51 protein-coding genes, 1 tRNA gene and 1 pseudogene (2 of these 53 only partly in view) are annotated in these 56,650 nt (G+C 65.7%); 31 read left to right on the plus strand and 22 right to left on the minus strand.

What is annotated here, in order from left to right; all coding sequences use genetic code 11:
• The 3 genes from H0X95_RS18545 to H0X95_RS18555 all read left to right on the plus strand — a co-directional run.
• Positions 1-252, plus strand: partial view of a glutathione S-transferase N-terminal domain-containing protein gene (locus tag H0X95_RS18545; protein ID WP_006400565.1) — the final stretch only. It extends 360 nt beyond the left edge of the window; only the last 252 of its 612 coding nucleotides appear in the window; the start codon falls outside the window, past its left edge; its stop codon occupies positions 250-252.
• Between the two features lie 71 nt (positions 253-323).
• A complete protein-coding gene (locus tag H0X95_RS18550) occupies positions 324-839 on the plus strand; it encodes a ClpXP protease specificity-enhancing factor (RefSeq protein WP_059723936.1) in 516 nt (171 codons plus the stop codon).
• Between the two features lie 18 nt (positions 840-857).
• Positions 858-933: transfer RNA gene (locus H0X95_RS18555), tRNA-Thr, on the plus strand.
• Here H0X95_RS18555 and H0X95_RS18560 read toward each other — a convergent pair.
• A complete protein-coding gene (locus H0X95_RS18560; protein ID WP_124550972.1) occupies positions 899-1,159 on the minus strand; it encodes a hypothetical protein in 261 nt (86 codons plus the stop codon). The two genes, H0X95_RS18555 and H0X95_RS18560, sit on opposite strands and share 35 nt — an antisense overlap.
• Positions 1,160-1,547: 388 nt before the next feature.
• Here H0X95_RS18560 and H0X95_RS18565 point away from each other — a divergent pair, with 388 nt between their 5' ends.
• The 5 genes from H0X95_RS18565 to H0X95_RS18585 all read left to right on the plus strand — a co-directional run bounded on the left by H0X95_RS18565 (position 1,548) and on the right by H0X95_RS18585 (position 8,929).
• Positions 1,548-4,298 carry a type VI secretion system Vgr family protein gene (locus H0X95_RS18565; RefSeq protein WP_059723934.1) on the plus strand — a complete coding sequence of 917 codons (2,751 nt, stop codon included), beginning with the start codon at positions 1,548-1,550 and terminating at the stop codon, positions 4,296-4,298.
• A gap of 121 nt (positions 4,299-4,419) precedes the next feature.
• Positions 4,420-6,642, plus strand: a complete 2,223-nt coding sequence (locus tag H0X95_RS18570; RefSeq protein WP_059723969.1) for a T6SS effector phospholipase Tle3 domain-containing protein — start codon at positions 4,420-4,422, stop codon at positions 6,640-6,642.
• The gene (locus tag H0X95_RS18575) at positions 6,639-8,114 is read left to right on the plus strand and encodes a virulence factor (protein WP_171984063.1); all 1,476 of its coding nucleotides are present in this window, start codon (positions 6,639-6,641) and stop codon (positions 8,112-8,114) included. The genes H0X95_RS18570 and H0X95_RS18575 overlap by 4 nt, the downstream gene beginning before the upstream one ends.
• A 14-nt stretch (positions 8,115-8,128) precedes the next feature.
• On the plus strand, positions 8,129-8,386 hold the full coding sequence (locus tag H0X95_RS18580) for a PAAR domain-containing protein (RefSeq protein ID WP_059723932.1): 258 nt from the start codon (positions 8,129-8,131) through the stop codon (positions 8,384-8,386).
• A gap of 339 nt (positions 8,387-8,725) precedes the next feature.
• Positions 8,726-8,929 (plus strand): hypothetical protein, encoded by a 204-nt coding sequence (locus H0X95_RS18585; RefSeq protein ID WP_059723931.1) that lies wholly within the window; start codon positions 8,726-8,728, stop codon positions 8,927-8,929.
• Positions 8,930-8,991: 62 nt separating this feature from the next.
• Here H0X95_RS18585 and H0X95_RS18590 read toward each other — a convergent pair whose 3' ends face one another.
• Positions 8,992-9,792, minus strand: a complete 801-nt coding sequence (locus H0X95_RS18590) for a transporter substrate-binding domain-containing protein (RefSeq protein ID WP_006485337.1) — start codon at positions 9,790-9,792, stop codon at positions 8,992-8,994.
• Between the two features lie 281 nt (positions 9,793-10,073).
• Here H0X95_RS18590 and H0X95_RS18595 point away from each other — a divergent pair, with 281 nt between their 5' ends.
• On the plus strand, positions 10,074-10,391 hold the full coding sequence (locus tag H0X95_RS18595; protein WP_006485338.1) for a DUF7716 domain-containing protein: 318 nt from the start codon (positions 10,074-10,076) through the stop codon (positions 10,389-10,391).
• Positions 10,392-10,472: 81 nt separating this feature from the next.
• Positions 10,473-10,808 (plus strand): immunity protein Imm33 domain-containing protein, encoded by a 336-nt coding sequence (locus H0X95_RS18600; protein ID WP_006485334.1) that lies wholly within the window; start codon positions 10,473-10,475, stop codon positions 10,806-10,808.
• Between the two features lie 113 nt (positions 10,809-10,921).
• Here H0X95_RS18600 and icmH read toward each other — a convergent pair whose 3' ends face one another.
• The 3 genes from icmH to tssJ form a co-directional block, all read right to left on the minus strand.
• Positions 10,922-11,704 carry a type IVB secretion system protein IcmH/DotU gene (gene icmH, locus H0X95_RS18605; RefSeq protein ID WP_006494424.1) on the minus strand — a complete coding sequence of 261 codons (783 nt, stop codon included), beginning with the start codon at positions 11,702-11,704 and terminating at the stop codon, positions 10,922-10,924.
• Positions 11,701-13,047, minus strand: coding sequence for a type VI secretion system baseplate subunit TssK (tssK, locus tag H0X95_RS18610; protein WP_006477098.1), 1,347 nt, complete (start codon positions 13,045-13,047; stop codon positions 11,701-11,703). The genes icmH and tssK overlap by 4 nt, the downstream gene beginning before the upstream one ends.
• A gap of 105 nt (positions 13,048-13,152) precedes the next feature.
• Positions 13,153-13,752 (minus strand): type VI secretion system lipoprotein TssJ, encoded by a 600-nt coding sequence (gene tssJ, locus H0X95_RS18615; protein WP_006485335.1) that lies wholly within the window; start codon positions 13,750-13,752, stop codon positions 13,153-13,155.
• A 387-nt stretch (positions 13,753-14,139) separates the two neighbouring features.
• On the opposite strand from tssJ, the gene H0X95_RS18620 reads away from it, so the two are divergent.
• The 9 genes from H0X95_RS18620 (at position 14,140) to tssA (ending at position 24,809) form a co-directional block, all read left to right on the plus strand.
• Positions 14,140-14,766 (plus strand): tetratricopeptide repeat protein, encoded by a 627-nt coding sequence (locus H0X95_RS18620; RefSeq protein WP_043204524.1) that lies wholly within the window; start codon positions 14,140-14,142, stop codon positions 14,764-14,766.
• 46 nt (positions 14,767-14,812) lie between these two features.
• Positions 14,813-15,328: a type VI secretion system contractile sheath small subunit gene (tssB, locus tag H0X95_RS18625; RefSeq protein ID WP_006484395.1), complete on the plus strand. Its 516-nt coding sequence runs from the start codon at positions 14,813-14,815 to the stop codon at positions 15,326-15,328.
• A gap of 15 nt (positions 15,329-15,343) precedes the next feature.
• The gene (tssC, locus tag H0X95_RS18630) at positions 15,344-16,834 is read left to right on the plus strand and encodes a type VI secretion system contractile sheath large subunit (protein WP_006484397.1); all 1,491 of its coding nucleotides are present in this window, start codon (positions 15,344-15,346) and stop codon (positions 16,832-16,834) included.
• 70 nt (positions 16,835-16,904) lie between these two features.
• Complete coding sequence (locus H0X95_RS18635; RefSeq protein WP_006477093.1) at positions 16,905-17,408, plus strand: Hcp family type VI secretion system effector; 504 nt, start codon at positions 16,905-16,907, stop codon at positions 17,406-17,408.
• 62 nt (positions 17,409-17,470) lie between these two features.
• Positions 17,471-17,956, plus strand: coding sequence for a type VI secretion system baseplate subunit TssE (gene tssE / locus H0X95_RS18640; RefSeq protein WP_006477092.1), 486 nt, complete (start codon positions 17,471-17,473; stop codon positions 17,954-17,956).
• Between the two features lie 76 nt (positions 17,957-18,032).
• On the plus strand, positions 18,033-19,868 hold the full coding sequence (gene tssF / locus H0X95_RS18645) for a type VI secretion system baseplate subunit TssF (RefSeq protein WP_048986026.1): 1,836 nt from the start codon (positions 18,033-18,035) through the stop codon (positions 19,866-19,868).
• The gene (gene tssG, locus H0X95_RS18650) at positions 19,832-20,932 is read left to right on the plus strand and encodes a type VI secretion system baseplate subunit TssG (protein ID WP_058901209.1); all 1,101 of its coding nucleotides are present in this window, start codon (positions 19,832-19,834) and stop codon (positions 20,930-20,932) included. The genes tssF and tssG overlap by 37 nt, the downstream gene beginning before the upstream one ends.
• A gap of 41 nt (positions 20,933-20,973) precedes the next feature.
• Positions 20,974-23,643, plus strand: a complete 2,670-nt coding sequence (gene tssH, locus H0X95_RS18655) for a type VI secretion system ATPase TssH (protein WP_006494419.1) — start codon at positions 20,974-20,976, stop codon at positions 23,641-23,643.
• Positions 23,644-23,687: 44 nt separating this feature from the next.
• Positions 23,688-24,809: a type VI secretion system protein TssA gene (tssA, locus tag H0X95_RS18660; protein ID WP_006494418.1), complete on the plus strand. Its 1,122-nt coding sequence runs from the start codon at positions 23,688-23,690 to the stop codon at positions 24,807-24,809.
• Between the two features lie 93 nt (positions 24,810-24,902).
• Here tssA and H0X95_RS18665 read toward each other — a convergent pair whose 3' ends face one another.
• The 4 genes from H0X95_RS18665 to H0X95_RS18680 all read right to left on the minus strand — a co-directional run bounded on the left by H0X95_RS18665 (position 24,903) and on the right by H0X95_RS18680 (position 31,935).
• Complete coding sequence (locus H0X95_RS18665; RefSeq protein WP_006494417.1) at positions 24,903-25,853, minus strand: OmpA family protein; 951 nt, start codon at positions 25,851-25,853, stop codon at positions 24,903-24,905.
• Between the two features lie 4 nt (positions 25,854-25,857).
• The gene (gene tagF / locus H0X95_RS18670) at positions 25,858-26,847 is read right to left on the minus strand and encodes a type VI secretion system-associated protein TagF (protein WP_006483243.1); all 990 of its coding nucleotides are present in this window, start codon (positions 26,845-26,847) and stop codon (positions 25,858-25,860) included.
• A complete protein-coding gene (tssM, locus tag H0X95_RS18675; protein WP_059723929.1) occupies positions 26,844-30,788 on the minus strand; it encodes a type VI secretion system membrane subunit TssM in 3,945 nt (1,314 codons plus the stop codon). Before tssM ends, tagF begins: the two co-directional genes overlap by 4 nt.
• Before the next feature lie 301 nt (positions 30,789-31,089).
• Entirely contained in the window at positions 31,090-31,935 is an 846-nt protein-coding gene (locus H0X95_RS18680; RefSeq protein WP_006488977.1) for a M15 family metallopeptidase, read from the minus strand.
• Between the two features lie 121 nt (positions 31,936-32,056).
• On the opposite strand from H0X95_RS18680, the gene H0X95_RS18685 reads away from it, so the two are divergent.
• Both H0X95_RS18685 and H0X95_RS18690 read left to right on the plus strand, forming a co-directional pair.
• On the plus strand, positions 32,057-33,049 hold the full coding sequence (locus H0X95_RS18685; RefSeq protein WP_012492311.1) for a hypothetical protein: 993 nt from the start codon (positions 32,057-32,059) through the stop codon (positions 33,047-33,049).
• Between the two features lie 210 nt (positions 33,050-33,259).
• Complete coding sequence (locus H0X95_RS18690) at positions 33,260-34,288, plus strand: transporter (protein ID WP_006481924.1); 1,029 nt, start codon at positions 33,260-33,262, stop codon at positions 34,286-34,288.
• Between the two features lie 30 nt (positions 34,289-34,318).
• Here the strand turns inward: H0X95_RS18690 and H0X95_RS18695 are convergent.
• Together H0X95_RS18695 and H0X95_RS18700 are read right to left on the minus strand one after the other, a co-directional pair.
• Positions 34,319-34,465, minus strand: a pseudogene (locus H0X95_RS18695) (DUF1427 family protein); the annotation flags it as partial.
• Between the two features lie 27 nt (positions 34,466-34,492).
• The gene (locus tag H0X95_RS18700; protein ID WP_059723927.1) at positions 34,493-35,470 is read right to left on the minus strand and encodes a quinone oxidoreductase family protein; all 978 of its coding nucleotides are present in this window, start codon (positions 35,468-35,470) and stop codon (positions 34,493-34,495) included.
• Positions 35,471-35,631: 161 nt separating this feature from the next.
• Between H0X95_RS18700 and H0X95_RS18705 the strand changes: the two genes are divergently transcribed.
• Positions 35,632-36,552: a LysR family transcriptional regulator gene (locus tag H0X95_RS18705; protein ID WP_006481915.1), complete on the plus strand. Its 921-nt coding sequence runs from the start codon at positions 35,632-35,634 to the stop codon at positions 36,550-36,552.
• Positions 36,553-36,674: 122 nt separating this feature from the next.
• On the opposite strand, the gene H0X95_RS18710 is transcribed toward H0X95_RS18705, so the two are convergent.
• Positions 36,675-38,843, minus strand: a complete 2,169-nt coding sequence (locus tag H0X95_RS18710; RefSeq protein WP_006481916.1) for a M1 family metallopeptidase — start codon at positions 38,841-38,843, stop codon at positions 36,675-36,677.
• Between the two features lie 642 nt (positions 38,844-39,485).
• Between H0X95_RS18710 and H0X95_RS18715 the strand changes: the two genes are divergently transcribed.
• The 4 genes from H0X95_RS18715 to H0X95_RS18730 all read left to right on the plus strand — a co-directional run bounded on the left by H0X95_RS18715 (position 39,486) and on the right by H0X95_RS18730 (position 42,717).
• Complete coding sequence (locus H0X95_RS18715) at positions 39,486-39,980, plus strand: LEA type 2 family protein (RefSeq protein WP_059723926.1); 495 nt, start codon at positions 39,486-39,488, stop codon at positions 39,978-39,980.
• 154 nt (positions 39,981-40,134) lie between these two features.
• On the plus strand, positions 40,135-40,467 hold the full coding sequence (locus H0X95_RS18720; protein WP_006481923.1) for a YegP family protein: 333 nt from the start codon (positions 40,135-40,137) through the stop codon (positions 40,465-40,467).
• A 137-nt stretch (positions 40,468-40,604) separates the two neighbouring features.
• Positions 40,605-41,738 (plus strand): methyltransferase, encoded by a 1,134-nt coding sequence (locus H0X95_RS18725; protein ID WP_006494412.1) that lies wholly within the window; start codon positions 40,605-40,607, stop codon positions 41,736-41,738.
• 88 nt (positions 41,739-41,826) lie between these two features.
• Positions 41,827-42,717, plus strand: coding sequence for a class I SAM-dependent methyltransferase (locus H0X95_RS18730; RefSeq protein ID WP_034201872.1), 891 nt, complete (start codon positions 41,827-41,829; stop codon positions 42,715-42,717).
• Between the two features lie 60 nt (positions 42,718-42,777).
• On the opposite strand, the gene H0X95_RS18735 is transcribed toward H0X95_RS18730, so the two are convergent.
• Entirely contained in the window at positions 42,778-43,350 is a 573-nt protein-coding gene (locus H0X95_RS18735) for a DUF1415 domain-containing protein (protein ID WP_058901215.1), read from the minus strand.
• A gap of 76 nt (positions 43,351-43,426) precedes the next feature.
• On the minus strand, positions 43,427-44,047 hold the full coding sequence (locus H0X95_RS18740; RefSeq protein WP_006481919.1) for a TetR/AcrR family transcriptional regulator: 621 nt from the start codon (positions 44,045-44,047) through the stop codon (positions 43,427-43,429).
• 219 nt (positions 44,048-44,266) lie between these two features.
• Between H0X95_RS18740 and H0X95_RS18745 the strand changes: the two genes are divergently transcribed.
• From H0X95_RS18745 to H0X95_RS18755, 3 genes are all read left to right on the plus strand, one after another.
• Positions 44,267-45,550, plus strand: a complete 1,284-nt coding sequence (locus H0X95_RS18745; protein WP_012492315.1) for an MFS transporter — start codon at positions 44,267-44,269, stop codon at positions 45,548-45,550.
• Between the two features lie 155 nt (positions 45,551-45,705).
• A complete protein-coding gene (locus H0X95_RS18750) occupies positions 45,706-46,311 on the plus strand; it encodes a nitroreductase family protein (RefSeq protein WP_006482064.1) in 606 nt (201 codons plus the stop codon).
• A 189-nt stretch (positions 46,312-46,500) separates the two neighbouring features.
• The gene (locus H0X95_RS18755; protein ID WP_006494125.1) at positions 46,501-47,751 is read left to right on the plus strand and encodes an Hsp70 family protein; all 1,251 of its coding nucleotides are present in this window, start codon (positions 46,501-46,503) and stop codon (positions 47,749-47,751) included.
• 101 nt (positions 47,752-47,852) lie between these two features.
• Here H0X95_RS18755 and H0X95_RS18760 read toward each other — a convergent pair whose 3' ends face one another.
• The gene (locus H0X95_RS18760) at positions 47,853-48,056 is read right to left on the minus strand and encodes a cold-shock protein (RefSeq protein WP_006477070.1); all 204 of its coding nucleotides are present in this window, start codon (positions 48,054-48,056) and stop codon (positions 47,853-47,855) included.
• Positions 48,057-48,476: 420 nt separating this feature from the next.
• Between H0X95_RS18760 and H0X95_RS18765 the strand changes: the two genes are divergently transcribed.
• The gene (locus tag H0X95_RS18765) at positions 48,477-50,075 is read left to right on the plus strand and encodes an APC family permease (RefSeq protein WP_006482046.1); all 1,599 of its coding nucleotides are present in this window, start codon (positions 48,477-48,479) and stop codon (positions 50,073-50,075) included.
• A gap of 111 nt (positions 50,076-50,186) precedes the next feature.
• Here the strand turns inward: H0X95_RS18765 and H0X95_RS18770 are convergent, their stop codons facing one another.
• The 7 genes from H0X95_RS18770 to H0X95_RS18800 form a co-directional block, all read right to left on the minus strand.
• Positions 50,187-50,978, minus strand: a complete 792-nt coding sequence (locus H0X95_RS18770; protein ID WP_006494408.1) for a DODA-type extradiol aromatic ring-opening family dioxygenase — start codon at positions 50,976-50,978, stop codon at positions 50,187-50,189.
• 202 nt (positions 50,979-51,180) lie between these two features.
• The gene (locus tag H0X95_RS18775; RefSeq protein WP_006482052.1) at positions 51,181-51,777 is read right to left on the minus strand and encodes a UbiX family flavin prenyltransferase; all 597 of its coding nucleotides are present in this window, start codon (positions 51,775-51,777) and stop codon (positions 51,181-51,183) included.
• Positions 51,778-51,801: 24 nt separating this feature from the next.
• The gene (grxD, locus tag H0X95_RS18780) at positions 51,802-52,113 is read right to left on the minus strand and encodes a Grx4 family monothiol glutaredoxin (protein ID WP_006477066.1); all 312 of its coding nucleotides are present in this window, start codon (positions 52,111-52,113) and stop codon (positions 51,802-51,804) included.
• A 67-nt stretch (positions 52,114-52,180) separates the two neighbouring features.
• Positions 52,181-53,023, minus strand: coding sequence for a peptide chain release factor N(5)-glutamine methyltransferase (gene prmC, locus H0X95_RS18785; protein ID WP_059723924.1), 843 nt, complete (start codon positions 53,021-53,023; stop codon positions 52,181-52,183).
• A gap of 7 nt (positions 53,024-53,030) precedes the next feature.
• Entirely contained in the window at positions 53,031-54,113 is a 1,083-nt protein-coding gene (gene prfA, locus H0X95_RS18790; protein WP_006494405.1) for a peptide chain release factor 1, read from the minus strand.
• A gap of 92 nt (positions 54,114-54,205) precedes the next feature.
• Positions 54,206-55,504 (minus strand): glutamyl-tRNA reductase, encoded by a 1,299-nt coding sequence (gene hemA, locus H0X95_RS18795; RefSeq protein ID WP_006482047.1) that lies wholly within the window; start codon positions 55,502-55,504, stop codon positions 54,206-54,208.
• Positions 55,505-55,530: 26 nt separating this feature from the next.
• On the minus strand, positions 55,531-56,295 hold the full coding sequence (locus H0X95_RS18800) for a response regulator transcription factor (protein ID WP_006494404.1): 765 nt from the start codon (positions 56,293-56,295) through the stop codon (positions 55,531-55,533).
• Positions 56,296-56,466: 171 nt separating this feature from the next.
• Between H0X95_RS18800 and H0X95_RS18805 the strand changes: the two genes are divergently transcribed.
• Positions 56,467-56,650: the 5' portion of a hypothetical protein gene (locus H0X95_RS18805; RefSeq protein ID WP_006477062.1), read on the plus strand. 71 nt of this gene lie beyond the right edge of the window; only the first 184 of its 255 coding nucleotides appear in the window; the start codon lies at positions 56,467-56,469; the stop codon falls past the right edge of the window.

A 56,650-nucleotide genomic window follows, 5' to 3' on the forward strand; every position in this document is an offset into this window, starting at 1 on the left:
GAGAAGGCCCGCCTCGCGATCCGCGATCGCCTGACGCAACTCGCGCCGATCTTCGTGAAGAACAAGTACATGCTCGGCGAAGAGTTCTCGATGCTCGACGTCGCGATCGCACCGCTGCTGTGGCGCCTGGATCACTACGGCATCGAGCTGTCGAAGAACGCCGCGCCGCTGATGAAGTACGCCGAACGGATCTTCAGCCGTCCGGCCTACATCGAAGCACTGACGCCGTCCGAAAAGGTCATGCGTCGTTAATGTTGCAATGAAGGCATGACGGAGCGGGTGGCGCGGCGTGCCGCGCGCCCGCTCCGGGTTCGAGGATTGTGATGCAAGAGATTTCAACGAAGCCTTATCTGCTGCGCGCGTTGTACGAGTGGTGCACCGATAACGGTTACACGCCGCATATCGCGGTGAGGGTCGACAACTCGACGCGCGTGCCGCGTCAGTTCGTGCGTGACGGCGAGATCGTGCTCAACATCAGCTTCGAGGCGACGAGCCAGTTGCAGATGGGCAACGAGTGGATCGAGTTCACGGCCCGGTTCTCCGGGAAGGCGCACAAGATCGAGATTCCGGTGGCCAACGTGCTCGCGATCTATGCGCGCGAGAACGGGCAGGGCATGGCGTTCCAGGTCGATGCGGTCGCGGGCGAAGGTGAGGATTCGGGCGCGTTCGACGATGAGCAAGCCGATGACGCGCAGCGCGACGAGTCCGTCTCGCCGTTGGCGCCGGTCGCCGATAGCGGTGCGAACGAGGAGCCGTCCGAAGGGGCCGACGAACCGCCGAAAACCGACGGCGACGGCTCGAAAGGCGGCAGCAGACCTCGCCTCAAGATCGTGAAATGAGGTAGAATCTCGCGCTACGCCGGCTTAGCTCATCTGGTAGAGCAGTTGATTTGTAATCATCAGGTGGCGGGTTCGAGTCCTGCAGCCGGCACCATATTGAACGAAGGGCCGGGAGATTTTGTCTCCCGGCCCTTCGTCTTTTCTGCGGCGATTTTTTCGGGTTGGGGGCGTTCGTTCGGTGCCACGACGTGTTCATCCGTCGTTTCGACGTCGATCTGTCGGGCCCATTTGCTCGATTCCTTGTCGATACCATCAACGCAACACGCCGTGTTCGTTTCGACCGACTGGCGAAAGCGCGCGCGATCCTCGCAAAGCCCCACGATGTGAATCGGAGCAGCGGCTGTGTGACGCGAGTCGTTACTGACTTCACGAGCGTCAACAGCACCCGAAAGTCACACTTCGAAACAAAGGGCTGCGCGATGTTCGCGTAGCTCTTTGTCTTATACAAATTCTCTTTGCTTGGGGAGAAGGTCTGGAAATGGGCCGAAACGCAATTCGTCGTTGTCGCTGATAGACCGCCTCTGGTGGCGGAATCGATTTAGGACGTAGCGTGATCTGTTTTGTACGTTAGAGCCAGTGCTCTGTGGAATATTATCAATTTCGCAGGGCAGCAAACTTGCCTTTATGGCAATTTGATAAAATCGCGCAAAAGAGCGCGAAGCGCACCCGTAGTCGGTGCGTCATAACGAATCAAACTGAGAGACCGTCTTGAATATCCGAGAAGCGTTTCGCAATTTCGTATCGGGGATTGATACGAATCGGCGCCCCGTGACACTGAGTTGGGGAACGGCACAAAAAGATCTGGGCGCGCAGCTTGCCCTGCAGCATGTGAGTATTCGCGAAAGCATGATGACCGGCATCGATGGCCGTCTGACTTGCGTTTCGCAAAACGGCAATCTCTCGCCCAAGCTTTTTATCGGAACGCCCGTATCAGTCGGGATGGTTACCGACCGTGGCGGCAAACATGCAATCAACGCGATCATCAGCGCGGTTCAGGTCGGACGATCCGACGGTGAGCTCACGATTTATCAGTTCACCGTGACCGACGCGGTGAACCTGCTTCACAAACGCACCAATTCCCGTATTTTCCGCAATGTCAATGTGATCGACGTGCTCAACGTCGTGCTCAACGAATGGCGGCAACGTAGCCAGACGCTTGCCCGTGCCTTCGAGTTCGATCTGTCGGGACTGAATTCCTCCCGGTATCCGAAACGCTCGTATATGCGTCAGGTCAACGAGTCGGACGCGCGCTTCGTGTCGCGACTCTTGCGTCGCGATGGCATCACGATGTTTGTTCGCCCCGGTCGCGCGAGCGGCCAGCCGAAAGACGGTGAGCCGCCGGTGCACACGATGGTGTTTTGCGACGACCCGCACAAACTGCCCGAAGGGCCGTCTGGGACGGTGCGGCTGCACCCGCGCGATGCCGGTACCGAAGAGCGCGACACGATCACGGTGCTGAGCATGCGTCAGGAATTGGTCTCGGGCGAAGCAAGCCGGCCGACCTGGGATTACCGCAAGGCGAACGTGGACCAATCGAGCCGGCCGGCCGGCCTCGACCAGGGCGAGGCCGGCAACGATCTGGCGCAGCTACTGACCGATATCGTGATCGAGAGCCCGCATGTGGCGGACTCGTGGGCGGATCTCGACCGAATCGCCGAAGACCGGATTCTGGCGCACGAAGCGCACGCGGTCCGCTACGACGGCAAGAGCGGCATCCGCGATCTCCAGATCGGCACGTGGGTAACGATCACCGGGGATTCGGGCTGGAATGCGCGGCCCGCCGAGCAGCGGCAGTTCGTGATCACGTCGCTGCATCACAACGTATGGAACAACTTGCCGAAGGAACTGAGCGAGCGGGCGCAAACATTGTTCTCGACGAGCTACTCACTTGAGCAGCCGCCCGCGCAGGGCAGCCAGCAACCAGGCGATCAGGATACGCGTTACGAGAACCAGTTCACCTGTGTGCCGCGAGGTACGCCGCTGACACCGATCTATGACGCGAAGATCGATCTGCCGCTCACGCCGTTGATCACGGGGCGCGTGGTCGGCAGCGGGTCGGACGAGGTGACTTGCGACGAGACCGGTTGCGTCTATGTGATGATTTTGGGCCAGGACGCAGCGGACCACACCCACGCCCAAGGGGCGGGAACGAACGGGAATCTCGGAGACAGCGCGCCGATTCGTGTTGCATCGAGCCTCGCGGGGCCGAACTTCGGCCAGACCATCCTGCCGCGCGTCAATACGGAAGTGCTGCTGGGTTGTCTGAGCGGCGATCCGGATCGCCTGATCATCCTCGGGGTCTTGCCGAACGGCGCCAACATGCCGGCGGCGTTCAGCCATGCCGGCGGCTTGCCCGGCAACCGCTACTTGACCGGAATCAAGACCAAGGAAATCAGCGGGCAACGGTACAACCAGCTTCGACTCGACGACACGCCGAAGCAGATCAGTGCGCAACTGGCGTCCGAACATGCGCATTCCCAACTGAATCTCGGGTACCTGACACAGCCGCGCGACAACGGTCACGGTGCCGACCGCGGTCAGGGCGCGGAACTCCGGACCGATGCCGCCGCAGCATTGCGTGCCGCGCGGGGGATGTTGTTGACGACCTACGCACGCACCCAGGCGAGCGGCGGCCAGCTCGATCGCGATGAGTTGATCCAGTTGCTTCAGCAGTGCACCGACTTGTTCAAATCACTGGGTGACTATGCGGGGCAGCACGGCGGGCAAACGACTGATGCGGCCGGGCAGTCGACGCTGTCGGCCGCGTTCAAGGCGTGGGAGCCGGGAGCCGGCGGCAACGACGCTTCGCAGGCGTTGATGGCATTTGGCGCGCAGGCAGGATTGCTGAACATCACGCCGAAAACGCACGTGACCTATGCGGGCGAGAACATCGATCAGATCGCTGCCAACCATCTGCAATTCACGAGCGGCCAGAAGCTGAACATGCAGGCCGGCAACGGGCTGTGGCTGTTCGCGCAGAGTGCGGGCATCACGACGATCGCTAATCAGGGCAAGTTGCTGATGCAGAGCCAGAACGACGATACGCAGATCGATTCCGCGAAGAATTTCCAGGTGACGGCGGCGGGTGGCAAGGCATCAGTGCTGGGCAAAGACCAGGTGGTGCTGATGACGTCCGGCGGAGCTTACCTGAAGCTGGACGGCGCGAATATCGAACTCGGTTGCCCGGGCACGTTTACGGTGAAGTCGGCCGGTCACTCGTGGCAGGGGCCCGCCAGCATGAGCGGCGAATTACCGACGTTCAGTCACTCTCCGCTCGGGCGTGTGCCGAAGCTGGTTCGGGCAACGGACGGGCAGCCTGTACCGGGATTCGACGCCGAGATCAGGAAGATGTCTGGCGACCTGCTGGATCAGAAAACCGACGCATCAGGCAAGCTGCCGCCGATCAACGGCAACCAGTTCGAGCAACTGACGGTGCGGTTCTTCAAGAAAAATATCTGAGTATTCCGGGGAACAACGCATGACAGATTCTTTTTTGAATCCGCAGGGCCCGGCGTCGCCCGATGCAACAGTGGCCGCGGATGGCAATGCCGCTGCAAATGCGCGTGAGCCGCAGGGCATCATGGTCGGTGAAAGTCAGGGGCCAATGCTATTCGATATGCAAAACGAACTGATTTGCGTGAAGCAGCCGCCGCTGCCCGGCGTGATCATTTTCGTGCACGGTGTTAATTCGGAGGGTGAATGGTACGAGGGGGCCGAGAAAGGGTTGTGCAAGGGCCTGAACCGGCGACTCGCCCGGCTCGATGATCAGTTGGACCATAAGGGCGTGATAGGCGGTCAGATGAGCCCCGTCGCATATACGGAGAGTTTGACGCCGGACGGGTTCCTGAATCCCAAGTTATGGGCGGGAAATTACATCAAGCCTGATCCTTCGTTTTCCCCCGTCATTCACTTCCGTTGGGGGTACAAGGCCAACAAGGAAGAGCTGAAGGAGTACGGGGACAAGATTTTTCTGAACGAGAAGAACTACTGGGGCGGCGGCCCGTTCGCGAACGGCTGCTCGAGTTTGCCGGATCTGTGGCATGAGGGGCTGGACGACCGGATCTTCGGATGGATCTCGGTCCAGGCAATGAATCCGACCACGCGCCCGCTGTATCGAACGCCGCCTCGTACCTACGGGGTGCTCGCCGCGTTGCGGCTGGCCAAATTGGTGGAGTCGATTCGCAGGAAGCAGGCGAACGTGCCGATTACGATCGTGTGCCACAGTCAGGGGAACATGGTCGGTCTGACGGCGGCATTCTTCGGCGATCAGTTGACGGAAGTGACCGACCCGTGGGGCAACAAGGGGCGCTGCGTCGCCGACGCTTATGTGCTGGCGAATCCTCCCTATAGCGTCGCCAACACCAACACCGGAATGGATACCTGGTCCCAGCGGGATATCAAGGACCACAAAAACGGGCGCGGCCGCGAGACCTATGAGGCCCGCACAAAGACACTGCGCGCATTTCTCGACATCATTCGCGCCCGCTCGGCATTCGAGCCGCCCGCGGACAAGGTCGACAGGGAAATGGGCAATTGCCGGACGGCCGAGCAGGGCAAGCCGTATTCGGCCGACGCCGATCGAAATACGCACGGTCTGAACGGCCACACCTATGGCCGGGTGACGCTGTATTGCTGCCCCCATGACCAAGTGATTTCCGCCGTGACGGTTCAGGGTATCGGGTGGCGCGGGCTGGGGCGCATCAAGGACGCAACGAAAGAGGACGGGCCATCGAAAGAGCTCATCGATATCGGTGCCGACGGCGTGCTGACGCAGCGGGTGTTTGCGACGCACTGGGAAGTGGGCAAGGTTGGCGACTACTCGTATTGGACCAATGACTGGCGGTACGGCAAGAAGGGCACGACACCCGGCTTCTGGTTTCCACCTTCCCCGCCGGCAAAATTTGGACTGGTCCGCGCATGGAGCGGAAACGAGAATCCAATCGCCAAGCTATTTACGACAGCCTCCGCACCGGTTCTCTACCTGGTGACGATGGTCACGTCGGGTTTCAAGTTGTTTCCGGTCAATGCCGACCCTCCAGAGTTCTGGACGGTGAACGCAGACGCGCCGGCGCTCGACGAACCATTCACGCCGAAGACGTACCGAAGCAATGATCCGGAACATCTCAATCCGATCAAGATACGGGATGGCGAAGCGGAGAGCGATTTCAACGACGGTTACGATACACCGGCATCGGCCCGGAACGCCGCGAAGACGGACAAGCAATCCGACGATCCGTACGACACCTATCAGTCGCAATCGCCTGACGATCTACCCAATGGCGATGTCGGTAGCGAAGCGTCGCAACGTTACGAGGACCGTGCGATTCTGCGGATGCGCGCGCGTCGTGACGGCCGCAAGGCGTGGGTGGACGACGAAGGTAACGTGATGGGGGAGGATGGGAAGAGCGATGTGCCGGAAGGCTACCAGCAATGGCACAACGAGCAGGTGGTGGAGATCCTCGATGCCGGTAAGCTGAACAACCCGACCAATCACTCGACCACGATGACGAACCCGGAACATGCGCAGAAGGCATTGGCGTATGACGTTGCAGTCGGATTGTGCTATCTGTCGCCGCAGGATTTTGCCGAGTTGCGAATCGAGGCGGATTGGCGGTTTGGAAGTGCGTTGCCGGATATTCATCCGAGCAAGGGTTATGCACAATATTTCGAAAGCGGAGTAATGGGGAAGGACGGCGCACCGGTGCATGAGTGGGTCAAGATTGCAGAAGAGGCCAAGCGGCCCGAAAAAATCGTCGATGAGCGTGAAAACGAGCTCTATCTGAAAATCGGAGGGGCGGTATGAGTAAGATTATTTCGACCCAGCCCCGTAGATTGGTTGTTGCCATCGTGGTCTTGATTGTCGCAATGGGTATCATGTACAGCTTGAGTGTTTTCGCCGGGCCTAAGCTTCGGGGCGAATTGAGTACGGGAGATTGGATGAAGCGATTGTTGATGGTGCCATCCTTGGTGGCGATTCTGACATTTGTGGTATCGACCGTCGTGACAGCGACGCCAGCGCAAGCGGCTACGCAGAAAGATGTCGCCATTCCAAATGCCGGTGAAAGTGCTGCACCGTTCGTGGCGCAGGTCGTCGGATTAGAGTGGCTGAATCCACTACATCGGCGTGACTATCCAACTGAATGGCAGGTTTTGTGGACCATGGGGCTCACTAAACCCAATAAAAACGATGACATGGTCCGTACGGATCCGCAATCGTTCACGAAAATTCAGTCCGTCGCAGGGGTGGCGTACGGTAACCAAGGTACTGAAACGTTCAAAGGCTTCTATCACAAATACGTCAGTAAGCTGCTGGGGATTTTTGGCGATCGCTATGTGATGAACGCCAAGTATTTCTACACGGTCAAATCGAAGAACAAGGGTGACTGGCGCGAACTGGCTGGCATCCGTGTGGAGTTTGCCGTGCCGGAGAGACTGGACGCCGGCGAGGCACAGGCTTATCTTCGAGAGAGCATTACTCGCGAGTTCAACATCGGGAACAAATATTTCCTGGATCTCTGGAGCAAAAACACCCCTCCCGACGTCCACGTCAACCAGGGCGGCGCAAACGCGGGCTTCACGTCGCTGAACCGCGCGCTGGATTACCTGCAGGCGAACCCGGACAAGAGCGCGTGGGTCATGAACTGGGACGCGCCGAGTTTTCCACCGAAGGACGCGCAGATCAACGAGAACATGGTGGTGCTGTTTCTCGTCGGACCGAACTTCAAGACGGAGCGCGAACCGCTGGCATGGATCGGACGCGCGGCGACGGGCAACGTCAAGGACTACGAGGCGAAGGCCGGTACGACGCGTGCGGTACAGGCGTGGAAGGCCACGATCGATAGTGCAGCGCGCAATGCGGGCGTAACGGTGCCGTCGCTGAACTTCGTGGTGCATGACGCGGGTCGCGGCGGCGAAGCGGCGTCGGAGCGGATCGGCGCGTTGTCGCAGACGCTGACGGAAGTGCTGCCTGACTACAACTTCAGCAAGCAGACGTTCAATACGCCGGCGCTGCTGGGTCCGATGGGGGCCGGTACGGCGTTGACGGACGTGGTGCTGGCGATCGGTCGGGCGAATCACCTTGGGGAGAAGGTGCTGGTCGCGGGGACGACGGACGGGCAGCACCCGACGGCGGTGGTGGTGGTGCCGCCGTCCAAAGTCACGCCGATCGATCCGGACAAGGACTGGTTCCGTGCGCGGGGCGAGAACAATGCGTATTTGCCGTGGTGGGGCCGTCGGCACGATACGGACTACGGCATGCAGGGCTATTCCTATTGAGCGGGGAGCCGGCGATGCGAGGAATCATCCGAATGGGCGACGTCCATAGTCACGGCGGCTACGTCGAGACGGGCGCATCGAACAGCGATGTCATGGGGCGTGCGCCTGCACGCGTCGGCGATCGCTGCACGTGTCCGTTACATGGGCCGTGCGTTGTCGTCGAGGGCGACGGGCAATTCGACATCGAGGGCGCGCATGCGGCTTTCGACGGTCACAAGACCTCCTGCGGCGCCGTGCTGATTTCATCGTTGCCGACGTCGGGACGCTCATAGTCCAAACACGCCGGAAAGTCGCGTTGAGATGACAAGGTGATAGAGCGGGCAAGGTTGTTGCCCGCCATGCGGATGTGACCGGTAATGCGCGTCGTTTCGCCCCCGTTTCACTGTCACGCCCGCGTCACGGTGCACCCCTAACGTTGCACGTTCCCATCTTGGCGACATCGCCGGATCGGGGCCGCGCGCACCCTGCCGGCGACGACGTGCCCGCCTCGCGCGCAGACACAACCGGGATCTCGCTCCCGGCGCCGCGGCGGTATATATCGCCCCATTTCATTCGAAAACACGATCGACGTCGGTTCGAACCGGATCGCGGACGATCAGGAGACAGGGACCATGCTGAGCCCGCATGAATTCTCGATGCTGCTGCGCATTGCACGTGCGCCGGACAGCGTCGATCAATCGAATCCCGCCTTCGCCGTGCTGGTCGAGAAGCGGCTGGTGGACGCGACGCAAGTGCGCCTGAATGCGGTGGCCGTGCGCCCGGCGCTGACGCCGATCGGCCAGATGCTGCTCGCGCGCTTCGACGAAGCGGCTTGAGGAAACGCGTCACGCCTTCATCGACACGGAAGACGTGACGCATCAAACACGCGCCGAACCGCTTACTGCGCGACCGGCACCGTCACGTCGCTGCCGAACCAGTGCGTCGAGATCTTCTTCAGCGTGCCGTCCTTGCGCAGCGACTCGAGTGCGTCGTTGATCGCCTTCTCGAACTTCGGATTACCCTTGCGGAACGGGATCGCCATTTCCTGCTTGCCGCCGTTCAGCACCGCCCCCGCGCGCAGCGGCAGGTTCGACGTCTTGATCATGTACGGCAGCATCAGGCGGTCGTCGAGCGTCGCCTCGATCCGGCCCGCGGCGAGGTCGCGCAACTTCTCCGGTGCGCCCGGATACGTCTGCACCTCGATGCCGGGCACGGTGCGCGCCATCTGGTCGTAGTTGGTGCCGAGCGTCACGCCGAGCTTCTTGCCCTTGAAATCGTCGAGCGACTTGAAGTTGCGCGTGTCGTCCTTGCGCTGAATCAGTTGCGCGGCCGAGTACGTGTACGGCTCGCTGAAGTCGAGCGCTTCCTTGCGCTGCGGCGTGATCGTGACCTGGTTGACGATCACGTCGAACTTGCCGGCCTGCAGCCCGGCGATGATGCCGCTCCATTCGGTCGGGATGAACTGCGTCTTCACGCCGAGCTTGCCGGCAACGGCGTTCGCGACGTCGACGTCGAAGCCCTCGAGCTGGCCGGACGTGCCGCGGGAGTTGAACGGCGGATACGTGCCTTCGAGGCCGACGCGCAGCACGCCGGCTTTCTTCACGGAATCGAGCAGGTCTTCCGCATGGGCGGCGACGGCCGTGAAGCCGAGGGCCGACGCGAGCAGGAGGCCCGACAGCAGGAACTTCGAACGTTTCATCGCAGATCTCCAGGGTTCAGTATCGTGGGGTGAGCGCCGGGTATCGGTCGGACCCGGGGCCGGCCGGAATGCGGGCACGTAGACACTACTCGCAACCGCGCCGCGCCGGAAGTCGAATTGGCCCTGATTGCAATCGATTTCACCGCGAACGAGTGACGCGATGCGTCATCTGACGCGCGCCGGGAGGCGGGCGGGCGAGGAATTGGCATAATCACGGCCTGCCGCGGGTGGCTCGCGGCCGATGCAACGCAATCATCAATCCGGATCCCACCGCAATACTTATGTCGACCGACTCCCCGACCGCAGCGTCGCTCCACCATATTCTCGAACGTCCCGGCGATTTCTCCGGGTGGCTTTACCTGCCGCCGATGCCGTGGACGCTCGACACCGAGGGGGCGTTCCTCGAAGACGCCGATGACGCGGAAGCCGACGTTGCGCCCGCCATCGCGGCCCAACCCGGCTGGAAAGCCACGCTCGACAGCGCGACGATCGAGGACATCGTGATCAACGCACACGATCAGGTCGACGAGCCGAGCGTCGCACAATTGCTGGACGCGTTTGTCTTCTACGTCGAGAACGACGCGTTTATCCTGTTCTGATGCTGCGCCGCCGGCACGGCGCCGATCCACGGTTATGCTGGCAACCTGGCTGACTCGCTGCACGGCAGAAAGGAAATGAACATGGCCGACGATCCGGCAGCATTGCGCACGCAACAGGAAGCGCTTTGCGCACGCCACGGCCTGCAGGCCGTCGAACCCGAAGAGATGGTTGCCGTCGCGATGTCGACGCTCGGGCGCATGCCGATCTACGGCACGCGTATCGCGCTATCCGAAGGCGACAACGTCAGCTGGTTCTTCCACTGCGGCGAATACTCGGACGCCGACGATTTCTATCAGCCGCTGCATGCGGCGCACCTGTCGACCTATTTGCCGTCGGTTCTGCCTTATCTGCGGCTGCCGCCCGGCGCGCGTTTCATCATCGACGCCGCCGGCTACGAAGACATCTGGATGGCGTGACGCATCGGCACGCGATCGATCTTTTTCAGTTGTCCAGATAAAGCGGGCAAAACAAAAAAGGACCGCCAGGCGGTCCTTTTCTCATGAAGCGGCGATCGAAAATCGTGTGCCGGTTACGGCAACGAGATCGTCAGGTTGGCCGACTCCGGCCCGACCTTGATCACCTGCGAATACGGCGAGAGCGCTTGCAGCGTCTTGTCCTTCAGGTACGTGTTGAGCCCGAGGTACCCGAGCAGCGCCACCAGCGCGAACACGGTCCCGATCGCCCACACCGGCACCTCGCGCTTCAACCGGTGCGCGATCTGGTCCGGCAGCGGCCAGTGCGGCGCGAACGGCGCGCGCTTGCCCTTCATGTGCGCGATCTCGTCGCCCAGCCGCGCGGTCAGGTAAGCGAGCTTTTCCGGCCCTTCGAGCAGGTACTTGCCCTGGAACCCGAGCAGCAGGCACATATGGAACACCTCGAGCGACTGCAGCCGTGCCGCACCCTGCGCACGACCTTCCTCGAGATACTGGAAGAACTTCTCGCCGGCGAGCTGCTCGCCGAACAACACGAGCTGCAGCGGCCGGCGTTCCCAGTCCGCGCGGATCTTGAACTGCGACGACAGCACCATCTCGTCGATGGCCGCGCAGAACGCGAACTTCGCGCCGTACACGTCCTCGGCGGCGATATTCAGCTTCTTCGCGCCGCGCTCGAAATCCGACAGGAATTCCTGGATCCGCGTGCTGAACTCGCTGGCGCTGTCCGGCTCCCGTCCGTTCTTGAGCAGGAACAGCATGAAGAACCCGTCGTACAGCAAATCGAGCAGCGAACGGGCCTGGAACGCGGAGTCCGTCGACGCCGGGGTGTGCAGCGGTGCCGGCGCGTTGTCGCCGAACAAGGAAGGCGCGTAGCTCATGATGTGACCGCGATCAGTTCGAATTTCAGGTCATTGATACCAGTCGGCGCGTAGATCATCGCGGACTGGGCCTGCAGCATGCGCTCGTACAGCGGGCTGCGCGAATCGAGCGCGAAGTAGCACGCGCCGGGGCGCACCGGAATCGCGGGCGGCACCTGCGGCGTGTACGACAGCCGCACGCCGGGCATTGCCGACAGCACGAGCTTGTCGACGTCGTCCGGCGCGCCGACCTTGAAGCGGGCCGGCACCGCATCGACGAGCTCGACGCTCGGCATGTCCGCGGACACCGCGAGGTAGAACTCGGTCTTGTCGTCGATCTTGCCGGAATCGAGGCGGCCGAGGTGGAACGACGGGCGCACCTCGTCGAGCGTGATCGCGAAATAGCGCGTCGAGATCACGGTGTCGAGCAGTTCGCGCAGCATCAGGTCGAGACGCGCGAAGCTCGGGCCCGGATCGTCGTGGCGGTACACGGGCAGGTCGGCGAGCGTATAGCCCTTCGAGAACGTCATCAACTGGCCGGCGAGGCGCAGCAGCTCCTGGAACAGCCGCTCCGGATGCAGCGCCGCATGCTGGTGCAGGTGCGCGAGCGTCGCGAATGCGGCGTTCGCCGTGTGCAGCAGCCAGAACGACGCGATGTCCCCCGAGCGGAACTCGATGATGTTCTTCGACGGCTCGCGGTGAAAACCGTACAGCGCGTTCACCTTCGCCTGCAGCGCGTCGACCAGCTGGCGCAGCCGCTGGTGCAGGATCGGCGACGCTTCGATCGCGAGGCACGGCGGCACGAAGCTGTCGTCGATCTCGAAGCCGGACGTCGCGGTGCGGCGCACGCGTACGAGCGGCACCGACAGCAACTGGTCGCGCGGCTCGCTGTGCGCGATCAGCTTGACCTGCGTCTTCAGGAACGTGATGTCGGCTTCGGCGGCGTCGGTGAAGTTGTCGGCGACGCTCGTCTGCTCGCTGACGAACCGCGTCATGAAGCCGGCGGCCGGATCGTCGCTGTAGTTGGTGCCGTTCTCGCGCAGCGGGTGCAGCGCGAGATAGAACACGAATTCGTTGATGCCGTCGGGCAACGTATCCAGTGCGATCGGCGGCGGCAGGTCGTCGGCCTGCGGCGCGGCATACAGCGCGCCGTCCGGGAACACGAGCGCGAGTTCGGCCACCCGCAGCACATTGCTGCCGAGCGCGTCGCGGTCGATGCGCACCGAGCGCACGCCCCAGTTGTATGGCTGGATCGCCTGGATGGACTCGAACAGGCGCGCCTCGTGGTACGCGTCCTGCCGCTGAAAGTGTTGAGGCCGGAGGAACAGCCCTTCCCCCCACAGCACCTTGGCCGAATAACTCATGTCAAATCCGGTTAATGTGGCGTTTGCGATGTAATCGATTTGGTCGTGCCCGAATTAAATCGCCAAGTGTGTTAACTCTTGTTAATTGACATTCGTGCGTCATGTTTAACCGCAGGAGACCGAAGACAGCATATTCAGCGGTTGCGAAGGCGCACCCTGTTGCGGTGCGATGACCGTGCCGTCGGTGACCGTCATCGCGCAATTATGCAGGCCGATGATTATGCCGGATTTCTCCGACTTCACCGGATCGAACGTCAGTTTCCAGCGTTGCAGTGCGGGATCGCGGAACAGCGCGACAATGCCGAATGCCTGCGCTTCGCGCGATACCTTCTCGGTTGCCGTATAGCGCTGGCCCGGAATCAGCGTGATTTCACGCACGTTCAGCAGATCGGCGCCGAGTGCGGTTTTTTCCTTGGCCGGGTCGGTAAATGCGTCGAACGGCGCTTGCTGGAACGAGGTCGGGTCTTTCAGCGCATAGAGGCGCACGACGAGCGCGAGCGGCTTGTTGTCGGTCGCGGCATTCAGGTTCGGTGCGGCGGCCAGCGTGAGGCCGATGTTGCGCGGCGGCTTCTGCGCGTCGGGCACCTCGGGCTTGCCGATGCCGGCCGCGGACATCACGGCGCTCGCGGCCGAGCCGAGCAGCGGAGCGGCCGCGCATCCGGCCAGAAGGGCGCACGCAAGCAGCGGCAGCGCGTAGCGAATCATGGACGATCTCATCGTTTTTTCCGGCGTGCCGCCTTTATCCCTGTCAAAACTGCCGGGATATTGCCGCGTTCGCTGCGTATCCCCCGACATTGCACCGTTCAACTATTAAGCACGCCCGCGTCAGGCGAGCATCCGGAAATTTTTTCCGCCATCCGGGCGGCGCGTCGTGCAACCAGTAAAACTTGCGCATTCCGGTCGAAAGAAAAACCGCTGCGAGCCCGCAGCGAGCGGCCATTCGAGGGGGTAGCGCCCGGTTTTAAAAGGAATTACTCTTCACACGACGATTGAATTATGAAAAATTGATCGGTACTATACCCGCGCGCTTCTTGCAAAGCAAAAGAACCAGATTCTCAACGATTTAAAACTCACGCGCCGGTGGATATAACGATGAAAGACCGTCTCTTCGCAAAACTGTCTGGGGTAGTGGTGGCTTGCGGCGTGATCGCCGGTTGTGCGAGCCAGCCTCCCGCGCCGCCGACTGCGGAAGTGTTCAACAAGTCGCTGGCCGATGCAGACGCCGTCGCGAAGGCGGGGGACCAGGACAAGGCGCTCGGCCTGTACCAGCAGCTCGCGAAGTCGGACCCGACGCGCGAGGAACCGTGGTCGCGCATCGCGCAAATCCAGTTCGCACAAAACCATTACGGGCAGGCGATCGTCGCCGCCCAGGAAGCGCTGCAGCGCGACGCGACCGATCGTCAGGCGAAGAGCGTGCTGGCCGTCGCCGGCCTGCGGATCGCGACGCAGTCGCTCGGCGAGCTGCGCCAGGATGCATCGCTCGCGGGCGATGCGAAGTCCGACGCGCAGGCGCTCGCGAAGCAGTTGCGCGACACGCTCGGCGAATCGGCGCTGTTTCCGCCAGAAACCAAGATCGCGAAACCGCGCCCGCCGCGCCGCGTCGTCCATCGTGCGAAGGCCGCGGCCGCACCGGCGGCCGAAGCGGCCGCGAGCGCCGCCCCGACGCCGCCCGCGGCGCAAAAGGGCAGCGCGGATCCGTTCGGCGCACTGCGCAACTGAAACCGCAACTGACGCGATAACCACAACTAACCTGGGAGCCGTCGAGATGGCCAAGAAAGAAAGCATTCAGAAAAGCTTGCAGAAAATACGGCCGCCGCGCGTCCAGCTGACCTACGAGGTCGAGAAGGGCGATGCGATCGAGGTGAAGGAACTGCCGTTCGTCGTCGGGGTCGTCGGCGATCTGGCGGGCCAGTCCGAAATCGAGCAGCCGAAGCTGCGCGACCGCAAGTTCGTCAATATCGACCGCGACAATTTCGACGACGTGATGAAGGCGATCGAGCCGCGCGCCGCGTTCCAGGTGGAAAACCGCCTGAGCCCGGAAGGCGGCAAGTTCGCGGTCGACCTGAAGTTCCGCTCGCTGTCGGATTTCAGCCCGGACGAAGTCGTCGAACAGGTCGAGCCGCTGCGCCGCCTGCTCGAGGCGCGCTCGAAGCTCGCCGACCTGCGCAACAAGCTCGCCGGCAACGACAAGCTCGAGGATCTGCTGTCCGAGGTGCTGAAGAACACGCAGCAGCTGCAGGAGCTCGCGAAGGGCACCGGCGGCGACAAAGACGGCGAATGACGACGGAGTGTTGAGATGAACCAGCAAACGGCTGCGGCCCAAGCGAGCGGCGCGGAATACGCCGCCGGGACTTCGTTGCTCGACGACATCGTCGAGAAGAGCAAGGTCGCGAAATCCGATTCCGAGCATGCGCGCGCGAAGGACCTGATCGGCGAACTCGTGCACCAGGTGCTCGACGGCACGGTGATCGTGTCGGACAACCTGTCGGCCACGATCGATGCGCGCGTCGCGGAACTCGACCGCCTGATTTCCACGCAGCTTTCCGCGGTGATGCACGCGCCGGAATTCCAGCGCCTCGAAAGCACGTGGCGCGGGCTGGACTATCTGGTCAAGGAAAGCAACACGGGCCAGACGATCAAGATCAAGGCGCTGCACGCACCGAAGCGCGACCTCGTGCGCGATTTCAAGGGCGCGAGCGAGTTCGACCAGAGCGCGCTGTTCAAGAAGGTCTACGAAGAGGAATTCGGCACGTTCGGCGGTTCGCCGTTCGGTGCGCTGATCGGCGATTACGAGATCTCGCGCCAGCCGGAAGACATGTATTTCATCGAGCAGATGTCGCACGTCGCGGCGGCCGCGCATGCGCCGTTCATCGCGTCGGCGTCGCCGGAGCTGCTCGGCCTCGAGTCGTTCTCCGACCTCGGCAAGCCGCGCGACCTCGGCAAGGTGTTCGACACCGTCGAATACGCGAAGTGGAAATCGTTCCGCGACGCCGAGGATTCCCGCTACGTCGGCCTGACGCTGCCGCGCTTCCTCGGCCGCCTGCCGTTCAATCCGAAGGACGGCCAGACCGCGGAGAACTTCAACTTCGTCGAGGACGTCGACGGCACTGACCACGACAAGTACCTGTGGTGCAACGCGGCATGGGCCTTCGCGGCACGCCTGACGGCCGCGTTCGACGACTTCGGCTGGTGCGCGGCGATCCGCGGCGTCGAGGGCGGCGGCCTCGTCGAGGATCTGCCGACCCACACGTTCAAGACCGACGACGGTGAAGTCGCGCTGAAGTGCCCGACCGAAATCGCGATCACCGATCGCCGCGAGAAGGAGCTGAGCGACCTCGGCTTCATCCCGCTCGTCCATTGCAAGAACTCAGATTACGCCGCGTTCTTCGCTGCGCAGTCGGTGCAGAAGCCGAAAAAGTACAGCACCGACAGCGCGAATGCGAACGCCGTCCTGTCCGCCCAGCTTCAGTACATCTTCTCGGTATCGCGCGTCGCGCACTACCTGAAGGCGATGATGCGGGACAAGATCGGCAGCTTCGCATCGGCGCAGAACGTGGAGACTTTCCTCAACCGGTGGATTTCGCAGTACGTCCTGCTCGACGACAACGCCTCGCAGGAACAGAAAGCGCAATTCCCGCTGCGCGAGGCATCCATACAAGTGTCGGAGATTCCGGGCAAGCCGGGCTCGTATCGTTCGGTCGCGTTCCTGCGCCCGCACTTTCAGCTCGACGAACTCTCGATTTCTCTGCGACTTGTCGCTGATCTGCCCAAACCGGCAAATTCATAAGCGAGTAAATCGCCCGGGCGGGCCGCCTGGGTAGGACGTTAAAACCACCTCTTTGGGGAGTCGAAGGGCCATGTTACATATGCACTTGCAGTTTGGTAGTCCCGCGGTGAAGGGCGAATCCGCGGACAAGGACCATCAGGGCTGGATCGAACTGAAATCGTGGGATCACTCGATCGTTCAGCCGCGTTCGGCAACCGCATCGACCGCTGGCGGTCACACGATGACGCGTTGCGAGCACGGCGACATGATCTTCACGAAGGAAATCGATTCGTCGAGCCCGCTGCTGTACCAGCACGCTTCGGGCGGTACCACGTTCGACGAAGTGACGGTCCATTTCTCGCGCGCGGACGGTGAAGGCAAGCGCGTGCAGTATCTGGAAGTCAAGCTCAAGTACGTGATCATCTCGAGCATCGCCCCGAGCGTCCGCGAGGAAGGTCTGCCCCTCGAGACGTTCTCGCTGAAGTACGCAGCCGTGCAGTGGAAGCAAACCCAGCAGAAGATCGGCGGCAACCAGGGCGGCAACACGCAAGGCGCCTGGAGCCTGACGAAGAACGACAAGACCTACGCGGTCTAAGGTCGGTTGCGGCAACGGGGCGCTCGGCGTCCCGTTGCCGTTTTCGCTGTCAACACCGGCCGATGAAACGATTCGAACCCAGTTTTCTCGACAAGCTGTTCGACGACGAACCGCATCTGCCGGCCTCGGCCGCGATGCGGCAATTGTCGCTGGACGAGCTCAAGAACACGGTCGCCCGCGACGTCGAGGCGATCCTCAACACCCGTATCGCGCATACCGAGAACGAGCTGGCCGCGCTGCCGGAATGCCAGAAATCGGTGCTGACCTACGGGCTGAACGATTTCGCGGGGCTGAGCCTCGCGAGCCACTACGACCGCGCATTCATCTGCAAGTCGATCCAGCAGGCCATCGCGCGCCACGAGCCGCGCCTGCAGCAGGTGCAGGTGACGTTCGAGCTGAACGAGCAGGCCACCAACGCGCTGTACTTCGCGATCCAGGCGCTGCTCGTCGTGCACCCGGCCGAGGAGCCGGTGAGTTTCGACGCGATGCTGCAACCGTCGACGCTGCAGTATTCGGTCACGCGCGCACGCGCGGCACGCATGCAGTAAATCAAGCCGCCGAGCGGGCCGGACCGCCCGGTGGTGAATCAGGTCCGGCAGGAAATATTGAGGTTCGGGGTCGTCGATGGAAGAATTGCTGCCGTATTACGAACGCGAATTATCGTTTTTGCGGCGCTATTCGCGAGATTTCGCCGAACGCTATCCGAAGATCGCCGCGCGCCTCGCGCTGTCCGGCGAGCATTGCGAGGATCCGCACGTCGAGCGGATGATCGAGTCGTTCGCGCTGCTCGGCGCGCGCATCAACAAGAAGCTCGACGACGACTACCCCGAATTCACCGAAGCGCTGCTGGAAGTGCTGTATCCGCACTACCTGCGGCCGTTCCCGTCGTGTTCGATCGCGCAGTTCACGCCGGCTTCGCCCGGCCAGCAGACCGAACCGGTCGTGATCGAGCGCGGCACCGAGCTGAAGAGCCGTCCGATCCGCGGCGTGCAATGCCGGTTCCGTACCGCCTACGACGTGACGCTCGCGCCGATCCGCATCTCGGAAGCACGCTATACGCCGGTCGCGCTCGCGCCGAGCGCGACGGTGCTGCCGTCGAACGCGACGGGCGTGATCTCGATCACGTTCGAATCGCTCGCCGCGCAGCTCGATCTCGGCGCGCTGAAGCTGTCGACGCTGCGCGCGCACCTGCACGGCGAGCAGTCGTTCGTCGCCGCGCTCACCGACTGCCTGTTCGTCAACGTGCTCGGCGCGTACGTCGAACCCGAACGCAACGGCCGCTGGACCGCGCTGCGCAAGCTGCCGATCGCGCAGGCCGGCTTCGCCGAGGACGACGCGCTGATCGACTATCCGGCGAAATCGCATCCCGCATACCGGCTGCTCACCGAATACTTCGCGTTCCCCGACAAGTTCGATTTCGTCGACTTCGACCTCGCGGCGATCGCGCGCGCGTCGGGCCGCTGCCAGCGCGCGACGCTGCATCTGGTGCTGCAGGACGTGCGCAGCGATTCGCATATCGCGCGCCTGCTCGAATTGCTGACGGCGAGCCATTTCCGGCTGTTCTGCACGCCGATCGTGAACCTGTTCCGCCAGCACGGCGAGCCGATCCGCATCACGCACCGCGCGGTGTCGTATCCGGTGATCGCCGAGGCGCGGCGCGCGTTCGCGTACGAGGTGTACTCGATCGACTCGGTGAAGCTCGTCCGGCAGCAGGCGCACGAGGAATCGGTGATCGAGTTCCGGCCGTTCTATTCGCTGCATCACGGCGAAGCGGCGCGGATCGGCCACTACTGGTTCGCGCGGCGCAACGACTGGGTCGCGCAGAAGAGCCCCGGCTACGAAACCGAGATCTCGATCGTCGACATCGACTTCGAGCCGACGTCGCCGCAGACCGACACGCTGAGCCTCGACCTCACCTGCACGAACCGCGACCTGCCGGCGATGCTGGCGTTCGGCCTCGAAGGCGGCGACCTGTTCCAGGAAGGCGGCGCGCAGACGAGCGGCATTTCGCTGCTGCGTCGCCCGACGCAGAGCGTGCGCTTCGAGCGCGGCCGCGCCGCGCACTGGCGGCTCGTGTCGCATCTCGCGCTCAACCACGTATCGCTCGTCGCGCACGGCCTCGCGCCGCTGAAGGAAATGCTGACGCTGTACGACCTGCGACGCACGGCGGTGTCGATGCGCCAGATCGACGGCCTGGTCGGCGTCGAGCAGCGCGGCGCCGTGCAGTGGCTGCCCGGCAAGCCGTTCGCGACCTTCGTGCGCGGCATCGAGATCCGGCTGACGATCGACGAGGAACACTTCGTCGGCGCGAGCCTCGCGTCCTTCGTGCGCGTGCTCGACAGCTTCTTCGGGCTGTACGTCCACCTCAACAGTTTCGTTCAATTGGTCGTCGTGTCGAAGCGCACCGGCGAGGAGATCATTCGATGCAAGCCCCGAACCGGCGAATCGATCCTGGCGTAGTCGACGCGCTGCTCGACGAGCCGCACCGCTTCGAGTTCTTCCAGGCGGTGCGCGTGCTCGAAGGGCTGTTCGCGCGGCAGGCGTCGGATGCGCCCGGCGCGTGGCGGCAGGGCGACGTGGTCGCGCAGCGCATCGCATTCCGCAACACGCTGTCGCTCGGCTTTCCGCCGAGCGAGATCGAAGGCGCGCGCTCGTTCGACGACGACGGCGCGTCGCTGAGTTCGGGCGAGCAGCGCGGCGCCGCGCTGGCCGCCGGCGAACTCGGCCGCGTCGAGCTGACGCCCGCGTTCTTCGGGCTGCTCGGCGGGCAGGGCGCGCTGCCGCTGCACTACACCGAGCAGATCGTCGCGCGCGAGCATCTGCGGCGCGACCATGCGGCGCGCGCGTTCTTCGACGTGTTCTCGAACCGCGCGACCGCGCTGTTCTACGCGGCGTGGAAGAAATACCGGCTGCCGTTCCACTACGAGCTCGACCGCGACGAGCGCTACCTGCCGCTGTTGCTCGCGATCGCGGGCGTGCCGAGCGACGAGGTGCGCGACAGCCTCGCGGCCGGCGCGGGCGGTGTGCTCGACGAGGCCGTGGCCGGCTACGCGCTCGCCGCGCGGCACCGGCCGATGTCGGCCGCCTACCTGCAGCGCACGCTGTCCGATTACTTCCGCGTGCCGGTGAAGATCGACCAGTTCGTCGGCAAGTGGTACGACGTGCCGCCCGATCAGCTGAGCGTGCTCGGCGAAGTCAACGCGGTGCTCGGCGCGACGGCGCTCGTCGGCGAGCGCGTGTGGCAGCGCGACATGCGCGCGCGAATCGTCGTCGGCCCGCTGTCCAAGCGCGACTACGAGGCGTTCCTGCCCGGCGGCGCGCAGGCCGTCGCGCTCGAGCGGATGCTGACGCTGCTCGCCGGCGTCACGCTCGAATACGAGGTGAAGCTCGTGCTGAAGCGCACCGAGGTCGGCGCGAGCGTGCTCGGCGCGGGCTCGCGGCTCGGCTGGGATGCGTTCCTGTGCACGCGCGACGCGGCCGAGGACCGTTCGGACGCCCGCTACGAACTGCACGTGATTCACTGAGACCCTAACAACAACACGCAATCGAACCTGAGATCGACGCCATGAGCACGCCTCTGAAGACCCTGATCACGAAACTGAACCCGCTGTGCCGCCACGCGACCGAGCGGGCGGCGAGCGCGTGCCTGGCGCGCGGCCACTACGAGGTCGATCTGGAACACCTGTTCCTCGCGTTGCTCGACGAGGCGACGGGCGACCTGCCGCTCGCGTTGCGCGCGAGCCGCGTCGATCCGCATGCGCTGCACGCCGATCTCGAACGCGAGCTCACGCGCCTGAAGACCGGCAACACGCGCACGCCGGTGTTCTCCGTCCATCTGATCGCGCTGTTCGAGCAGGCGTGGCTGATCGCGTCGCTCGATTCGCAGCTCGGCCGCATCCGGTCGGGTCACCTGCTGCTCGCGCTGCTGACCGCGCCGGATCTCGCGCAGTTCGCGCAACGGATGTCGTCGCGCTTCGCGGAAATGAACGTGACGGACCTGAAGCACAAGTTCGACGAAATCATGGCCGGTTCGAGCGAAGCCGAGCCGCGCCAGACGGACGACGAGGGCAGCGACGTCGCGCCCGCCGCCGACGGCATGGCACCCGCGGCCGGCCCGTCGAAGACGCCCGCGCTCGACACGTACACGACCAACCTCACGCAGCGCGCCCGCGACGGCAAGATCGATCCGGTGATCGGCCGCGAAGCGGAGATCCGCCAGGCGATCGACATCCTGATGCGCCGTCGCCAGAACAACCCGATCATGACCGGCGAGGCCGGCGTCGGCAAAACGGCGGTCGTCGAAGGGCTCGCGCTGCGGATCGCGGCCGACGACGTGCCGCCGCCGTTGCGCGGCGTCGCGCTGCACGTGCTCGACATGGGGCTGCTGCAGGCCGGCGCGAGCGTGAAGGGCGAGTTCGAGAACCGGCTGAAGAGCGTGATCGACGAGGTGAAGAAGAGCGCGCATCCGATCATCCTGTTCATCGACGAGGCGCACACGATCATCGGCGCGGGCGGCCAGGCCGGCCAGAACGACGCGGCGAACCTGCTGAAGCCGGCGCTCGCGCGCGGCGAGCTGCGCACGATCGCCGCGACGACGTGGAGCGAATACAAGAAGTATTTCGAGAAGGATGCGGCGCTCGCGCGGCGCTTCCAGGTCGTGAAGGTCGAGGAGCCGAGCGAGCCGCTCGCGGCCGCGATGCTGCGCGGGATGTCGGGCCTGATGGAGAAGCACTTCAACGTGCGGATCCTCGACGATGCGATCACCGAGGCCGTGCGCCTGTCGCATCGCTACATCAGCGGTCGTCAGCTGCCGGACAAGGCGATCAGCGTGCTCGACACCGCGTGCGCGAAGGTCGCGCTCGCGCACAGCGCGACACCGGCGGCGATCGACGACACCAAGAAGCGCATCGAGCGGATCGATGCGGAAATCGCGTCGCTGGAGCGCGAAGCGGCGGGCGGCGCGGCGCACGACGAGCGGCTCGGCGAGCTGCGCGGCGCGCGCGACACGGCGCTCGAACAACTGGCAAAGGACGAGGAACGCTACGAAGCCGAGCGCGTGATCGTCGCCGAGATCACCGAGCTGCGCGATGCGCTCGACCGCGCACGCGGCCCGTCGGAAGACGGCCAGCCGGTCGACGTGCAGGCCACCCGCGACAAGCTCGCGGAGCGCGTCGCGGCGCTGCACGCGCTGCAAGGGGGCGAGCCGATGGTGCCGCTGCAGGTCGACGGCCACGTGGTCGCCGAGATCGTCGCCGCGTGGACCGGCATTCCGCTCGGCCGGATGGTGAAGGACGAGATCGACACCGTGCTGAACCTGCAGCCGCTGCTGACCGCGCGCGTGATCGGCCAGGACCATGCGCTGGAGGCGATCGCGCAGCGCGTGCGCACCGCGACCGCGAACCTCGAGGATCCGAACAAGCCGCGCGGCGTGTTCATGTTCGTCGGGCCGTCGGGGGTCGGCAAGACCGAGACGGCGCTGGCGCTGGCCGACATCCTGTACGGCGGCGAGCGCAAGATGGTCACGATCAACATGAGCGAGTACCAGGAAGCGCACAGCGTGTCGGGCCTGAAGGGCTCGCCGCCGGGCTACGTCGGTTACGGCGAAGGCGGCGTGCTGACCGAGGCCGTGCGCCGCAACCCGTATTCCGTCGTGCTGCTCGACGAAGTCGAGAAGGCGCACCCCGACGTGCTCGAAATGTTCTTCCAGGTGTTCGACAAGGGCACGATGGACGATGCGGAAGGGCGCGAGATCGACTTTCGCAACACGCTGATCATCCTGACCTCGAACGTCGGCTCGGCCGCGGTGATGCAGGCGTGCCTGAACAAGCCGGCCGAGGAACTGCCCGACCCGGACACGCTCGCCGAGACGCTGCGTCCGCAGTTGTACAAGACCTTCAAGCCGGCGTTCCTCGGCCGGATGAAGGTCGTGCCGTACTACCCGATTTCCGACGACGTGCTGGCCGAGATCATCGAGCTGAAGCTCGAACGCATCCGCCGCCGGATCGAAGCGAACCACAAGGCCGCGTTCGAGTGGGACGAGTCGCTCGTCGACGCGGTGCTCGCGCGCTGCACCGAGGTCGACTCGGGCGCCCGCAACGTCGACCACATCCTGAACGGCACGCTGCTGCCGGAGATCGCGGGCCACGTGCTGGGCCGGATCGCCGACGGCGCGGCCATCGCGCGCATCGCGGTGCGCGCGGACGAGGCCGGCGAATTCGCGTACACCGTCGAATGAGTCCCCGCACGCGACATCTCATGCATCAAAGGATTCACTGAACCATGCCGATCAATCTCCCCGAGCTGCTGACGCCGATCAGCGAGGCGTCGCCCAGCGGCGACGACCTGCTGTTCTCGAACGAATTCGACGCGATCCAGGACGCGCGGCGCTACGACGACCCGACGCTCGACCAGGGCGAATGGGTGACCGAGATCAAGGAGGCCGACTGGGGCTTCGTCGTCGACCATGCGGGCGAGCTGCTGCGCACGCGCACGAAGGACCTGCGGCTTGCCGTGTGGCTGACCGAGGCGCTCGCGCTCGAGGACGGCATCACCGGCCTCACCGAAGGCTATGCGCTGCTCGAGGGTCTGTGCCGCGAGTTCTGGGACACCTTCCACCCGCTGCCCGAGGACGACGACATCGAGCACCGGCTCGGCAACGTCGCATGGCTGTCCGGTCGCACGGCCGAGCTGCTGCGCGCGGTGCCGCTGACCGACGGTGCATCGAATGCGTTCAGCACGCTCGACTGGGAAGTCGCGCAGCACGTCGCGCAGTCGATCAAGCGCGACCCCGAGCATGCGGACGACATCGCGCGCGGCAAGCCGTCGATCGAGCAGATCGACGCGTCGCGGCGCGTGACGTCGATCGCGTTCTACACGGCGCTGCTGGCGAACCTGAAGGCGTTCGAATTCGCGCTCGATGCGTTCGAGGAGCGGCTCGTCGAGCGCGCGGGCGATTCGGCGCCGAGCTTCCGGCAGGCGCGCGACGCGTTCGAGACCGTGTACCGGCTCGCCGAGCGCTTCGCGCGCGAACAGGGCTATACCGGCAGCGCGCCGCACACGCAGGCGGCGCAGCAGGCCCAGCCCGAGCGCATCGAGCCGGTGTTCGGCCAACCGATCCAGACCGAGGAGACTCACGTGCAGCAGCAGACCGCTTCGCGTCCTCCGGTGACGCAGACGATCGCCGGCATCCAGAACCGTGCGCAGGCCGTCGACCAGTTGCGTGCGGTGGCGCGCTATTTCCGTCAGACCGAGCCGCACAGCCCGGTCGCGTATCTCGCCGACAAGGCGGCCGAATGGGCCGACATGCCGCTGCACAAGTGGCTCGAGAGCGTCGTGAAGGACGACGGCTCGCTGTCGCATATTCGCGAACTGCTGGGCGTGCGGCCCGACGAGCAGTCGTAAACGCAAGACGGGCGGTGCATCGCTGCCGCCGCCCGTCGTATGCCGTGCCGCCGCCGCGCTCCGTCATGGAGACGGCGGCCGGTCGAGGTCCCGTTACTGCCCGACGCGGAATTCGATCCGCCGGTTCCGCGCCCGCCCGTCGGCCGTATCGTTCGGCGCGATCGGCTGATCCGGCCCGACGCCCGTCGTCGTCATCTGCTGCGGCGGAATGCTCTTCGTGATCAGGTAGCCCTTCACCGCATCCGCGCGCGCCTGGCTCAGCGCGATGTTCGACGTCCGGTTCCCCGAGTTGTCGGTGTGGCCGATGATGTCGACCGTGCGGTTCTGCATCTTCGCGAGCGCGGCCGCCATCTGGTCGAGGATCAACTTGCCCTGCGGCGTCAGCGTCGCGCTGCCGGTCTCGAACTCGATCGTCCGGTTCGCGAGCGTCTGGTCGAGCACGCCCTGCTCGGACGCCGACACGCGCAGCCCGTTCTTGATCGTGTACGTCGGGTTCAGCGTGTTCGCCATGTCGCTCGCGAGCTGCTGGCGCTGCGCCTCGTTGTGCACCTCGCCCTTCATCTCGATCTGCGTGCCGTTGATCTTCAACTGGCCCTTGCTGATCTGCTTGAGCTGCGCGCCGAGCAGTTTCTGCACGTTCGCGCTCCAGTTCGGCGGCGTCGCGACGTCGCCCACCTCGATCTGGTCGACGACGTTCGTCGCGCCGTAGGTATCGCGCAGCTTCTGCAGCACGGCGGCCTTGGTCGCCTCGTCGGGCACCTTGCCGCCGACCACCACCTGGCCGGGCGCCGCGTTCGCGGGCGGCGGCGTGAGCGTGCCGGCGGTGCCGTGCACCACCGTGCCGGACGCGCCGCCGGCGTTGGGGTTGGCCTGCGGCAGCGCGGTCGTCGCGACCGTGCCGTTGCCGACCGGCGTGACGGTCGCGCCGGTGTTCTGCGCGAAGGCCGCGCCGCTCGCGACGAGGCCGGCCGCGAACAGCGCGGCGAGGGCGGGCGAGACGGCGGCCGACAAGCGCGCGCGCCGGACCTGAATCGTGCGATGCATGCGGTCAGCCTCCGATGAACGCTTCGCGGAACGCGTCGATGGCGACGCGCAGCGAGAGTTGCGGTTGGTCGAGGTAGCTGACGAGCTTGCTGATCTGGTGATCGTTTTGCGCATGGGCGTCGATCCACTCGGGATCGTCGATGTCGATGTTGTGGGCGGCGTAGGTCTGCGGGTCGACGACGCTCAGCAGCGTCTTCGCCGACGCGCCGTTGAAGCCGATGACGAGCCGTTCGCGTTCGGCGATCGTGCCGATGAAGATCGCGAGCTCGAAGTCGGCCTGCGCGACGAACGGCGCGATCAGCTCGAGCCAGAACGCGGCGACGAGGCTGCGGTAGAACGGATCGACCGGCAGCGGCAGCGTGAGGCCGCGTTCGATGTGCGACGAACCGCTCTGCATCACCGGCCGCAGCAGCGAGCCGAGCGCGAGCATCGCGCCGCGCAGCCGCACCGGATGACCGCTTTCGAGCAGCATCTCCTGCAGGCCGTGCAGCGTCTGGTGTTCGACGAAATCGTTGAAGGTGCCGTCATGCGACGTGCCGGGGCCGCCGATGTCGATCGGCACCTGCGTGTCGCCGAGCGCCTGCAGCGCGCCGGGCGGCTCGTCCTTGCCGAGCAGCGGCGGGATCTGCGCGGCGACGCGCGACCACAGTCGCGCGAACGCGAGCGGGCTGCGCGCGAGGAACGCGACCGGCCGGTCGACCTCCAGCGCGGTGGCGCCGAGGAACGGGAAGCGGCGCATCGACACGTCGTGACTCGCGACCATGTGGCCCGCGATCGCGAGCTTGCTGCGCGAGCCGAGAAACGCGAAATGCATCGGCTTCGCATCCTCGTAGACGATCTTCCAGCGCGGATCTTCCGCGAGCAGCTCCAGCGCCTGCGCGATCCAGCGATCGAGCGTCTGCAGCAGTTGCGGATTGTGCGCGCTCTTCACGAAGTCGCCGCGCGACGGAATCTTGCCGAAGTAGGCGATTTGCGCCTGTACGGTTTGCGTCATTGCGCCCTCTGTGCATTCGTTGCGTTGGCGGCCGCGACCGCCGGCGCGGCGCCCGGCGTGCCGGTGCCGGCTTGCGTCGCGTTCTGCGCGGCGCCCGCGCTCGCGTCGGCGACCGACGACGGCAGCTGCAGGCCGCGCAGGCTTTGCTGCTGCGGCTGGTCGCCGCCACCGGCCGACGGTTGCGACGTGCTGATGATGCGCATCGTCACCGACACGTTCACGCTGCCCTGTGCCCACGTCAGGTCGAAGGTGCCGTCCGGACGGCGCTTGCGCTGCGCCGAGTTGATCAGCTTCTCGAGACCGTAGCGGCCCGGCTCGTTGACGAGCTGCACCGTGCGGCCGTCGAAGGTCGTCGCGGACAGCGTCGCGCCCGGCGAACCCTGCGGGTTCGGCCACACGAAGTTGGTCCACTGCGGCGGCGTGTTGCGGTAGCGCAGCTGCTGGCCGTCGATCGCGATCGTGTATTCCGTCGTGCCCGTGCTCGGTTGCGGCAGGATCTGGAACACGGTCTGCGGCTCGGCCGACGCGGCCGCGCTGCCGGCCGCGCCGCCGGCGAGCGGCGCGACCCAGCGGGCGAAGCCGTTGGTGAAGTCCGGCGTGAGCCCGATGCCCATGTCGCCCCACGTGCGGGCGGCGAGCGTGTCGCCGCGGCGCACCGCGAGCGGCCCGAGCGTCGTGCCGACGAACTTCGCGATCGAGCCGTCCGGACCGAACACCTGCGCGATCTCGCCGGCGCCGGCCTCGACCTTCGCGTTCGCGGCGAACGGGTACTTCGTCGCGAGCGAGCTCTGGAACGGCTGATAGACCTGCGCGTTCCACACCTTGTTGACTTCGGCGCTGGCCGGCTGGATCACGACCGCGAACGCCTGCATCAGCGGCCGCACCAGCAGCGGACGCAGCGACTTGCGTTGCGAATCGGTCAGGCCCGTCAGCATCTGCTCGTCGACGAGCTTCAGCGAATCGGCGAGTTCCGAACCGCTGCCGTCGAGCGTCTGCTGCATCAGCTGGCGCGCGCCCGGCCCCGGGTCGCCCTGATTCTTGATCACGTTGAAGCGCGTGCGGACCTTCGACAGCGACTCCATGTAGCCCTTCAGCATCGACGTGCCGTCGTGCGTCGCGACGATCCGCGCGAGCCCGACGAACTCCTGGCCGATCGGACCCATCGGCACCTCGGCCGGATTGCCGTTGATGTCGATGTTGGCTGCCGCCACCTGGCCGGCCTGCGAGCGCGAGAACAGCTGCTTGACCCAGTTCACGACGCCCGTCTGCGCCTTCTTGATCGTCACGTTCGCGAGCGACGGGTTGTCCCACGACGTCTGGTCGTACGCGGTCTCGAGGATCTTGCGGATCGGCGAATCCTGCGGGTCGCCGAGGCGGTTCATCCCGTCGACGGCCTGGCCGAAGCTGGTGAAGCCCTGTACCGCGATGCCCTGCATGAACTTCTGCCAGTGCTGCGCGTACTCGGTCTTGTACATGCCGACGAGCGTCTTCTGGATCTGCTCGGGGCTGCCCTCGAGCGTCAGGTCGTCCTGCGTCGACGTGTTGAGCACCCAGTCCTTCGCCTGCAGCTCCTTGGTCGCCGCATCGCGGATCGCCGGCTGCACGTAGTCGAACCACGCTTCACGCGTGAACGTGCCCGGAATCGCGTAGCTGCCTGCCACGAGCCCCTGGTTGCCGTCGCCGACGATGCGCGCGATGGTCATCGGCGCGAAGCGGGTCGACGCGCGGGCCTTGATTTCCTCGTAGACGCGCTGGCGGGCCGGCATGCCGCGCACCACGCGGCGCAGGTTCTCGCGGGTCTGGTCGACGAGCGCGAGGTTCGCGTCGATCATCGGCCAGTCGTTGTCGTTCACGCGGGACAGGTAGAACGAGATCATCCGCTCGGCGCTCCGGATCATCTCGTCGCGCGGCATGTTGCCGCGATTCGTCTCGAGCCAGCCGCGCCAGAAGCGGGCGAGCTGGTCGGTCAGGTGCGCCTGTTCGACGTGACGCTTGTCGGACAGCATCAGGTACGTCTTGAGCGCGTTGTACGCATCCTGCACGTTGGTTGGCGACGCGTCGCTGTAGAGGCCGCCTTGCGGGGCCGCCGCCTGTTGCGGTGCGGTGGCCGGCGCGGTGCCGGACGCGGCCAGCGCGGCGCCCGGCTGCGGGGCGGCGCCTGCCGCGTTCGTCGAGACCGGTATCGTGCCGCCCTGCACGGCGCCCGATTCGGGCGGGCGCGTCATCGGCACGAGCTGCTCGGGGTGCGCGTTCACGTCCTTCATGAACGACGCGAGGTTTTGCGAGACCGGCGCGAGCAGGATCTGGCGCACGCCGTTGTAGTACTCGGTCAGCAGATGCTGCTCGAGCCGGTCGCCCTGGTACAGGCCGAGCGACACCGACATCGGCTTGTCGCGGCGGAACTGTTCGAGCTGCTCGATCCGGTCCTCGAGGATGTCCATCGCCTGCAGGCGCGACTGCAGGTCGTTGCGGCCCTGCTGCAGGCGCGTGACGTTGTCGAGGTCGGCCTGCACGTTCGCGACCAGCTGCTGGTTGCCGATCGTCGACCAGGTCCAGCCGCCCAGCGCGAGCGCGAGCGCCGCGACGAAGCCGAAGAAGGTCGCGTAGCGCAGCCGCGTCTTGGTCGGGCTCGCGAACTGGCGCACCGTCTGGCGGTCCGCGAAGATCACCTTCGAGAACAGGTCGCGCAGGAAGAAGCCGTTCTTCGAGAACGCGCTGTGCGGTTTCGGCAGCGCATTCCCGTCGAGGCCGAAGCGGTGCGCGATGCGCTGCGCGGCCGCGCTGTTGGTTTCGCCTTCCTGCAGCGCGCTGGTGAAGTAGAAGCCGCGGAAGATCGGCTTGTACTGGAACGGGTTGTTCTCGAACAGCGTCGCGAGGAACGCGCGCAGCGACGGCTTGATCGTCGAGAATTCGAGCGGGAAGCTCAACTGGCCCGGCGACAGCTGGTTGCCGCGCGACAGCGACAGCTGCGCGACGCTGATTTCCTTCAGCCCTTCGTAGAGTTCCTCGAAGTGCGTGTCGAACTGCGCGACGACGTCGCGCTTGTCGTCGGGCTCGTAGGGCAGGGTGGCGCCCCACACGCGGTCGTACTCGTGCTTGTCGCTGCTGCTGAAGAATTCGGTGAAGCCGGTGATCAGGTCGGCCTTCGTGAACATCACGTAGACCGGCGCGAACACTTCCAGCTTTTCCGTCAGCTCCTGAACGCGCTGACGGAGGTTCTTCGCGAGGTTGATCGCGAATTCGGGGCGGTTGCCGGTGAGTTCGGCGATGCTGGCCGTGACGATGATGCCGTTGATCGGCGCCTTCGGACGGTAGCGCTTGAGCAGCCCGAGGAAGCCGAGCCACTCGCTGCGGTCTTCCTCGTGCACCGAATAGCGGCCGGCCGTGTCGAGCAGGATCCCTTCGGTCGTGAAGAACCAGTCGCAGTTGCGCGTACCGCCGATGCCGTGGATCACGGCGCTGTTCTTGTCCGCGAACGGGAACTGCAGGCCGGAATTGAGCACGGCGCTGCTCTTGCCCGCGGCCGGGTTGCCGATCACGATGTACCACGGCAGTTCGTACAGCGCGGAGCCGCCCGACACCTGGCCGATCTTCGACGTCTTGATCGTCTTCACCGCATCCGACAGGCGCGTGCGCAGCACGTCGAGGTCGGCGGTCTTCGCGTCCGGTGCGAGCGCGGCAGCGGCCGGCGCGGCGATCTTGCCGGTTTCCGCCTGCTCTTCCAGCACCTGGCCGAGCTGCTGGTTCGCACGCTTCACGCGCCAGCGGCGCCACAGCGCGACCACGAGCCACAGCGCGAGGATCGCCGCGAACGCGGTCGCCGCCCACAGGAGCGGCAGCTGCAACATGTCGGCGACGATGAACAGAATGGCCGCTAGCGCGACGATCCCGACGATCGAGAGCGTACGCGGATGAGTCAGCACGTTGAGGATGCGTTGCATAGGACGTTCAGGTTCCGGTGCGATTCGGTGAGGCGACGCAGGCGCGTCGAGCGGCAAGGGTGGCGCCGCGATGTGTCGCCATGCTGTCAAACGGGATGAAGGGGGCTGGCATCAATGCGCCCGCGGCATCGGAGAAGGCGCGCGCATTAACGAAAGGACGCTGTGAGATTTAAAACTGAAGCGGCGGCCGGAAAAAATCGCGCACCGGAATGCCCGATTTTCTGCGTCGCCCATATCGTTTCCTGCCGGGATATTAAAAAGCCCCATGCCGCCCTCATTATTTCCTGTCCGGCAGCCCTGGCTAGCTGCCGCGTCCCAGTTTAAAACCGGGTTTATGGTATTCCACGTGCCCGAGATCCATCATTTTCCATCGGCCGCCCCAGGTCAGGCCGACTTGTTCGGCGACCTGGCCGTACAACTGGTAGCCGCGCATCGCCCACGGATCTTTCTCGGAAATGACCAGCTTGCCGTCGCGCAGAAATGCGTTATCGGCCGCCAGCCCGAATTGGTGATAACTCTGGAAGGCTGCCGCGTTGGTCACGTTGCTGCCCATCTGCGCCAGCCGGTTCTGCCGTTCCGGGCTCCGGTAACCTTCCAGCAACGCCATTTCATAACCGTGCTGTTCGTGCATGATCTTGTAGACCAGCAGCAAACGCGTACGGAAATCCGGATCCAGCAGGTTCCAGTCGCGGCTCGCATCCTTCAGCGCCGGGCGGACCTGTTCGACTTCCTTGGTGGCGAAGACTTCCGGCGGCAGCGGCGGGGGCGGCACGAGTTGCTCGCCCTGCAGCAGCGCGGCGATCTTCTCGTCGGGCACGCGCGCCGTGTCGTCGTACTGGAACAATTGCCGGCCGCGTAACGCAATGGCGACCAATGGCGGCGTCGCAAGAATACCTGCCGATACCATAATCATCAAGCGCCGCCGAACCAGTAAATTTTGCACATCGTTTAATGCGCCGCGCGTAACGCTTGCCGATTTAACAATCTGACTCCGCGTGCGCGCGGCGCGATCGTTCGCACGGCGGGTAAGACGGCCGTGAAACTGGGCAACGGATTCGAAAACGGTCGCGCGGATACCCGGTAAAAGCAACAGTGCCGCAACGGCGACGGCAAGGGCGAAATAGGCGACGAGTGCGACGGCAATCAACGATATCCCCGGAAATTGGAATTGATTGTGTTTTGCAATGCTTGCTCTTAGAATCAGGCTGCTTCGAGAGGCCGGGCTATATTATCGCGGTGAATTAAACCAGGATTCAATGAGACGCTGAATGAGTGCGCCGGAAAATTCAAATTCGAAAACTCCGCCCAGCCTGCTGTCCGATACTAAACCGGCGGGCGAGGGAGGGCCACGGCAGTCGCGCATTCTCGCGGATCTGGAAGGGCGTGTCACGCCGCCCGCCGAGCCGCCGCGCCGTTCGCTGAAGGCGCCGATCGCCGCGGTCGTGGCGTTGGTCGTGGCCGTCGGCGGCTGGGGCGCGTGGCGCATGCAGCAGTCGTCGGGCGAGCAGCCCGCGGTCGTCGCGGCCGCGACGGCACCCGCGGCGGCTGCGCCGGACAAGGCCGCGCCGGCCAGCGGCGCCGCCGCGCAGGTCGCGCAGAACGGCGCGTCCGCTGCGTCGGCCGTGCAACCGGCCACGATCGTCAACGACGATTCGGCGTCCCAGGCCGTTGCATCCGCATCGGCTTCCGCCGCCTCCGCGGCGGACAACAGCCGGCTGTCGCGCGCGCTTGCCAACGGCGCCGAAGAGGGCTCGGGCGGGGCGGCCGCGGCCGGCGTCGCCGCCACTGCGGCCGCCGCAGCGGCGACGTCCAAGACCGCGAAGGCCGACGCGTCGAAGAGCACGAAGGTCGCGGCTCACGGCAAGACCGACACGAAAACCGAGGCGAAGGTCGACACGAAGGCCGAAGCCCGCAAGCATCGCAAGGAACAGCAGGCCGAGCTCGCGCAGGCGAAGAAGCGCCGCGAAGCGACGTCCACCCGAACCGCGAAGGCGGCCGGGAAGGACGATCCGGATGCCGATCTGCTCGCGGCGCTCGTCGCGCGCACGAAGCCGGCCGACAAGAAACTCGCCGCGCAGAAGGGGCAGGCCGTGCCGACCAAGACGGCGGCAACCACCGGCGGCTCGCTGGCGTCGCGCGTGAAGGAGTGTTCGGAGCGCGGTTTCTTCGAGGATCAGCTGTGCCGCTGGCGCGTGTGCGACGGCCACTGGGGCAAGGACCCCGCGTGCCCGAGCGCCGCGCAGTCGGAGACGCGGCAGTAACGCGTGCCGGCCCGTCACGAGGTCTTTCCGGTCAGCGCCGCCCATTGGGCGGCGCGTTGTTTTTGGGGCAGGAGAAGCTGCCGGTATGATGTCGCGTGACACTGTCACGCGCGCGTCACGCCCGTCGGGCATACGTCTCCTTTCCTTACCCGGCGCGGGCCCGCGACCCGCGATGTGCGGCGCGTCGCGTGCCGCACCTCCTTCGACACGATGGACCTGATCGTACAGACTTACGGCGCCGATACCTCCGGCATGGTGTGCGGATTCCGCTTCGATCCGGGCGGCGCCGGCGCGCTGCTCGATGCCGACGCGGCCGCCGCATGGCTGCGCACGTGCCGCGAGCACGGCGCGGCCGCATCGGGCGATTTCGTCTGGCTGCATTTCAATCTCGCGCACGGCGCGAGCGAGCGCTGGATGCGCACGCATCTCGGGTTGCCCGACAGCTTCTTCGAATTCCTGCACGAAGGCTCGCGCTCGACGCGCATCGAGCAGGAAGACGGCGCGTTGCGCGCGATCGTCAACGACGTGATGTTCAACCTCGAACTGACGCCGTCGGAGATCGCGACGCTGTTCGTCCACGTCGAGCGGCGCATCATGGTGACCGCGCGGCTCAAGCCGCTGCGCTCGGTCGACACGCTGCGCGCGTGCGTGCGCGACGGCGAGCAGTTCCGCTCGCCCGCGGAGCTGCTCGTGCACCTGTTGCGCGACCAGGCCGACCTGCTGATCCAGATCATGCGGCGCACGAGCATCGACGTCGACCGCATCGAGGATCGCTTCCTGTCGCAGCGGCTCACGTCGAGCCGCATCGAACTCGGTGCGATGCGCCGCACGCTGACGCGCCTGCAGCGCATGCTCGCGCCGGAGCCCGGGTCGATCTTCCGGCTGCTCGCGAAGCCGCCCGCGTGGCTGCACACGGAAGACGTTCAGGAGCTGCGCGAGTCGACCGAAGAGTTCTCGCTGGTGCTCGCCGATCTGGCGGGGCTCAACGAGCGGATCAAGCTGCTGCAGGAAGAGATCGGTTCGCGCCTCGACGAGCAGAACAACCGGACGCTGTTCACGCTGACGCTCGTCACCGTGATCGCGCTGCCGATCAACATCGTCGCCGGCTTCTTCGGGATGAACGTCGGCGGCGTGCCGTTCTCGGAGAACAAGCACGGCTTCTGGCTGATGGTGCTGCTCGTTGCCGGCTTCACCGCGCTGGCCGCGTGGTGGGCGTTCCGGCGCCGCGACGATCGTTAGCGCGGCATCGGGCGTTGCATCGACGCATCAACGCAGCAGCGCGATCGCGCGTTCGCCGATCACCATCCCGAGCAGGCCGACGAGCGCAACGAGCGGCGGGGCCGGCGAGCGCACGTGCAGCAGCGCGTACAACACGCCGACACCGACGCCCACCACGAGCGAGGTCACGTAATCCATCATGGCGGTCTCCCGTTGGGGCCGGTGTCAGGGCTTGAGGATGACGCGCTCGCGCGCGCCGGCCAGCACCGCGCGATACGCGTCGTGCGCACGCTCGAGCGGGTACACGTAGTCGTCGCCGATCGGGAACGGGCGCAGCGTGCCGTTGCCGAAGCCGGGCGCGAGCGTATCGAGGATCTGCGCGACCGCGGCCGCGCCGAGCTGCAGCGAATCGATGCCCACGAACGTGTGCTGGCCGCGATAGAACGCGAAGATGTCGAACGGCACGCTGCGCTCGATCGTCGAGATGAAGATCTGTCGCGCGCCGATCGCCATCGACGCGTTCGCCGCTTCGAAATACGGGCTGCCGACCGTGTTGTAGACGATGTCCGCGCCGTGGCCGCCGGTCAACTCGCGTACCGCGTCGGCCACCGTCCGGCTCGATGCGTCGATCATGGGGACGTCGCCCGACGCATGGCCGCGATAGGCGCCGCGCCCGCGCTCGACGCCGATCACGGTCGCGCCGCGTGCGGTGGCGAGCTGGATCGCGGCCTGACCGACCTTGCCGTTCGCGCCGAACACGAGCACGACGTCGTCGGCCGTCGGCATGCCGGCTCGGCGCAGGCCTTCGTACGCGGTGACGAACGGCACGCCCACGCCGGCCGCCTCGTCGAGCGTCAGCACGCCCGGCTTGCGGCGCACGTGCGCGGCGTCCAGTACGAGCCATTCCGCATGCGAACCGTCGCGCCCGACGCCGAGATCGCCACCCGAGCCCCACACCGGCGCGCCGATCCAGTTGTCGGGGCCGCTGCGCACGATGCCGGCCCAGTCGCGCCCCGGCGTGCGCGGCCACACCGCATGCGGCATGCGGCCGAGCGCGGCCTTCACGTCGCTCGGGTTCACGCCGGCCGCGCGCACCTCGATCAGCATCTGGCCGTCGGCCGGTACGGGCGGGGCGATGTCCCGGACCCGCGCGTCGAGCGACTCGATGTCGGCGGCGGGGCTGTCGAAGCGGATGCTGCGCATGATGATCTCCGTGAACGATGGCGGCTGCCCGGCCCGGCGGGCCGGCGCGTGCGGCGGATGAAACCGGTGAATGCAGTCTAGTGGGCCCGGTTTGACGCGGAAACGTGCAAAGGCGGATGATTGTTTTGCGTATTCCGCATAGCCCATCCACAGGCTCACGAATGGACGACTTCCTTTCCCCGCACCTCGCGCTGTTCGTCGACGTGGTCGACCAGCAGAGCTTCTCGGCGGCCGCGCGCCGGCTCGGCGTCGCCGCGTCGTCGGTCACGCGGCGCATCGACCGGCTCGAGACGCAGCTCGGCATCCGTCTCCTGCATCGCACCACGCACGCGCTGCGGCCGACCGAGGCCGGGCAACTGCTGTACGGGCGCGCGACCCGAATGCTGGCCGAGCTGCGCGGATTGCAGGAAGACCTGCACAGCCAGCACGACGAACCGGGCGGGCTGCTGCGCGTCGACTGCCCGGCGCCCTTCGGCCGGCGGCACCTGATGGCCGCGCTGGCCGCGTTCATGCAGCGCTATCCGGCGCTGCAGGTCGACCTCGTGCTGACCGACAGCATGGTCGACCTGCAGGGCGCGCGGCTGGGTTCCGACGTCGATCTCGCGGTGCGCATCGGCCCGCTCGAGGACACGCGTTTCGTCGCGACGGTGCTGGCGCCGCAGCGGCGCGTGCTGTGCGCGAGCGCGGCCTACCTCGCCCGGCGCGGCGAGCCCGCATCGCCCGACGCGCTCGCCGGCCATGACTGTCTCGCATGGCATGGCGCGCCGCCGCCCGGCGCGTGGCGCTTCGGCGAGCGCCGTCACGTGCCGGCGCAGCCGCGGTTTCGCAGCAATCATTCGGAAGCGTTGCTCGAGGCGGCCATCGACGGGCTCGGTCTCGCGCATCTGCCGACCTGGCTCGCGGCGGACGCGCTGCGCGACGGACGGTTGCGCGCGCTGTTGCCGCAGTACGCGGCGGCGCCCGAGCCGGCGACGATCCACGTGCTGCGTCAGCAGGCGCGCGGCAGTGCGCGCACGTCGCGGCTCGTCGCGTTCCTCGCCACGTGGTTCGCGCAGCCGGCGTGGGACGCCGCGTGGGCGTGACGACGGGCGAACGTCGCGCCCCATGAAAAAAGGGCCTCGCATGCGAGGCCCGTCAACAGGTCGGAGAAACCGGTACGCCGGCCGGCGCCGCGGGTCGCGCGGCACCGGCCGGACGCGCACCGTTACTGCGTGACTACCTTGCGCGGCTTGAAGATGCCCTGGTATTGCAGGGCCGGGCGTTGCTTCGTCACCGGTTCGATGCCGCCGAAGCTCGGCGTCTGGCGCAGCTTCATCGCGGCCGGCGAAGCGACCGAACCGATCGACGTCGAGCGCGAAGCCGGCGCGAGGTTGTTCGCGACGAGCAGCGCCGCTTCGCTCTTCAGGTTCGCCAGCAGCACCGGATCGGTGGAGCTGTTGATCTGCGTGAGCAGCCCGCTCCAGGCCGCGTCGCTGTAGTTCACGACGTAGTAGTCGAGACCGCTCGGGTCGGCGACCACGCCCGTGCAGCCGTCGATCCGCGTCTGCGTCTGCGTGTCCTTCAGCGCGAGCGTCGTGCGTTTCGCGAGACCCTGGCCGTACGCGAGCGTGAGCGGCACCGTCCACTGCAGGCCCGGATACGCGTTCTTGTTCGGGAACGGCTGCTGTTTCAGCGTGACGACCGTCTGGTTCTTCGTCAGGTCGCACTGCGTGTCGAGCGAGATCAGCGGCACGCCGGTCTGGCGCACGTAGCTGTCGCCGATCGGGCCGACCGCCTGGCCGCTTTCCTTCGACAGCGCATCCCACAGACGCTTCGGCGTCCCGTTGCCGAACGAGTAGTCGACCAGGTACTGCTGCAGGCCCTTACGCAGCGTCTGCTCGCCGAGATAGTTCTCGAGCGTCTTCAGCACGTGGCCGCCCTTGTCGTACGTGAACGCGCTGGCGCTCAGCACGAAGTCGTTCGACGCCCAGTCGTTGAAGTTCGGCGCGACCGGGAATGCGTTCGGGCCGATGTCACGATTGATCACGCGATACTTGTTCTTCACCTGGTCGAGCCAGCTGAACTCGTCGGGGAAGAACTGGATCGTCGTCTTCGTCTCGAAGAACGTCGCGAACGATTCGTTGAGCCACACGTTGTCCCACCAGTCGGTGGTCACGAGATCGCCGAACCACTGGTGCGCCACTTCGTGCGTCAGCACTTCGTTGCCGTAGTGCGACATCGGCTGACCCGGCTGCGGCAGGATGTCGTCGGCGAACTCGAGGATCGAGCCCCAGTTCTCCATCCCGCCGAAGTTCAGGTCCTTCTGCTCCTTGAACGCATCGTTCGCGGCCACCGTGTCGAACTTCGTGAGCGGCAGCGGGATGCCCGTGTAGCGGTAGTAGTAGTCGAGCGCCTGCTTGGTGCGGTCCATCGCCGGCTTCGCCCACTCGCTCATGCCCGGCGGCGTGAACACGCGCAGGTGCAGGCCGCCCTTGCCGCCCGGCAGCGGGCTCGTGAAGTCGTCCTCGTAGGTGTCGAACATGCCGCCGCCGAAGAACAGCAGGTACGACGGCATCGGCGGGGTCTTCTCGAACTGCACGAGCTTGTAGCCGCCGCCGACGTTGGTCGACGGCTTCTCGGCCGCGTTCGACACGACGCGCCAGCTTTGCGGCACTTCGGCCGTCACTTCATAGGTCGGGCGGAACGCCGGCTCGTCCCAGCCGGGGAACCACTGGCGCGACAGGTTGGTTTCGCCCTGCGTCAGGATCGCGCCGCTCGTCTTGCCGTCGGTGCCCTTCAGGTCGACGCGGAACACGCCTTCCGCGGCCGAGCAGCCCGGATACGGATCGTCGCCGCAGCTGCCGCCCGTGTGGTTGACCGGATCGTCATACGACTTGAAGTTGATGATGCCCGACCACTCCATGTGCAGCGAATAGTTGCCCGGCGAGATCGAGCCGCTCACGGGGCGCAGCTGATAGAAGTCGCCCTTGTCCTGCGGCGTCGCGATCAGCTGGATGTTGCCCGGCTGCAGCGTGATGCGGCCGTTGGTGAACTTGATCCGGTGGCCGGCGATCACGATATTGTTGACCGGCTTGAGCACCTTGATCTCGACGTCGGCGCGGCCGTCGAACGCGTTCAGCGCTTCGTTCGGGCGGAACCACAGCCGGTAGTTCACGGGCACCACGGTGTCCGGCAATTCGACGGGCGAGACGCTCTTGTCGACGTTCGATGCGCTCGGCGGCGCGGCGACGGTGGGCGACGAGCCGGTATGCGGCGCGCCGGCGGAGCTGAGCGCGGAAGCGGAGCCCGCACCGCCGTCGTCGCCGCCGCACCCGGCGAGCGCGAGTGCGGCGACGAGCGGCAGATAACGCATCTTGCGAATATGGATCGACATGACTGAAACCTCGATTGTTGAAAGAATCGTTCAGTGCTGCGAAAACGCCGGCAAAAGCAATCCCCTCGCCGTTTAATCAACAGCGAAAAAATACCAATGACGGATTATTCGAAAAGACGGCGGCCGACTACGTGAAGGTAATCATGGTTTACTGCCCCCTCTGGATTTCCGGATGTCGGTTAACTTGCCGGTTCAAAATGGCCGGGCGCGTGTTGTACTGAATTGATTTCGCGCGCACGACACGGGGCAGCACGCCCGGCGCAGGCGCGCAATCCCTTTGAACCGACGACCTACGGGGCTGGCCGGGCCAGGCCGCAGGACGGAAGGACAGCGTGTCGCCGTCCCGTAAATTCGCCGTCATGCGGCTTCAAGGTTTGTCGGCTTGCTCCAAGGATGCGTAAATATACTTGATGGTTTTGGGTAAAGGAAACGAAAAATTTAGAAAGAGCATCTATTGAATTCCGAGCGCTTCATTGAATGCTGAAAGTCATTAATGCGCTTTCCGTTTGGCCGGAAATTTCGTAGTTTTAATCTATTAACGATCTGCCGGTGCCATGAAAACTACGAAGTCCGGCGAGAGGCTGCATGGTCGGTACAATGCGTCGACGACCCGTTCACCGATCGCCACGAGGAGGCCTCCCCATGCCACGCGCCCTGTTCCGTATCGCGCCGCTGCGCGCCGTGCTGCTGCTGTTCGCGACCGTGTTCCTGCTGGGCGGTTGCGCGGCGCTCACGCGCGAGCCCGTGCGCGTGTCGGTCGCCGGACTCGACCCGCTGGTCGGGCAGGGTCTCGAGATGCGCTTCAGCCTGAAGTTGCGCGTGCAGAATCCGAACGACGCGCCGATCGACTACGACGGGATCTCGGTCGCGCTCGACCTGAACGGCGCGCCGTTCGCGAGCGGGGTCAGCGACCGGGCGGGCACCGTGCCGCGGTTCGGCGAGGCCGTGCTCGACGTGCCCGTGTCGGTGTCGGCTTTCGCTGCCGCACGGCAGGCGTGGAACCTGCCCGGCGCGGCCGCGAACGGCGAGCTGCCGTATGCGTTGCGTGGCCGGCTCGCCGGCAGCGTGGTGGGCACGGTGCGCTTCAACGACGCGGGCACGCTGCGCCTGCCGACCATGCCGGGATGGGGCGGCTAGATCGTTCGGCCGGATTCAACGTCGGTCAAAGGTGTCTGAAAATTCACCATTTGACAGTCTTTAACGCTTATCTCCGCGAAATGTCGATTTTTGTCGGTATGCCCCTTACACTTGCCGATGTCCGAGGGTCGGACATTCTTTTTAGGGGAACGCCATGGCGGCAAAATTCGAACTCAAGAAGGCCACGAACGGCCAGTACTACTTCCACCTGAAGTCGGCGAACGGCGAGATCATCCTCGCGAGCGAGCGGTACGAGGAGAAAAGCGGGGCGAGAAACGGGATCGCGTCCGTGCGGGACAACGCGCCGCTCGACGAGCGTTACGAACGGAAGCTCGCCCACAACGGTGAGCCCATGTTCAATCTGAAGGCGGCCAACCACCAGGTCATCGGCACGAGCGAGACGTACAGCAGCGTGCAGGCTCGCGAGAACGGCATCGCGGCCGTCAAGCGCGATGCACCCATTGCGGAAACCGTCGATCTCGCCTGATTGACGAGATTGCGCCGCGATGAACGCTTCCGGGCGATTGTCGCGGCGCCTGTTTTGCCGGGTCGGGCAAAGCGCGGTATGGTGTGGTCCGCGCGGCGAATTCTCGCTGCCGCTGAGCCAACCGTAACCGAGTTCGCGTGACCGATTCCCCCGTTTTCCACTGGACCGACGCCGACGGCGTCGATCATGCCGTGCGCTGGCGCTCCGAAGCCGGCGTGCAACCGCCGAAGCGCGCGGTGCCCGCCGACGACCGCCTGACCGCCGACGCGGCCTACCGCCTCGCGTGCGAGGGCACCGCGCTCGTCTGGCAGGGCGACTTCCAGAACGCACGCCAGCTCGTGCAGGCGATGGCGCGCCGTGTCGAACGCAAGCCGAAGAAGGCGAAAGCCGCGGCCGGCGTCGATGCGTTCAACCTGCATCGTCTCGCGCAATCGCAGCGCGCCCGCACGCTTGGCATGCTGCTGATCCCGCTCGACGCCGATTACACGATCCCGCTGCGCCGCGCGCCCGACGTGCGCGCGGCCTGCGAGGAAGCGTACGGCCCCGGCGGCGCGCCGTCGGTGGTGTCGCTGCGCGAACTGCTCGGGCTCGTCGGTGCGCATGAGTGGCGCAAGAAGGGCGTGCCGATCCCGGCGCTCGGCGGCGCGCCGATCCACCCGCATTACGGCGTGTTCTCGCCGGTGCGCGGCGAATACGTCGAGCTCGTCGCACGCGCGCCGCTGCCGGCGACGTCGCTCGCGTTCGACATCGGCACGGGTACCGGCGTGCTGGCCGCGGTACTTGCCTCGCGCGGCGTCGAGCATATCGTCGCGACCGATCAGGATCCGCGTGCGCTCGCTTGCGCGCGCGAGAACGTCGCGCGGCTCGGTCATGCGGGCCACGTCGATATCGTCGAGGCCGACCTGTTTCCCCCCGGCCGTGCGCCGCTCGTGGTCTGCAACCCGCCATGGGTGCCGGCCCGGCCGAGCGCGCCGATCGAATACGCGGTCTACGATCCGGACAGCCGCATGCTGCGCGGTTTCCTCGCGGGGCTGGCCGCACATCTGGAGCCGGGCGGCGAGGGCTGGCTGATCCTGTCCGATTTCGCCGAGCATCTCGGCCTGCGGCCGCGTGAAACCCTGCTGCAATGGATCGACGAAGCCGGCCTAGTCGTGCTCGGCCGCGACGACATCCGTCCCGCGCACCCGAAGTCGACGGACGCCGACGATCCGCTGCATGCGGCGCGTCGTGCCGAGATCACGTCGCTGTGGCGGCTCGGCGCCCGGGCCTGACCGCGTATTTTCGGTAAACTGTCGCCATTCCTCACGAATTTCCGCCGCCGGGCCGGGTCGACCGACCGTGGCCCGGCGGCGCTTCACGATGTCGAACAAGACCCACGAAATCCGCCCGGAGCAGTCCGTCGAGCTGCTGAAGGAACTGCACATCCTCACCCGCGACGGGAAGCTGAACCAGGACAGCCGCCGCAAGCTGAAGCAGGTCTATCACCTGTTCCAGTTCATCGAGCCGTTGCTCGCCGGCGTGCAGGCCGACAAAGGCCATGTGACGCTCGTCGATCACGGCGCCGGCAAGTCGTATCTCGGCTTCATCCTGTACGACCTGTTCTTCAAGCAGCAGCCGGGGCACGGCACGCCGGCGTTCGCGTCACACGTGTACGGCATCGAGACGCGCGAGGAACTCGTCACGCGCTCGACCGAGCTCGCCGCCCGGCTCGGGTTCGGCGGCATGTCGTTCCTGAACCTGTCGGTCGCCGATTCGATCACGTCGCCGCAACTGCCCGACACGGTCGACGTCGTCACCGCGCTGCACGCGTGCGACACGGCGACCGACGACGCGATCCGCTTCGCGCTCGCGAAGCGCGCGCAGCACATCGTGCTGGTGCCGTGCTGCCAGGCGGAAGTCGCGGGCGTGCTGCGCAAGAACAAGGGCAAGTCGCTCGCGAATGCGCTGACCGAGGTGTGGCGCCATCCGCTGCATACGCGCGAATTCGGCAGCCAGATCACCAACGTGCTGCGCTGCCTGCAGCTCGAAGCGCACGGCTACCAGGTCAGCGTGACCGAACTGGTCGGCTGGGAGCATTCGATGAAGAACGAGCTGATCATCGCGCAGTACAAGAACCTGCCGCGCCGGCGCCCCGGCGAGCGGCTGAACGAGATCCTCGGGATGTTCGGGCTCGCCGAACTCAACGAGCGCTTCTTCGTCGCGCAAGCCGCGCCGGCGAGCGACGCCGCCGTCGAGCCGGCCGAAGGCTGACGCGGCCGCGCGGGCATGGCGCTCGCGCCGCACGTTGCACGCCGCACGTGACACGCCGCGTCACACGTCGTCGCCCGGCCGGCGCATCCATTCGCGCCAGCCTTCGTGGCCGAGGCGGCGCAGCGTTTCCTGATTCTTTTCGTAGATCGCGGACGCGTCCGGAAACGCGTCGACCGCGCGCGCGATGCTGTCCTCGCGCAGCAGGTGCAGGATCGGATACGGCGCGCGGTTCGTGTAGTTCTCGATGTCGTCGGGTTCGGTGCCGTCGAACTGGTATTGCGGATGGAAGCTCGCGATCTGCAGCACGCCGTCGAGCCGCAATTGCTGAACGAGCCGCTCGGCGAAGAACAGCGCATCGTTGTAGTCGACGAAATCGGCGAACGCATGCGGGTAGATCACGAGCGTCGTATCGATCTGCTGCGGGTCCGCCGCGTCGAGCAAGCGCAGCTCGGTTTCGAGTTCGGCGAGCGTATCCTCCAGGGTCGTCGCTTCGCTGATCGCGTAGCGCACCTGTTCCTTCACGTAGACGCTTTTCGCGAACGGGCACAGATTGAGCCCGATCACCGCGCGCGCGAGCCAGTGCCGCGTGGCGGCGAGGATGTCGTCGTGCGAGTCGGGGCGGGTGTCGGTCATCGTGATACCAGTCGGGCGGAAGGGCTATGAGGGCCGCATTGTAGCGGGCGCGCCGCGGACGAACGCGCGCGGCCCGTCACGCGCAGGCGGCTTCGATCAGCTGCGTGACGAGCGCGGGCGCGGTGCCGATCGGCGTTTCGCCGTGCCGGTAGGTCTGGCTCGCCGCATAAATGCCCTCGACCACCAGCGCGAGCGCATCGGCGAGCGCCTTCGGCTGCCGCGCGCCGGCGCCTTCGCACAGCGCGACGAGCCGTTTCATCAGCTGTTCCTTGTTCTGCGCGACGCGTTCGCGCGCCGGATGCGACGCGTCCGGGAATTCGGCGGCCACGTTGACGAACGGGCAGCCGCGATAGTCCTTTTGCGTCGCGCGTTCGGCGAGATCGACGAAGTACTGGATCAACTGCGCCTTCGGCTGCCCCGGATGCTTCGCGGCGCTCGTGTCGAGCCGCTCGAAGAAGCACGCGTCCATCCGTTCCAGATACGCGAGGATCAGTTCGTCCTTCGATGAGAACTGGCGGTACAGGCTCATCTTGTTGACGCCCGCGCGCTCCACCACCGCCTCGACGCCGACCGTTCGCACGCCTTCCTTGTAAAACAGCTCCTCGGCAGCGCGCAGCAGGTGCTCCTGCGCGGTGGCGCCGTCGATCGGCCGGCGCGTGCGCCGTGCCGGCGGTTTGGCGACCTCGATGCCCGACATGATGACCCTCGACTTCGTGGTGAATTGCTTGACATGTTACCGACTGGTCACTACGATCGCAACACAATTGTGACCGGTCGGTAACAATCGCGGCCGGATCAACAGACGAATGCCAAGCGTCGGCCCGGGTCAGCCGATGTTGAAATGCGCGGCGGAGGTGGCCTGGTTGGGACGGAGCGGGTGCGACGACACCGGAACCGTCAACTGGAGAACATGAAGATGAACTGGGCAGTGACACGAATCGGCGGGCGCTTCCATTACGGATGGCTCGCGGCGGCGGTGGTATTCCTGATCCTGCTGGCGGCAGCCGGCACGCGCGCGACGCCGAGCGTGCTGATGGTGCCGCTCGAACGCGAGCTCGGCTGGAGCCGCGCGGCGATTTCGCTGGCGATTTCGGTGAACATCGCACTGTACGGCCTGACGGGCCCGTTCGCGGCCGCCGCGATGCAGCGCTTCGGGCTGCGCCCGACGATCCTCACCGCGCTCGTGACGATGAGCGCGGGCGTCGCGCTGTCGTCGATGATGACGCAGAGCTGGCAGATGGTCGTGATCTGGGGGCTGATGGTCGGCTGTTCGACGGGCGTCGTCGCGCTGACGCTGTCCGCAACCTTCGTCACGCGCTGGTTCCACGCGCGGCGCGGCCTCGTGATGGGGATTCTGACCGCGAGCACGGCCACCGGCCAGCTCGTGTTCCTGCCGATGCTCGCGGCGATCGCGCAGCGCCACGGCTGGCGGCCGGTCGTGCTGGTCGTCGCGGTGGCGGCCGCGATCGTGATTCCGCTCGTCGCGTTTCTGCTGCCCGAGCGGCCGGCCGACGTGCGGCTGCGCCCGTACGGCGAGCCGGCCGATGCGCCGCCCGCGCCGGACGCGACGAAGGAGAATCCGCTGGCGGTCGCGTTCCGCACGCTGCTGATGGCGAGCCGCTCGCGCGATTTCTGGCTGCTGTTCTTCAGCTTCTTCATCTGCGGTGCGAGCACCAACGGCTATGTCGGCACGCACCTGATCGCGATGTGCAGCGACTACGGGATGACCGAGGTGCAGGGCGCGTCGCTGCTCGCGGCGATGGGCGTGTTCGACCTGTTCGGCACGACGTTGTCGGGATGGTTGTCGGACCGTTACGACAATCGCGTGCTGCTGTTCTGGTACTACGGACTGCGCGGGCTGTCGCTGATCTACCTGCCGCATGCGTTCGGGATCGATTTCTTCGGGCTGCCGTTGTTCGCGATGTTCTACGGGCTCGACTGGATCGCGACCGTGCCGCCCACCGTGCGGCTCGCGACCGACGTGTTCGGCAAGGCCGCGGCGCCGGTCGTGTTCGGCTGGATCGTCGCCGGCCACCAGCTCGGCGCGGCATTCGCGGCGCTCGGTGCCGGGCTGCTGCGCGCGAGCCTCGGTACCTACACGATCGCGTCGATGATCTCGGGCGGGTTGTGCATCGTCGGCGCGCTGATCGTGCTGCGGATCAACCGCGGCCCGTCGCGCGCGGCCGCGCAGGCGGCCTGATCGCGGCGGACCGGCCGGCCGCACCGCCGCGGCCGGCCATTGCACGCACGCAGATTTGCATAGCGCGGCGGGATCGGGCGCGCTGTCGCTCAAGCGGGTATGCTTGCGGTTCGCCGGGCGTTCGCGCCCCTTCATCGATGTCAGCGAGGAACCGCATGTCCGTCAAACCTGCTCCCACCACTGTTTCGATTCACGATCTGATCGCGGGCCGCTGGAGCCCGCGCGCGTATTCGGATGAGCCCGTCAGCGCCGGCGATCTCCACGCGGTGCTCGAAGCGGCACGCTGGGCCCCGTCCGCGTACAACGCGCAACCGTGGCGTTTCATCGTATTCGATCGTACCCAGGACGAAGACGCGTTCAAGCGCGCATTCGCGACGCTGGTGCCGTTCAACCAGGGCTGGAATGCACCGGCGCCGGTGCTGATCGCGGTCACCGCGCACACGCTCACGCCGAAGGGCGAGCCGGCGCCGACCGCGCTGTACGACGCCGGCGCCGCCGCGATGTCGCTGGTGCTGCAGGCGCACGCGCTGGGCCTCGCCGCGCACCAGATGAGCGGTTTCGACCCGAAGGCATTCCGCGACGCGTTCGCGATTCCGGCGGACGTCGCGATCGTGTCGATCATCTCGCTCGGCCACTACGGCAACGTCGACAAGCTCGATCCCGTGCTGCGCGATCGCGAGAAGGCGCCGCGTACGCGCCATGCGATCGGCGAAGTCGTCTACGCCGGTGCGTGGAAGAAGAGCTTCGACGCGGCAGCCTGATCCTGCGGGCGGGCAGGCTGCGTCGCGCATCCTGTCCGCGCATGTTCGCGGCGCGCCACGGCGCGCGCCGTCGCCACCGGGCGCCCGTTGCGCGGCGCCGCTGGCCGGCCCCGGTTGTGATCCCGCGGGCTTCATGTTAAAAAGCCCGTCCTTTCCGTTTTCGCGCCGGCCCTGCTGCGGCAATTTCCCATGACTTACTGCGCGATCGATTTCGGCACGTCCAATTCCGCCGTGGCGCTGCCCGACGGCGATGGCATGCGCCTCGCGCCCGTCGAGGGCGACCACCTGACGCTGCCCACCGCGATCTTCTTCAACAACGACGAAGAGACGGTCGAATACGGCCGGGCGGCGCTGGCCTCCTATATCGACGGTTTCGACGGCCGGCTGATGCGCTCGATGAAGAGCATCCTCGGCTCGCCGCTCGCGGAAACGACGACCGATCTCGGTGACGGCAGCGCGATCGCCTACACCGACATCATCGCGCGCTTCCTGACGCACCTGAAGCGCAAGGCCGAAGCGCGCGCGGGCGCGCCGATCGGCCGCGCGGTGCTCGGCCGGCCGGTGTTCTTCGTCGACGACGATCCGCGCGCCGACCGGCTCGCGCAGGATCAGCTCGAGGCGGCCGCGCGCTCGGTCGGCTTCGCGGACGTTCACTTCCAGTACGAACCGATCGCCGCCGCGTTCGACTACGAGTCGCGCCAGCAGGCCGAGCGTCTCGTGCTCGTCGCCGACATCGGCGGCGGCACGTCCGACTTCTCGCTGGTGCGCGTCGGCCCGCAGCGGATGGCGCGGCTCGAACGCAAGGACGACGTGCTGGCGCACCACGGCGTGCACGTCGCGGGCACCGACTACGACCGGCGGGTCGAGCTGGCGGCGATCCTGCCCGCGTTCGGCTACCGTTCGCTCGACCCGGAAGGGCGCGAGCTGCCGAACAAGATCTACTTCGATCTCGCGACCTGGCACCTGATCAATACCGTCTACACGCCCAAGCGCGTCGGCGAGCTGAAGCTGATGAAGCACCTGTACCAGGATGTGCGGCAGTACGACCGGCTCACGAGCGTGGTCGAGCAGCGGCTCGGTCATGCGCTGATGGCGCGCGCGGAAGAGGCGAAGATCGGTGTCGCGGCGGGCGGGGAGACGATGATCGACCTGAACGACGTGGAAGAGGATCTGCTGATCGCGTTCGACGCGGATCGCCTCGTCGACGCGAGCCAGGACGATACCGCGCGCATCGTCGATGCCGCACGCGAAACGGTGCGGCTCGCGGGCGTCGCGCCGCGTGACGTCGGTGCGCTGTATTTCACCGGCGGTTCGACGGGGCTCGCGTTCCTGTCGGGTGCGCTCGCCGGCGCGTTTCCGGATGCGCAGCCGGTGTTCGGCGATCGCTTGGCGAGTGTCGCGACGGGGCTCGGCATTCACGCGCAGCGCCTGTTCGGCTGAGCGGCGCGGGCGGCTATAAGCCGCCATGCCGGACGAGCGGCGCGCAAAAACAAAAAGCCCCGCCGAAGCGGGGCTTTTTTACACGAATTATCGCGCCAAGCTTAGACCGGACGGATGTTCGCAGCTTGCAGACCCTTCGGGCCCGTCTTCACTTCGAATTCAACCTTCTGGTTTTCTTGCAGCGTCTTGAAGCCTTCGACGCGGATTTCCGAGAAGTGCGCGAACAGATCGTCGCCGCCGCCTTCCGGGGTGATGAAGCCGAAGCCCTTTGCGTCATTGAACCACTTGACGGTACCGGTTGCCATGTTACTTGTTCCTAAAAAGATAAAACGGGGCCGAAGCCCATGGGGTGCGGAAAATCAAGGAAGGGGTAATAGGACCAACCGGAGTACCGTTGATGGGCGAACTACGAAAGAACCAATTCACTCGCCACTTGAAATCCTGCGAAGTCCTTTATACGGCTAATCGGTCTGATGGTCAACCGTATTCCCATGCTCTCAGGGTTATTGCGGAGATCGGGTTTACAAAGCTTGCAAGCGATGCGAATTTTTTGTAGGGGCCGATCGATTTTGGCGCCACGTTCGAGGTGCAACCGTTAAACTACGCGCCGCGTGGACGGGTTGCCCCGATCGGGTTGACCGTCCCCCCAAGAATGCGTGCGCGGTGCTGTCCGAGCCGATCCCGGACCGCAGGCCGACCATGCTTTTTGAGACACAGGAGAGGATGTGAAGAGTTCTATTCAACGGAACATCGGCCCGTTTGCATTGATGCTGACGGGGCTGGGTTCGATTATCGGCTCGGGCTGGCTGTTCGGTGCCTGGAAAGCCGCGAAGATCGCCGGTCCGGCGGCGATCTGCGCATGGATCATCGGCGCGGTCGTGATTCTGGCGATTGCGCTGACGTATGCGGAACTGGGCGCAATGTTCCCCGAGTCGGGCGGCATGGTGCGTTACGCGCGGTACTCGCACGGTTCGCTGGTGGGTTTCATCAGCGCGTGGGCCAACTGGATCGCGATCGTATCCGTGATCCCGATCGAGGCGGAAGCGTCGATCCAGTACATGAGCACGTGGCCGTATCCGTGGGCGCATGCGTTGTTCGTGAACGGCGAATTGCAGACTCTCGGTCTGCTGCTGTCGGCCGTGCTGGTCGTCGTCTACTTCCTGCTGAACTACTGGGGCGTGAAGGCTTTCGCGCGGGCGAACACCGCGATCACGATCTTCAAGTTCCTGATTCCGGGCCTCACGATCCTCGGCCTGATGCTGACGAGCTTCCACGCGGAGAACCTCGGCACCGCGTCGAATACGAGCTTCGCGCCGTATGGCTGGTCGGCCGTGCTGACCGCGGTCGCGACGAGCGGCATCGTGTTCGCGTTCAACGGCTTCCAGAGCCCGGTGAACCTGGCCGGTGAAGCGCGCAATCCGGCGCGCAGCGTGCCGTTCGCGGTGATCACGTCGATCCTGCTCGCACTCGTGATCTACGTGCTGCTGCAAATGGCCTATATCGGCTCGGTGAACCCGGCCGACGTCGCGAAGGGTTGGGCGCACTTCAACTTCTCGTCGCCGTTCGCGGAACTCGCGATCGCGCTGAACCTGAACTGGCTCGCGATCCTGCTGTACGTCGACGCGTTCATCAGCCCGAGCGGCACCGGTACGACCTACATGGCGACGACCACCCGCATGATCTACGCGATGGAGCGCAACAACACGATGCCGAAGATGTTCGGCAACGTGCACCCGATCTACGGCGTGCCGCGCCAGGCGATGTGGTTCAACCTGCTCGTGTCGTTCATCTTCCTGTTCTTCTTCCGCGGCTGGAGCTCGCTCGCGGCAGTGATCTCGGTGGCGACGGTGATCTCGTACCTGACCGGCCCGATCAGCCTGATGGCGCTGCGCCGCTCGGCGACCGACATCGAGCGCCCGCTGTCGATTCCGCTGATGAAGCTGATCGCCCCGTTCGCGTTCGTGTGCGCGTCGCTGATCCTGTACTGGGCGAAGTGGCCGCTGACGGGTGAAATCATCCTGCTGATGATCGTTGCGCTGCCGGTGTACTTCTTCTTCCAGGCGAAGTCGGGCTGGACCGGCTGGGGCGCCGACCTGAAGGCCGCATGGTGGCTGGTCGCGTACCTGCCGACGATGGCCGTGCTGTCGCTGATCGGCAGCAAGGAATTCGGCGGTTATGGCTTGCTGCCGTACGGCTGGGACATGCTGGTCGTCGCGGCGATCTCGCTGGTGTTCTACTTCTGGGGCGTGAATACCGGTTACCGGACCCAGTATCTCGACGAGCGCGAGTCGCACGACGAGATCCTCGAAGGGGTCGGTGCCTGACGCCTGACCTGCCGCCGGATTCGGCGGCGGCAGGATGCAGCGAAAAAAGCCCGCCCGAGCGATGCTCGGGCGGGCTTTTTACTGGCCCGGCGGTGGCGCCCCCGTTCAGGTTCAGGCGCCGGCGCTCGCGAACACGTAGTTCGTCATCGCGAGCACGCGCTGGTAAGTGCCGAGCGACTGGATGCCGAGCCGGTAGTCGTCGTCCGCCGCGCCGAGCGCCGTGAAGACCGGCAGCAGATGTTCGTCGGTCGGATGCATCAACGCCGCGTGCGGCGCCTGCCGGCGGTAGTCGAGCAGCGCGTCGACGTCGCGTGCGGCCAGTTTCGCCTCGAACCAGTCGGTGAATTCCGCGACGCGCGGGTCCGCATCCTCGGGCGCGGCGCCGAAATCGGCGGCGCGCAGGTTGTGCGTGATCTGCCCCGAGCCGATCACCATCACGCCTTCGTCGCGCAGCGGCCGCAGCGCGCGGCCGAGCGCGAAGTGATGCGCGGCGTCCGCGCGCGGCTGGATCGACAGTTGCGCGACCGGCACGTCGGCTTCCGGAAACATCAGCAGCATCGGCACCCACGCGCCGTGATCGAGGCCGTGTTCGGTCGTCGCGGTCGCGATGCCGGCTGCGTTGAGCAGCGCGGCCGCGCGTTCGGCCACGTCGGGCGCGCCCGGCGCCGGATAGCGGATGTCGTACAGCGCCTGCGGGAAACCGTAGAAGTCGTGAATCGTGTCCGGATGCGCGGCGACGCTCGCGACTGGCCGCTGCGTGCCCCAGTGCGCGGACAGCATCAGTACCGCGCGTGGGCGCGGCAATTCGGCACCGAGGTGCGTGAACGCGCCGGACGGCAGCGCCGGGTCGATCGGCAGCGTCGGGGCGCCGTGGGACAGGTACAGCGAAGGCAAGCGGTTCATGGTGGTGACCTGCGAAAGAGTTTGCCTGTGACTATAGGCGCGCACCACGCATTGATAAATCGGCACGCTGGAATTTGATTGACGCCTGATTGTTGATAATCGTGGCGATAGCGGGCTTCCGACTGCCGACTGGCATCGGAAGGCGTGGAATCGACGGAGTTGTGGTGAGGATCGGTGGAGATGCGCGCAGAAGAGGCGTGACTTACTGCGCGTGCCGGATGCCGGCCCACGGTGTCGTGAGCGGCGCGCTGAGCGCGAACAGGTCGAGCACGCGCGTGACGGTCTGATCGACGAGTTCCTCGATCGTCTTCGGCATCGCATAGAACGCCGGCAGCGGCGGAAAGACGATGCCGCCCATTTCGGTGACGGCGGTCATGTTGCGCAGATGCGCGAGGTTGAACGGCGTTTCGCGCACCATCAGCACGAGACGGCGGCGCTCCTTCAGCGTGACGTCGGCCGCGCGCGTGATCAGGTTGTCGGACAGCCCGTGCGCGACGCTCGCGAGCGTCTTCATCGAGCAGGGTGCGATCACCATGCCATCGGTCGCGAACGAGCCCGACGCAATCGTCGCGCCGACGTCGCGCACCGAATGCACGACGTCCGCACGGCTTTCGACGTCGGCCTTCGGCAGCTTCAGTTCATGCTGGATGTTGAGCCAGCCGGCGTTCGAAATCAGCAGGTGTGTTTCGACGCCGCCGGCGGCGCGCAGCAGGTCGAGCAGCCGCACACCGTAGATCGCGCCGGTGGCACCGGTGATCGCGACGATCAGCCGGCGTGGCGGCGCGCTGGAAGATGCCATCGAAAGGGGGACGGGTGCCGCGTGTTACGCGGCGGCGAACAGTTGCTGCAGTTCGCCCGACTGGTACATCTCCATCATGATGTCCGAGCCGCCGATGAATTCGCCCTTCACGTAGAGCTGCGGGATGGTCGGCCAGTTCGAGAAGGCCTTGATGCCCTGGCGGATTTCGTCGTCCTCGAGCACGTTGACGGTCTTGAACTGGTCGACGCCGCAGGCCTTCAGCACCTGCACGGCGCGGCCCGAGAAGCCGCACATCGGGAATTGCGCGTTGCCCTTCATGAAGAGCACGACCTGGTTTTCGTCGACGATTTGCTTGATACGTTGTTGGGTGTCCATGACTGACCTTGCGTTTGCGGGGCGTTAGATCGAAATGATAGCGGATTTCAACCGGGCGGGCCGGGCATCAGCCCGGCAGGCGGCCGCCGGTCGTGCGTTCGATGGCGGCGAGATCGGTCAGCGATTCGACCGCGACGAAGCCGTGCGACACCAGGATCGCGCGCACGGCTTCGGCCTGGTCGTAGCCGTGCTCGATCCAGAGCGTGCCGCCCGGCTTCAGATGGGCGCCGGCGCCCGCGACGATCGTGCGGATCGCGCTGAGGCCGTCGGCGTCGTCGGTGAGCGCGCCGCGCGGCTCGAAACGCAGGTCGCCCTGGGCGAGATGCGGATCGTGCTGCGCGATGTACGGCGGGTTGCTGACGATCGCATCGAACGCGAGCGCGGGATCGAGCGCCGCGTACCAGTCGCTCTGCAGCCAGTGCAGCGGGCCGCCGGGGCGCTGCGCGTCGAGCAGCTTGTCGGCGTTGCGTTGCGCGACCGCGAGCGCGGCCGGCGAACGGTCGAGCGCCCACACGCGCGCATCGGGGCGCTCGGCCGCGATCGACACGGCGATCGCGCCGCTGCCGGTGCCGAGGTCGAGCACGGCCGCGTGCGGCAGCCCGTCGATCGCATCGAGCGCGGCTTCGACGAGCAGCTCGGTTTCGGGGCGCGGGATCAGCACGTCGGGCGTCACGTCGAACGGGCGGCCGAAGAACTCGCGCATCCCGACCAGTTGCGCGACGGGTTCGCCGGCGACGCGGCGCGCTTCGAGCGCGCGGTAGCGTTCGACCGCGGCCGCGTCGAGCGGCGCGTCGCCGCGCGTGATCAGCTGCGTGCGGGTCCAGCCGAGCGCGTGCGCGAGCAGCACGCGTGCATCGACCGGGTCGAGCGGCGAGGTGCGCAGCAGGGCGTCGGCGGTGGTGTCGGGCATCGTGGCCTCAGTCGGCTTCGCCGAGCGACGCGAGCAGCTCGGCCTGGTGCTCGGTGACGAGCGCGCCGATCAGTTCGTCGAGATCGCCGTCCATGATCGCCTCGAGCCGGTACAGCGTCAGGTTGATCCGGTGGTCGGTCATCCGGCCCTGCGGGAAGTTGTACGTGCGGATGCGTTCCGAACGGTCGCCGGAGCCGATCAGGCTCTTGCGCGTCGCGGCTTCCTTCGCATGCTGCTCGTGATACTGCTTGTCCTTGATGCGCGCGGCGAGCACCTTCAGCGCGCGATCCTTGTTCTTGTGCTGCGAGCGATCGTCCTGGCATTCGACGACGATCCCGGTCGGGATGTGCGTGACGCGCACCGCCGAATCGGTCTTGTTGATGTGCTGGCCGCCCGCGCCGGACGCACGGAACGTGTCGATGCGCAGGTCGGCCGGATTGATCTCGACCTCGCCGATCTCGTCGGCTTCCGGCATCACCGCGACCGTGCACGCGGACGTATGGATGCGCCCCTGCGTCTCGGTGGCCGGCACGCGCTGCACGCGATGGCCGCCCGATTCGAACTTCAGCCGCGAATACGCACCCTGGCCCGCGATCCGCACGATCACTTCCTTGTAGCCGCCGAGATCCGACGCGCTCTCCGACATCATTTCGACCTGCCAGCGCTGGCGTTCCGCGAAGCGCAGGTACATGCGCAGCAGGTCGCCCGCGAACAGCGCCGATTCGTCGCCGCCCGTGCCCGCGCGGATTTCGAGGAAGATGTTGCGGTCGTCGTTCGGATCCTTCGGCAGCAGCATCTTCTGCAGCTCGGTCTCGAGGCGCGCCATGCCCTCGCGTGCGCTGCGGATTTCGTCTTCCGCGAAATCGCGCATCGACGGATCGGCGAGCAGTTCCTGCGCGGCCGCCTCGTCGCTGCGCGACTGGCGCCATAACGCGTATTGCTCGACGACCGGGCCGAGTTCCGCATGTTCGCGCGTCAGCTTGCGGTACTGGTCGAGGTCGGCCGTGACGTTTTCGCGGCTCAGCAGGTCGTTCAGTTCGGCCAGCCGTGTGGACAGCTGGTCGAGCTTGCGTTGCATGCTCGTCTTCATGGTGTGGAGCGGCGCTCCCGGGCAAGGGTATTCGGAAAGGATAGGCCGGCGGCAGGGCAATGCGCGGCCGGCGGCAGGGCGACCGGCCGGCGCTAGTGGCCGGACTGGTCGTTCGAGCGCGGCGCGTGCTGGTAGAAGCCGCGCATCAGGTCGATCAGCGAATCGCGATCGGCGCCGTTGACGCGGTTGAGCGCGCTCGTCGGGCCGTGGATCAGCTTGTTGGTCAGCGCCTGCGACAGGGCTTCGAGCACGGCGGCCGGATCGTCACCGCGTGCGAGCAGCTTCTGTGCCTTCTCGACTTCGGCGCGGCGCAGCGCGTCGGCCTGCGTATGCATGTGACGGATCACCGGCACGACGCTGCGCGTGTCGAGCCATTGCATGAAATTCTGCACGCGGGTTTCGATGATCGCTTCGGCCTGCGCGACCGCGGCCTGACGCGACGCGTTGCCTTCGCGCACGATCGCGCCGAGATCGTCGACGGTGTACAGGAACACGTCCTTCAGCTTGCCGACTTCGGGCTCGATGTCGCGCGGCACCGCGAGGTCGACCATGAAGATCGGCCGGTGACGACGCGCCTTCACCGCACGCTCGACCGCGCCGAGGCCGATGATCGGCAGCGTCGACGCGGTGCACGACACGATGATGTCGAATTCGTGCATGCGGGTGGGCAGGTCGGCCAGCGGCATCGCGCGGCCGTTGAAGCGTTCGGCGAGCCGCTGGCCGCGTTCGGCCGTGCGGTTCGCGACGACGAGTTCGCGCGGGCCTTGCGCGGCGAAGTGCGTCGCGCACAGCTCGATCATTTCGCCCGCGCCGATGAACAGCACGCGCTGATCCGACACCTTTTCGAAGATGCGCTGCGCGAGGCGCACCGCGGCCGCGGCCATCGACACCGACTGCGTGCCGATTTCGGTCGTGCCGCGCACTTCCTTCGCCACCGCGAACGTGCGCTGGAACAGCTGGTTCAGATAGGTGCCGAGCGCGCCGGCTTCCGTCGCGGTGCGAACGGCATCCTTCATCTGGCCCAGGATCTGGGTTTCGCCGAGCACCATCGAATCGAGGCCGGAGGCGACGCGGAACGCGTGCCGGACCGCTTCCGACTGCGGCAGCGCGTAGACGTGCGGCGCGAGTTCGTCGACCGGAATCCGGTGATACTCCGACAGCCAGCGGAGCGCGCCTTCGCGGGCCGCGCGATCGTCGGTCGCGCAATACAGTTCAGTGCGGTTGCAGGTCGAGAGGATCGCCGCTTCGGGCGTATTGGGCGCCTGCGGGCCGAGAAACACGTTCTTGAACGTGACGAGAGCCGGTTTGATTTGCTCGAGCGGAAACGCCACGCGTTCGCGCAGGGCGACAGGCGCAGTGTGGTGGTTGATTCCGATCGTGAGGAGTTGCATATCGAGGGCTATCGTTTAGCCCCATATTATAGCGTTTCAGCGATTTCCTCACTCGCCGCATACCGGGCATCAGCGTGGCGGGGGCGCGAATTTGGGGGCTCGATCGGTACGCGGTCAAGCTGGTAGCCGAAGCCGTAGAGCGGCAGCAGTCGGTAGCCGCGCTCCGGAAGCAGCTGCAATTTGCTGCGCAGCCGCGACGCGTGGGTATCGAGCGTGCGCGACTTCATGTCGCGGCGGCGCGCCCATACCGTTTCGAGGATATGGGCGCGCGACACGGGCCGCGACAGGTTCGTGAACAGCAACTGCGCGAAACGGAACTCCTTCGGCGTAAGTGAAACGATTGCGTCGCCGAAACGCACGAGGCAGTGTGTGGCGTCGAACGCGTATTCGCCGTACATTTCGCGCGAGCGGGTGGGCGGCCGGCGAACGCCGGCGCGCCGGCTCAGCGCGTTGACGCGCGCGAGCAGCTCGGGCCCGCTCACGGGGCGCACGAGGCAATCGTCGGCGCCCGCGTGCAGGCACGAGACGATTTCGCTTTCGCGTGCCGACTGCATCACGGCGATGGCCGGCAATCCCGGCAGGACCGCCTGCGCGCGCGGAATGACTTCCTGCGCCGGCTGATCGCCGGCCCAGTGGCCGGTGACCAGCATGTCGCAGGTGTTGTCGGCGGCGAGCCACTCGAAGAAAGCGGCGCTGGATGGAAAAGCATGGCACACGTGACCGCCGGCAAAGAGCAGGCGGTTCAGGAGTGCGGTGTGACGCGACTCCGGATCGATCAGCGCGATTCGCATGAGAATTTCTTCAATACGGCAGCCGGTGTGCGCTTGCCATAACGTCGAGTCGGCCCCTACACTCGAATGTTCGCGGCGCCCGGCTGGTCTCGGGTTCGATGGATGAATCGATGCTAGCCGCTGGCAACGTTCACGCCTATGGGACGAATCTGAATTTATAGAAGGCGTCGAATGAACTGGTTTGGAATCCTTGTCCTGGGAGCGGCCGTCGGGTTGTTCGGCCGCTGGCTGCATCCGATGCGGCGCACGGGCCGGCCGGCGTGGTGGATCGCGGTGCTCGTCGGCATCGTGGGCGCGGCCGCCGCCCGCATGGTCGGCAATCTCTCGGGACTGTTTTACGATGGCGAGACGCTCG

Origin of the sequence: Burkholderia sp. 9779_493 (assembly GCF_015712215.1) — a bacterium.
GTDB classification, from domain to species: Bacteria; Pseudomonadota; Gammaproteobacteria; order Burkholderiales; family Burkholderiaceae; genus Burkholderia; species Burkholderia cenocepacia.

What these genes read in the sequence shown, in the direction of transcription:
- H0X95_RS18685 (WP_012492311.1), top strand. Translation starts at nt 32,057, where the DNA reads ATGAGTGCGCCGGAAAATTCAAATTCGAAAACTCCGCCCAGCCTGCTG.
- H0X95_RS18590 (WP_006485337.1), bottom strand. Translation starts at nt 9,792, where the DNA reads ATGAAACGTTCGAAGTTCCTGCTGTCGGGCCTCCTGCTCGCGTCGGCC.
- H0X95_RS18770 (WP_006494408.1), bottom strand. Translation starts at nt 50,978, where the DNA reads ATGAACCGCTTGCCTTCGCTGTACCTGTCCCACGGCGCCCCGACGCTG.
- tssF (WP_048986026.1), top strand. Translation starts at nt 18,033, where the DNA reads ATGGAAGAATTGCTGCCGTATTACGAACGCGAATTATCGTTTTTGCGG.
- H0X95_RS18730 (WP_034201872.1), top strand. Translation starts at nt 41,827, where the DNA reads ATGTCGAACAAGACCCACGAAATCCGCCCGGAGCAGTCCGTCGAGCTG.
- prfA (WP_006494405.1), bottom strand. Translation starts at nt 54,113, where the DNA reads ATGAAGACGAGCATGCAACGCAAGCTCGACCAGCTGTCCACACGGCTG.
- H0X95_RS18595 (WP_006485338.1), top strand. Translation starts at nt 10,074, where the DNA reads ATGTCGACCGACTCCCCGACCGCAGCGTCGCTCCACCATATTCTCGAA.
- tssC (WP_006484397.1), top strand. Translation starts at nt 15,344, where the DNA reads ATGAACCAGCAAACGGCTGCGGCCCAAGCGAGCGGCGCGGAATACGCC.
- H0X95_RS18620 (WP_043204524.1), top strand. Translation starts at nt 14,140, where the DNA reads ATGAAAGACCGTCTCTTCGCAAAACTGTCTGGGGTAGTGGTGGCTTGC.
- hemA (WP_006482047.1), bottom strand. Translation starts at nt 55,504, where the DNA reads ATGCAACTCCTCACGATCGGAATCAACCACCACACTGCGCCTGTCGCC.
- H0X95_RS18580 (WP_059723932.1), top strand. Translation starts at nt 8,129, where the DNA reads ATGCGAGGAATCATCCGAATGGGCGACGTCCATAGTCACGGCGGCTAC.
- H0X95_RS18720 (WP_006481923.1), top strand. Translation starts at nt 40,135, where the DNA reads ATGGCGGCAAAATTCGAACTCAAGAAGGCCACGAACGGCCAGTACTAC.
- tagF (WP_006483243.1), bottom strand. Translation starts at nt 26,847, where the DNA reads ATGACGCAAACCGTACAGGCGCAAATCGCCTACTTCGGCAAGATTCCG.
- H0X95_RS18550 (WP_059723936.1), top strand. Translation starts at nt 324, where the DNA reads ATGCAAGAGATTTCAACGAAGCCTTATCTGCTGCGCGCGTTGTACGAG.
- H0X95_RS18800 (WP_006494404.1), bottom strand. Translation starts at nt 56,295, where the DNA reads ATGCGAATCGCGCTGATCGATCCGGAGTCGCGTCACACCGCACTCCTG.
- tssG (WP_058901209.1), top strand. Translation starts at nt 19,832, where the DNA reads ATGCAAGCCCCGAACCGGCGAATCGATCCTGGCGTAGTCGACGCGCTG.
- tssK (WP_006477098.1), bottom strand. Translation starts at nt 13,047, where the DNA reads ATGAGTTATTCGGCCAAGGTGCTGTGGGGGGAAGGGCTGTTCCTCCGG.
- H0X95_RS18700 (WP_059723927.1), bottom strand. Translation starts at nt 35,470, where the DNA reads ATGCGCAGCATCCGCTTCGACAGCCCCGCCGCCGACATCGAGTCGCTC.
- H0X95_RS18755 (WP_006494125.1), top strand. Translation starts at nt 46,501, where the DNA reads ATGACTTACTGCGCGATCGATTTCGGCACGTCCAATTCCGCCGTGGCG.
- H0X95_RS18585 (WP_059723931.1), top strand. Translation starts at nt 8,726, where the DNA reads ATGCTGAGCCCGCATGAATTCTCGATGCTGCTGCGCATTGCACGTGCG.
- H0X95_RS18710 (WP_006481916.1), bottom strand. Translation starts at nt 38,843, where the DNA reads ATGTCGATCCATATTCGCAAGATGCGTTATCTGCCGCTCGTCGCCGCA.
- H0X95_RS18750 (WP_006482064.1), top strand. Translation starts at nt 45,706, where the DNA reads ATGTCCGTCAAACCTGCTCCCACCACTGTTTCGATTCACGATCTGATC.
- H0X95_RS18575 (WP_171984063.1), top strand. Translation starts at nt 6,639, where the DNA reads ATGAGTAAGATTATTTCGACCCAGCCCCGTAGATTGGTTGTTGCCATC.
- H0X95_RS18760 (WP_006477070.1), bottom strand. Translation starts at nt 48,056, where the DNA reads ATGGCAACCGGTACCGTCAAGTGGTTCAATGACGCAAAGGGCTTCGGC.
- grxD (WP_006477066.1), bottom strand. Translation starts at nt 52,113, where the DNA reads ATGGACACCCAACAACGTATCAAGCAAATCGTCGACGAAAACCAGGTC.
- tssM (WP_059723929.1), bottom strand. Translation starts at nt 30,788, where the DNA reads ATGCAACGCATCCTCAACGTGCTGACTCATCCGCGTACGCTCTCGATC.
- prmC (WP_059723924.1), bottom strand. Translation starts at nt 53,023, where the DNA reads ATGCCCGACACCACCGCCGACGCCCTGCTGCGCACCTCGCCGCTCGAC.
- tssH (WP_006494419.1), top strand. Translation starts at nt 20,974, where the DNA reads ATGAGCACGCCTCTGAAGACCCTGATCACGAAACTGAACCCGCTGTGC.
- H0X95_RS18570 (WP_059723969.1), top strand. Translation starts at nt 4,420, where the DNA reads ATGGTCGGTGAAAGTCAGGGGCCAATGCTATTCGATATGCAAAACGAA.
- tssB (WP_006484395.1), top strand. Translation starts at nt 14,813, where the DNA reads ATGGCCAAGAAAGAAAGCATTCAGAAAAGCTTGCAGAAAATACGGCCG.
- tssA (WP_006494418.1), top strand. Translation starts at nt 23,688, where the DNA reads ATGCCGATCAATCTCCCCGAGCTGCTGACGCCGATCAGCGAGGCGTCG.
- H0X95_RS18715 (WP_059723926.1), top strand. Translation starts at nt 39,486, where the DNA reads ATGCCACGCGCCCTGTTCCGTATCGCGCCGCTGCGCGCCGTGCTGCTG.
- tssJ (WP_006485335.1), bottom strand. Translation starts at nt 13,752, where the DNA reads ATGATTCGCTACGCGCTGCCGCTGCTTGCGTGCGCCCTTCTGGCCGGA.
- H0X95_RS18775 (WP_006482052.1), bottom strand. Translation starts at nt 51,777, where the DNA reads ATGGCATCTTCCAGCGCGCCGCCACGCCGGCTGATCGTCGCGATCACC.
- H0X95_RS18740 (WP_006481919.1), bottom strand. Translation starts at nt 44,047, where the DNA reads ATGTCGGGCATCGAGGTCGCCAAACCGCCGGCACGGCGCACGCGCCGG.
- H0X95_RS18735 (WP_058901215.1), bottom strand. Translation starts at nt 43,350, where the DNA reads ATGACCGACACCCGCCCCGACTCGCACGACGACATCCTCGCCGCCACG.
- icmH (WP_006494424.1), bottom strand. Translation starts at nt 11,704, where the DNA reads ATGAGCTACGCGCCTTCCTTGTTCGGCGACAACGCGCCGGCACCGCTG.
- tssE (WP_006477092.1), top strand. Translation starts at nt 17,471, where the DNA reads ATGAAACGATTCGAACCCAGTTTTCTCGACAAGCTGTTCGACGACGAA.
- H0X95_RS18600 (WP_006485334.1), top strand. Translation starts at nt 10,473, where the DNA reads ATGGCCGACGATCCGGCAGCATTGCGCACGCAACAGGAAGCGCTTTGC.
- H0X95_RS18745 (WP_012492315.1), top strand. Translation starts at nt 44,267, where the DNA reads ATGAACTGGGCAGTGACACGAATCGGCGGGCGCTTCCATTACGGATGG.
- H0X95_RS18665 (WP_006494417.1), bottom strand. Translation starts at nt 25,853, where the DNA reads ATGCATCGCACGATTCAGGTCCGGCGCGCGCGCTTGTCGGCCGCCGTC.
- H0X95_RS18690 (WP_006481924.1), top strand. Translation starts at nt 33,260, where the DNA reads ATGGACCTGATCGTACAGACTTACGGCGCCGATACCTCCGGCATGGTG.
- H0X95_RS18705 (WP_006481915.1), top strand. Translation starts at nt 35,632, where the DNA reads ATGGACGACTTCCTTTCCCCGCACCTCGCGCTGTTCGTCGACGTGGTC.
- H0X95_RS18635 (WP_006477093.1), top strand. Translation starts at nt 16,905, where the DNA reads ATGTTACATATGCACTTGCAGTTTGGTAGTCCCGCGGTGAAGGGCGAA.